The organism is Stenotrophomonas maltophilia (assembly GCF_003970865.1).
In the GTDB taxonomy this organism is placed as follows: Bacteria; Pseudomonadota; Gammaproteobacteria; order Xanthomonadales; family Xanthomonadaceae; genus Stenotrophomonas; species Stenotrophomonas maltophilia_AR.
This window is the reverse complement of sequence record NZ_RXLZ01000019.1, coordinates 1-54844: the sequence shown is the minus strand read 5'-3', so window position 1 is coordinate 54844 and position 54844 is coordinate 1. Positions and strand designations below refer to the sequence as shown.

Below are 54844 nucleotides of genomic sequence, written 5' to 3'. Positions count from 1 at the left end.
CGCAAGAACTATCCCGGCCTGTGGAACGCTGCGCTCGCGGGCCGGGTTGCGGCGCGCGAAGTGGCGGCAGTGAGCAGCTTGCCCTGCAGGGTGAAGATCCGGGTACGGCAGGATGCCGGCCCCTTCAAGCGCGGGCAGGTGCGTGCCCTGTCGTGGCCACGGCGCGGCGTTGCCCGCATGCCAGTGCGCATCTTGGACGTCGACGACGGCACACAGACCGAGACAGCCGTGGTGCTGACCGTCGTCCAGGACGTCGCCGGCATGGCCGCTGCCAGCTACATCCAGCCTTCTGAGAATGCCTGGGTGGAGCCGGACACCAAGCCCAAGCCGGTCACCGTGCAGCGCCTGCAGGAGGCCAGCTACCGCGACCTGGCCACGACGCTTGGGGCGTCGGAGCTGGCTGCTGTGTCGCCTGACGTGGGCTACCTGACTTCGATCGGTGTGCGGCCGACCTCGGTGGCGTTCGGCTACACGCTGCAGACCCGGCTGGGAAGCGCGCCGTTCGCCGAGGCGGGCGCGGCCGACTTCGCCCCCACTGGCCTGCTGATCACCGCAATGACGGCCACCACAACGGCGATCGCGCTGTCCGCCGGCGTCAGCCTGGACATGATCGAGGTCGGCACCGAGGCGCTGATCGATGACGAGCTGGTCCGCGTGGTCTCGATCGACCCGGTGGCCGCGACGCTGACCGTGGCCCGTGGATGCGTGGACACGGTGCCGATGCCGCATGCCGTGGGCACGCGGGTGTGGTTCACCGACGAATACGTCGGCTTCGACGGGCGCGAGTACCTGGCCAACGAATCGCCCCAGGCGAAGCTGATCACCCGCACCAGCCAGGGTGAGCTGAATCCGGATCTGGCTACGACGATCGGACTGACGCTGCAGCGTCGCCAGATCCGGCCCTATCCGCCCGGCCGCTTGCGCGTGCAGGGTGAGGCCTACCCGCCGGAGCTGTGGACCTTCGGCACCGAACTGACGGTGCAGTGGGCACACCGCGATCGCATCCTGCAGGCCGACCAGCTGGTCGACACCACGCAGGGCAACATTGGGCCGGAGCCTGGCACCACCTACACCGTTCGCTGGTACCTCGCCGGGGCATTGGTGCGGACGCAGGCCGCCATCAGCGGCACGACCGACACCTACACGCCGCCCGCCGGCAGCGGTGGAAAGCAGATCCGTGTCGAAGTCGAAGCCATCCGTGATGGCTACCGCAGCTGGCAGATCCAGCAGCACACCTTCCTGTACCGCGCGCAGCTGGTGACCGAGGCAGGCGATCGCCTGGTCACCGAAGCGGGCGACCCCCTGATTCTGGAGTAACGAAAATGGTCGACGTAAAGATCTCTGGCCTCCCCAACGCCGCTGCGCTCACCGGTAATGAGGCGATTCCTGCTGTCCAAGGGGGCAGCAACGTGAAGGTGCTGGTCAGTGCGATTCGGGCGGGCTTGGCAACCAGCGAGCAGGGGCTTCCCTCGGGCGGCACGGCTGGGCAGTTCGTACAGAGGTCTGCTACTGGCACGCAATGGGCCGGTGCCATACCCGCCGAACCGCTGGGGATCAACAACACCGTTGTGCAGTGGATCCGCCTGGCAACCCTTCCCTGGCAACCTGCTGCAGGCAGCATGCTGATGTTCGACGCTGGAAGCGGCAACATCAACACGACGAAATTCGCCCGTGATCTTGTCACCGCTTCGGTCAAGGGCTACAGCTCTGCAATCTCTGCGCTCACTCAGAGCATTGTTGACGACATGGTCAGCCACCTGCGTCTGCAGGACGGTGCACCATCTATCCCGATTCAGGTTGGTTTGACGCTGGCTGGCTCTCCAGGCTCATTCACAGGTGTAGATCTATGGATCCGGCTTCCTGCGTACACTCGCGGCTTCACGCTTGCCAAGCGTGGTGAGGTGGGAGTCGCTTACCTCGCGCCTCCGCTTGGTGGAGCTGGGAATCTTGTGACTGCAGAGCCGGCCGGGATCGTCTACGCAACGGCGAAGCTACTCGCTCTTGATCCCAACGTTGTCCACAACGTCGGTGATGAGAACATCGCCGGCGCAAAGACCTACACTTCGAACAACGCTATCCGAAGCCTCGCAGCCGGCGCCGGGTTTTGGCTCGAGTCCTTGTCGGCGACCTACGGGTTCATGGTCAACACGGATGGCACTCGGCTGAACGTCAACCTGAGATCCCCGAATTTCGGTGCTCAGGTGTCGACTCTGTTCCAGTTCACTGATTCGGGGGCTCGTACTGGCACGTCCCTCACGCCATTCACAGCCAATACGCAGACTGTTGGTACAGCAGCGCTTCCGTTCAACCAGTTCTTCGCGCAGAACACGGCGATCAGCGCATCCGACGCTCGGTTGAAAACCCCGCTGGAGACCATGACGGATGCTGAGGAAGCGGCATTCCTGGAGATCAACGAGCTGGCGATGAAGTGGAAGTGGTTGGAGCGCGTTTCCGAGGAGGGTGACGATGCTCGCTGGCATGCCGGTCCGGCCGTTCAAGCCGCTGCTGCAGTGATGGAGCAGCACGATCTGGACCCGTTCGCTTACAGCGCATTCTGCTACGACTCTTGGTCAGCCACGGAGGAGGTATGGCATGAGATTCCAGCGCAGGAAGGGGAGTGGCTTGAAATCCCCGCGCAGGATGCGGTCTATGAGGTGGTACCAGCTACTTACGCAATCATTCCGGCCAAGTACGACGAAGCTACTGGCGAAGAATTGGAGCCGGCACGGCAGGGGGAGATGCTCACGCCAGAGCGACAAGGCGGCCTGCTGGCCCCAGCTGTCGAGGCGCGCCGCATCTGCGTGCTAGAGGGGAAGCCAGCTGAGCGAATCCTCGTCGAGCCAGCAAGGGAAGCCGGTGACCGTTACAGCTTCCGCACCTCCGAGCTGCATGCTTGGATTCTGGCAGCTATGGCTCGCCGCGACCGCCGCGAGCGAGAGGCGGTCGAGCTGCGTCTGGCCAACATCGAGCAGCGCCTGGCTGTCCTTGAGTCCGGCAAGTAGTGCAAGAACTGGGCGCCGGCCGATCAGCGGGAACTGATCGGCCGGCGCCGCAACACACGCGACAGCCCGCGTGCAATTGGCCAAGGCCCAGCCCCCTCGCGCGGGGAGGCTCAGTCTGGCCGAGATCCATCGCAGAGGCTGAGAATGAAGACCACAACGCTGTTTCCCTGGCCGGGCGGGAAGACCCGCCTACTGCCGCACCTGCTGCCCCTGGTGGCCGAGAACCCCCACCGCACCTATGTCGAGGCATTCGCTGGTGGCGCTGCTCTGCTGTTCGCCAGGGAGCCGGCCAGGGCTGAAGTCCTAAACGACTGCCACGGCGAGCTGGTGCGCTTGTATCGGGTAGTGGCCAACCACCTGGAAGAGTTCGTCCGCCAGTTCAAATGGGCGCTGACGAGCCGCGAGATGTTCCGATGGTGCCAGCTCCAGCACCCGGACACCCTGACCGACATCCAACGTGCCGCACGCTTCTATTACCTGCAGCGACTGGCATGGGGTGGCAAGGCGACTGGCCAGACCCCCGGTTTCGGCCGGGGCGGCAAGGGCCTCAACCTGCTGCGGATTGAGGAGGATTTGAGTGCTGCGCACCTCCGGCTTCATAAGGTCACCGTCGAGCACCTGTCCTGGCAGCAGTGCGTGGCCAAATACGATGCCGCCGACAGCCTGTTCTTCCTCGATCCGCCGTACTGGGAGACCGAGGGGTACGGCGCTCCCTTTGGCATGGACCAGTACCAGGAGCTGGCCCGTCAGATGGCAGGGCTGCGCGGCTCAGCCATCCTGACGATCAACGACCACCCGGCCATGCGGGAAGTCTTCAGTCAGTTCAAGGACCGGGTAGTGCCAATCCGCTACACCATCGGCCGCCAGGCTGTTCAGCGGCGGGAGCTGATCTACACGACCTGGTAGGGAAGCCAGGGCACGGGGCGGTTCCGCCCCGTGCAATTTCATTCCGCTGGGCGCAACATTGGTGGCCCATCGTTTATCTCACCAGCGGCGGTCGATTTATCGCGCGCCGTTACAGCAACAGCAACAGCCGAAGCAGAAGCGGGTTACCTGTGGGTAGCCGGGGTGGGTCCGGTTGCGGGGGGCGCTGCAAGTACGTCCATGTAAGCTCGGTCGCCGCATCCATGCGGCTCACGCCCCCGCAACCGGACCCACCCCGCCTTCGACAGATCTCCGCGATCTGTCGGCATTGCATTCTGTAGATCCACGCCATGCGTGGATGCATTTCGATTTCAATGCGAAATATTCGATTCCGATTGAGATTCATCCACGCATGGCGTGGATCTACCAGATCGCAGAAATCTGTCAGAGGTGGGGCGGTGTCGGAGTGCGGGGTGTCAGCCGCATGGGCCCGAGGCATGCCTCGGGCGGGTTGGGCAGGACGCCCAACCCCGGTCTTGCCGTGTGCGCAGGACAGCGCACACGAGCAAGCGGCTGCCAAGCCCCTCCATCAACACAGTTGCTACAGGGACGTACTTGCGGCGTCCCCGCACTCCGGCACCGCCCCGCCACCACACGGAAATCGCGCTTTGGCTGTTGCTGTTGCCGTTGCCGTTGCCGTTGCTTGAATGTTTCGGCGGGTGCAGGGCCGCAGGCCCTGCCGGCCAACCCCATTACTTGGCAGCCGCGATCTGCTTTTCGATGTCGGCGGCCGTCACCGGGCCGAGGAAGGTGTGTGCCAGCTTGCCCTGCGGATCCAGCAGGTGCGTCAGCGGCAAACCGCGCGGCGTGGCGAAGTCCGCCGGCGGATCGAACGGATCCACGATCACGATCGGATAGGTCACCGGATGCTTGGTCAGGAACGACTGCATCTCCGGCACCTCGATATCCTCATAGGCCAGGCCGACCACCTCGATGTTGCTGCGCATCGCGTGCAGCGCCGACAGCTCCGGCATCTCCTTGCGGCACGGTGCACACCAGGTCGCCCAGAAATTCACGATCACCCACTTGCCGCGGTGCGCGGCCAGGTCGTAGTCGCTGCCATCCACTGCCTTCATCTTCAGCGTCGGGAACTCGGCGGTGGTGCGTTCGGCCGGGGTCTCTTCGACCGGTGCCGGTGCGGTCGGCGTCGGTGCCTGTGCCGGTGGCTGGCTGCTGGCGGGGGTCGGCTCCTGGGCCGGCTTGCAGGCCGACAGCCCCAGCAGCAGGGCCAGCGGGAGCAGCAATGGGGTCTTGCGGGTCATGGCATGTCTCCGGAATCGGTGTAGATATCGCTGACCTTGCGCTTGAGGCGTTCGCGCAGGGGCAGCCGCAGATCGTCCAGTGCTGCCAGCGCAGCACGGCCCAGTGTGTCGTCGCGGTATGGCAGATGCTGCTCGGCTACCGGAATGCGCAACTGGGTACATTCGTACAGATCGGCCAGGCTCACCTGGTCCAGGTCGCGCGAGAGCAGCCATTCGCCGCGTTCATCGCGGCGCAGCAGGCCGATCTCCTGCAGGTTGCAGGCCAGGTCCTGCAGCAGCGAATCGGTCAGCATCGGCTCCAGCCGCAGGATTTCATCATCGGCCAGGCCCTTGCCCTTGGCTCGGGCATGGTGGAAGCGGCCGAGCAGGCGCAGCAGGCCATAGAACTCGTAGCCCTGCGGCAGGCGCAGTTCCACCGGCTGGTAGCGGAAGGCCGCCATCGACGAGGACAGCGACGCGCCCAGCAGCACCGCCACCCAGCACAGGTAGATCCACAGCAGCAGGATCGGCACGAAGGCGACCGTGCCGTAGAGCTTCTGGTAGGACTGGAAACTGCCCAGGTAAGCGCCGATGCCCCACTTCACCAGTTCCAGGATGACCGCCGCGAGAATCGCGCCGGGCACCGCGTGCCGCCATTTCACGGTGTGGTGCGGCACCACCCGGAACATCAGCGTGATGCAGACGAACTCGATCAGGATCGGCGCCAGCCGCAGCGCGAACTCGGCCAGCCAACGGCCTTCCTGGGTCCCGAACAGTGGCATCGCAAACACCCGCGCCGACACCGCCAGCGAAGCGGCAGCGAGCATCGCGCCCAGGGTCAGCACGGTCCAGTAGACCAGGAAGCGGGTCAGCTTGGGCCGGGTCGAGCCGACCCGCCAGATCTGGTTGAAGGTCTCTTCAACGCTGTTGAGGGTGATCAGCAGCGATACCACCAGCGCGATGAAGCCGGCGGCGGTGAGCTGGCCGGCACTGGCCGAGAACTGCCGCAGGTAGCCCTCTGCCGCGCGCGCGGCATTGGGCACGAAGTTGGAGAAGACGTAATCGCTGAGCTGGTCGCTCCAGCGGTCGAAGACAGGGAAGGCCGAGAGCACGCCGAACACCACGATGGCCAGCGGCACCAGCGCGAACACCGTGGTGTACGCCAGCGCCGCCGCTGCCTGGAACAGGCGGTCGTCGAGGAAGCGATGCCACAGGAAGCGGCCGAAACTGATGGCCCGTGCGCGATCCCGCGCGCGCTCCATCCACAGGTTGAGCGTATCCAAAGGTTCCATCGGCGAAAGGGTACCCGATGCGGAATGCTCGCAGGATAGCCATACTGGTGGCCACACGACGAGGAGAAGCGGGCACGATGGGCGAGATTCTGGTGCTGTACTACAGCCGGGGCGGTTCAGTGGCACGGCTGGCGCGCCAGATCGCGCGGGGTATCGGCGAAGTGCCGGGCATGACCGCGCGCCTGCGCACGGTGCCGCCGGTGGCCGCCGTGACCCAGACCGCACAGCCGCCGGTACCCGACGATGGTGCCCCCTACGTGAGCGTGCAGGACCTGGTCGAATGCCAGGGCCTGCTGCTCGGCAGCCCCACCCGCTTCGGCAACATGGCCGCGCCGGTGAAGCACTTCCTCGACGGACTGGGCGCCGAATGGGTCAACGGCACCCTCTCCGGCAAGCCGGCCGGCGTGTTCACCTCCACCGCCTCGATGCATGGCGGGCAGGAATCGACCCTGCTGTCGATGCAGGTGCCACTGCTGCACCATGGCTGTGTGATCGTCGGCATCCCGTTCACCGAGCCGGCGCTGAGCCACACCACCAGTGGCGGCACGCCGTATGGCGCCAGCCATGTGGCCGGTGCGGCCGACGACCCGCAGCCGACCGACGATGAAGCCGTGCTGGCGCGCGCGCTGGGCCGCCGGGTGGCCGACATCGCGCAGCGGTTGGCCCGATGAGCGCCGCGCCGCGCACGGTCCTGCTGCTGGCCCTGATGGGGCTGGCCGCGCTGTTCGCCGGCTGGTTCATCAATGACAAACACTGGCTGGCCACCCAGCTGGTGTTCACCGCGCCACCGCTGGCGCTGGCCATCGCACTGCGCCTGGGCTGGCGCAAGGCGGGGTTCTGGGCCTCGGTGCTGGCCCTGGGCTGGTTCAGCCACGGCGTGATGAGTGCCTGGAGCCACCCGGAAACGCGCTGGCTGGCCCTGATCGAGATCGCGCTGGCCCTGCTGGTGATCTTCAGTGCCAGCCTGCCGGGGCTGCGCGCCCGCTTCGGCAAGCGACGCTGACGCTGCGCCCGCCGGGCCGTATCATCTGTGTTCCTGGCCCCGCGCCGCTGTACCTGTCCTGGTTTCGCGCATGCACATGATGGAAGAGCTCCTGGTCGTCACCACCGGTGGCACGATCGACAAGATCTACTTCGACGACAAGTCGGACTACCAGATCGGCGACCCCCAGATCGGCATGATCCTGCGCGAGCTGGGCGTGACGTTCCGCTTCAACGTGATTCCGATCCTGCGCAAGGATTCGCTGCACATCAACGATGAGGACCGCGAGCTGATCCGCGCCACCATCGCCGCGCAGCCGACCCGGCACGTGCTGGTGACCCATGGCACCGATTCGATGGTGCAGACCGGCCAGGTGCTGGCGACGATCCCGGACAAGACCATCGTGATGACCGGCGCGCTGAGCCCGGCGCGTTTCCGCGGTTCGGATGCGGAGTTCAACATCGGCTGCGCGATCGGTGCGGTGCAGTCGCTGCCGAGCGGCGTGTACATCGCGATGAACGGGCGGATTTTCGACCCGCAGCACGTGCGCAAGAACGTGGCCGCGAACCGCTTCGAATCGGTTTGAGGAACAGCGTGCCGACCAAGGTCGGCACCCACCAGAGCGCTGCCCTTGCAAGGTCGGCACCTACCCAAAGCAAAAACGCCCCGGCCTGAGCCGGGGCGTGCCCATGGAGAGGGGCTTGGGCTCAGTACTGGGCGTTGAGGGTCAGGCCCGAGAAGGTGCTGTACGCCTTCACCCGCACATGCCAGGTGCCGGCGGCGGGGCTGTTGACGGTGCAGGTTTCAGCATTGCCGCTCAGGTACGGACGGCAGGTGTACACCGTGTCGGTCGGGGCACTGCCCTGACGCAGGTACAGGTCGGCGTCACCGCTGCCGCCACTGATCGCCACGCGCAGCTGGGTGCTGCCGGCCGGGACGTTCACGGTGTAACTCAGCGAAGCGCCGCTGGCAGCGCCCAGGCCGGTCACCGGAACGTTGTTCTGCAGCACGTTGCCACCCGGGTTCGGGCCGCCGCCGTTGATCGCTGCAGCCACCGCCGCGTCGGCGTCGATGATGCCGGCGCCGCAGCCACCCGAGCAGGCGCCCGGCAGCGGACGTGCGGTGCTCTTGATGATGCTTTCGACCTGCGCCGGGCTCAGCGGGCTCGGGGCTACGGATTGCATCAGCGCGACCACGCCGGCCACGTGCGGTGCCGCCATCGAGGTGCCGTTGTACGAAGCATAGCTGGCGCTGCCCGGGGTGGTGGTGCCGCTGTTGAGGGTGGACAGGATGCCCTGGCCCGGTGCCGAGATATCGATGCCGTTGCCATAGTTGGAGAAGCTGGCACGCGCACCGGCCGAGGTGGTGGCCGCCACTGCGATCACGTTCGGGCAGTTGGCCGGCACCGACGACGACACGTTAGTGTTGCTGTTGCCGGCGGCGACCACCACGGTGGTGCCACGGCCGACAGCGCCATTGATCGCGTTCTGGTACGTGCTGGAGCAGCTGCCGCCGCCGCCCAGCGAAAGGTTGATGACCTCGGCCGGATTGGCATTGGCCGGCACGCCGCTGACGCTGCCGCCGGAAGCCCACACAATCGCGTCGGCGATGTCGGAGGTGTAACCGCCGCACTTGCCGAGCACGCGCACCGGCACGACCTTGGCGTTGAAGGCGGTACCTGCCACGCCAGTGCTGTTGTTGGTCACCGCCGCCACCGTACCGGCGACGTGGGTACCGTGCCAGCTGGAGTTCGAACCCGGGTAGCCCGCCTGGCACTCGTTGTCGCCGTACCAGTCGCCCTCATCGTTCGGGTTGTTGTCGCGGCCGTTGCCGTCGCGCGCCATCGCCGCATCGCTGATGAAGTCGTAGCCCGGCAGGATGTTGGCATTGAGGTCGGCATGGTTGGTGATGCCGGTGTCGATCACCGCCACGACCACACCGGTGCCGGTGGCCTTGTCCCAGGCCGGTCGGATGTTGATGCCGGCATTGGAGGTGCCGAAGCCCCATTGCTCGCTGAAGCGGGTGTCGTTCGGGGTCAGCGTGGCACGCATGATCTGGTCGACTTCAACGTATTCCACGTTCGGGTCGGCGGCCAGCTTGCGCATCAGCTGCTCGGATTCGGCCTGGTCGAGCGGACGATCGGTCTTGACCAGGGTCGGTCCGACGGCCAGCTTGCGGACCTGCTGCAGGCCCAGCGCGCGGCCCTGGCTGCTGGCCAGGCCGGCGGCGGCACTCTTCAGTGAAGAGGCCAGTGCGGTGGTGTTGGCCACCGGCGCGCTGCCGTCGCGGTACTTCACGATGAAACGCTGGTGGGTCTGCGCGGACTGCAGGCCGCTGAGCTGGACATCACCGGCCAGCGCAGGCGTGGCCAGCAGCAGCGATGACAGAACGGACGCACCAAGGACCACCCACACTCGACGCACACGCGGTTGCGTTACCTGGGACATCGTATTTCCCTTTCTTGTGGTGTGAATGCCGGAATCGGCAGAAGCACCGGCCCGAACCCTGGGCTGGCTTGCATTGGCGAGGTTCGAAGTCCGGCGAGCCAGCGGATCCCCCTTCCGATCCGCCGTGCAGATGACGCTAATGACCAAAACCGGACACCACAAGATTTTCAGCGTCTTTTCAGCAAGATGAAATGTTCGTTCTGAGACTTCCCGGGTCGAGGGTTTGTGAAGGTGAAGGAACTTTCTCGTGCCCTGCACGCACCTGACTGGGTCATCACGTGTCCTGCGATGACTTTGCCGACATCGGCGTCCACCGCTGACCCCAACGACCGCGCAGCGTGCCCGCGGTGCGCCTGCCCGTCGCGTCGGACGCGCTGACTACTTTGCCTGCGGAACGCTCGCTGGCCGGATGCGCTGCCCTTTGACCGGCTCGCCGCGTGCAACCGGCTGGCCATCGGCCACGTAGCCGGAGAACTGTGCCGGCAACGCTTCGCCGACACCGAACACGGGCCCGGCCTGCAGCTGGTAGTGCAGGTGCGGTTCGGAGGAGTTGCCGCTGTTGCCACAGTCACCGAGGTGCGCGCCGCTGCGCACAACCTGTCCCTGCGCGACGCGCACACTGCCCTGACGCAGGTGCGCCAGCACCGAATATTCCTCATTGCCGTGGTCGAGGATGACGCGGTTGCCGGTGAGCTGGGCGGCGTTCATCTGGCCAGGCACGTTGTCGGCGACCCCCTCGATCACCTCCACCACCGTGCCGTCGGCCGGCGCGAGGATCGGGCGACCGAAGCAGTAGTAGTCATCGTTGCGCAGCCCATCGCCACGGTGCGAGCGGCCATCGCGGACCACCAGCAGATCCAGCGCGAAGCGCTGGCCGGCATGGGCTGCATGGTAGTTCTGTTCGACAGTACGCCCACCCCAGAACACGAAGTACTCATCGTCGAACGGGAGTTGCAGCCGTGTGCGGGTCTGGTAGTCGAGGAACCCGCTCGCCGCGGCCTGCGGCGGCGTGGTCTGTAGCGGGCGGATGTAGAAGCCGCCGATCCGCCCGTCGGCATCGATGGCCCACAGCACCTGGATGATGGCCGGGCTCCTGGCGAAGCGCGCCTGCCGCAGATAGGTGTCGAATCCATCAACCTTCTCGACCTTCTCACTGACCAGCTCGGTTTCTGCGCCCCAGCCCGCCAGCACCTGCTCGCGCAGCGCCACCAGGCTCTGCGGGGACTGCAGCCCGGCCTGCATCTGCGGGGTCATCCGTTCCCACAGGGCGTCGATGTGCCCTTCGTAGAACTGCGTGGTCAGCGTGGCTCCCTGTTGGCGCGGATCTGCGGCCGCGGCCACGCCGGTGAGGGCAGAGAAGGAAACAACCAGAACTGCAAACAGGCGCAGGAGCATTGTCATGTCAGGAGTCCTTTCGATCCGGATCGGGAATGCCGGCAACGATCGCCGCCAGCTGCGTGCGGTACTCGGCCAGGGCAGTGCGGCCCATCGGCGTCAACTGCAGGGTGGTCAGGGGGCGCTTGCCGCGGAACGACTTGTCGATGGCAACCAGCCCTGCCGCTTCAAGCTTGCTCAGATGGCTGGAGAGATTGCCCTTGCTCAACCCGCTGAGATGCTCGACAAATCCGAACTCGGCGGATTCAGCACCTGCCAGGATCGACAGGATCAGCAGGCGTGCCGGCTCGTGGATCAAGCGGTCGAGCTGGAGCAACGCTCTGGAATCAGGCAGCTGGGTCATTCGAGGTTCGTCCGCGCCGCCATGAACGCGCGCATCTCCACCTGCAGCCGCTGGAAGCGCTGATGGTCACGCCAGCCGACCACGATCAGTGCGATGGATGCCAACGGGAACACAGCGGTGCTCGCGCCGAAGCCATACGCCTGCCCGGTGAAGGCCAGCGCGGCCTGGCACAGCAGGAACACGCCCACGATGAACTCCAGCGGCGTACGCAGCCAGCGCCACACCACCCAGGGCAACAGTGCCACCACGACCAGATAGCCGACGGCGCGCAGATCCCAGGGCAACTCGCCCATCGGCACCAGCCGGGTCAGCACGCTGCCGATCACCAGCACGCTTACCAGCGCGGTGAAGGCGATGAAGAAGCGCTGGAAATTGCGTTCGGCCGGCGTGACCTGCTCCTCGACCTGGCCCAGCCGCTGGTAGTAGCGGCGTGCCAGCCATTGCTTGCCGACGATCCACAGCACCGGCACGGCAATCAGCACGATGCGCAGCGCCAGGGTGGTCGGCAACAGGGCGCCGGCAAGGAACGAGGCCAGGCAGGCGATGCCGCCTGCCATCGCCGACAGGCCCCCGTCACTTCGCGAGTACCGCGAGTATTCACGGGTCAGCGCCTGCAGGCGCGTGGAAGGATCAATGACGGACGGCTGCTGCATGACACGCTCCATCGGGGTCGCTTGAATTTAGTTTGCACTGCAAACCTATTTGCGTCAAGCAGTCGCCGGCTACGGTCTGGCGGGCGGGCCCATAACGCAGAAAGCCCGTCACTGGGACGGGCTTTCCAGAAGCGCAGTCGAGCATGGCTCGACGCTACCGTTCGGCGTGGGCGATCAGCCCAGCTTGACCAGCCAGTTGTGGCGGTCCGGCAGGCGGCCGTACTGGATGTCGGTCAGCTCCTTGCGCAGCGACATGGTCACTTCGCCGGCCGGGGCGTTGATGTCGCCCACCGAGAAGCCCTCGCCCTTCAGCTGGCCGATCGGGGTGACCACCGCCGCGGTGCCGCAGGCGAACACTTCGGCGATCTCGCCGGAGGCAACGCCGTCCTTCCACTCGTCGATGCTGACCTTGCGCTCTTCGACCTTCATGCCGCGGTCGCGGGCCAGCTGCAGGATGCTCTCGCGGGTGATGCCCTCGAGGATGCTGCCCGAGAGCTGCGGGGTGACCAGCGTGCCGTCCTTGTAGACCAGGAACACGTTCATGCCACCCAGTTCTTCCAGGTACTTGCCTTCGACCGGGTCGAGGAACAGCACCTGCGAGCAGCCCTGCGCCTGCGCCTTCTGCTGCGGCAGCAGCGAAGCAGCGTAGTTGCCGCCGCACTTGGCGGCGCCGGTGCCGCCCTTGGCTGCACGCGCGTATTCGGTGGACAGCCAGATCGACACCGGGGCGACGCCCTTGGCGAAGTACGGGCCAGCCGGGCTGGCGATGACGTAGTAGCCGGCCTTGTGCGCGCCGCGCACGCCGAGGAAGGCTTCGTCGCCGATCATGAACGGACGGAAGTACAGGCTCGACTCATCGGCCGACGGCACCCAGTCGCTGTCGACGGCGATCAGCTGCTTCAGCGATTCAACGAAGATCTCCACCGGCAGTTCCGGCAGCGCCAGGCGCTGCGCCGAACGCTGCAGGCGACGGCCGTTGGCATCCGGGCGGAAGGTCCAGATCGAACCGTCGGCATGGCGGTAGGCTTTGATGCCTTCGAAGATTTCCTGGCCGTAATGCAGCACGGCTGCAGCCGGGTCCAGCTGCAGCGGGCCGTAGGCGCGCACGTTGGCGTTGTGCCAGCCGGTGTCCTTGTCCCAGCGCACTTCCACCATGTGGTCGGTGAAGTGCAGGCCGAAGCCCGGCTTCTCCAGGATCTGGGCGCGCTCTTCAGCGCTGCGCGGGTGGTCCGAACGGGTGACGGCGAAGCTGGGAATGGACTGGGACACCGGAGATTTCCTGTTCTGGTTGCGGGTAATGCCGGGCCCGCGTCACTGCGGGCCGTGGGTCAAAGCATGCCGGTCTCGAGCCGGGCCGCCTCGGACATCATGTGCTGGTTCCACGGCGGGTCGAACACCAGGTCGACGTCGGCCTCGGCCACCGTCGGGATCATTTCGAGCTTGCTGCGCACGTCGTCGACCAGAATGTCGCCCATGCCGCAACCCGGTGCGGTCAGGGTCATCTTCACGTCGATCTCGCGCTTGCCTTCGTCCAGGTGCTTGATCTCGACTTCGTAGACCAGGCCCAGTTCGACGATGTTCACCGGAATTTCCGGATCGAAGCAGGTGCGCAGCTGCTGCCATACCAGCTGTTCCACCTGTTCATCGGTGGCGTCGGCCGGCAGCTCCAGCGGTGCCGGCGCCTCCTTGCCGATGGCGTCGCCGTCCTTGCCGGCGATGCGGAACAGGTTGCCCTCGACAAACACCGAATAACTGCCGCCCAGCGCCTGGGTGATGTACCCATAGCTGCCGGCGGGCAGGGTCACGGTGTCGCCCTGCGGGACCATCACGGCCTCGCAATCGCGTTCGAAGTGGACAGGTTCGCTGCTACGGGAATACATGGGGACCGATATGGGGCCGTGGCCGGGGCCACGCAAGACGGCATTCTAGCCCAGCCGCCCTGCGGCCGCCGGTGCACTGCGGCAAACCACAGTATCCTGTGGGTGATCTTCAGGGAGCTTCAATGTCCTCCAATGCCGTGCGTGCCAGGACCGTGACCTGGCTCTGGCCCATCATGCTGATGCTGGGTCTGGTTGTTGCTCCCCTTGCCTGGATGATGCTGGCGCTGATGACCGGCCGGCAGGTCGGCTGGATGGCGGTACTGACCGCTCTGGAACTGGTGTTCATGCTGCGCATGGGTACGCTGGGCCCGGGCCGGCTGCGCATTGCCCTGGTCGTACTGGGCACCCTGCTGGTGGCGGCCGTGGCCAACTGGGCCATCGCCAGCGCCTGGATGGGCGGCTCGATCGGGCTGGACCTGTGGGACGCCACGATGCGGATGGGCCCGCACCTGGCCTGGACCCTGATCACCCTCGCCAATGGCGCAATGGAATGGCTGTGGCTGGCCCTGGGCGTAGCCGTGGGCGCCTGGCTGGCGCGCTGACCCACCGGCAGGTAGTGCCGGCCGCTGGCCGGCAAGAGCGTGCGGACCAAGGTCCGCACCTACCCGATGCAACCACCACGCGTGGATGGTGGTAGTGCCGGCCGCTGGCCGGCAGAAGCGTGCGGACCAAGGTCCGCACCTACCCGATGCAACCACCACGCGTGGATGCAGGTAGTGCCGGCCGCTGGCCGGCAGGAGCGTGCGGACCAAGGTCCGCACCTGCCCGATGCAGCCGCCGCTCAATGCCCGCCGTCGAGCGCCTTCAGTTCGCTCACCAGCGAGGCTGCCGCTTCCGCACCATCGCCGTACAGCATGCGGGTGTTGTCGGCATAGAACAGCGCATTCTCGATGCCGGCAAAACCGGTGCCCTTGCCGCGCTTGATCACCACCACGTTGCGGGCGTTGACCACGTCCAGCACCGGCATGCCGTAGATCGGGCTGGCCGGGTCGGTGCGTGCCACCGGATTGACCACGTCGTTGGCACCGATCACCAGCACCACGTCGGTGTTGGCGAACTCCGGGTTGATGTCGTCCATGTCGGCGATCAGATCGTAGGGCACACCCGCTTCGGCCAGCAGCACGTTCATGTGCCCAGGCATGCGCCCGGCCACCGGGTGGATCGCGAACTTCACCTTCACCCCGCGCTGGCCCAGCCGCTGCGCCAGCTCCCAGATCTTGTGCTGGGCCTGCGCCACGGCCATGCCGTATCCCGGCACGATCACCACGCGTTCGGCGTAGGCCATCATCGCCGCGACGTCCGACGCTTCAATCGGCTTCTGCGCGCCGGTGATCGCCTGCGCTTCCCCGCCAGCGCCGCCGCCGAAGTTGGAGAACAACACGTTGCGGATCGGCCGGTTCATCGCCTTGGCCATCAGCCGGGTCAGCAGGATGCCCGCCGCGCCGACCATCATGCCGGCGATGATCAATGCTTCGTTGCCCAGCACGTAACCTTCGAACGACACTGCCAGGCCGGTGAAGGCGTTGTACAGCGAGATCACCACCGGCATGTCGGCACCACCGATCGGCAACGTCATCAGCACGCCCAGTGCCAGTGCCAGCACGAAGAAGGCGACGATCGCCCAGGTGTTGAGCGTGCTGGCCGCGATGATCGCCAGCACCACCACCGCCAGTGCCACCAGCAGGTTCATCACCTGCTGGCCGGGCCAGGTCACGCGCTTGTCCAGGCGCCCATCCAGCTTGGCCCAGGCGATCACTGAACCGGACAGCGACACCGCACCGATCGCCGCGCCGACCACCGCCAGCAGCAGCACCATGCCCGACGGCTGGCGCGCGGCCAGGTCGGCCAGCGCCTGCGCACTCCAGTGGCTGGTATCGCGATTGGCAAGGAAGGCGTAGCGCAGCAGTTCCACCGCGCCGATGGCCGCCGCCGAGCCACCGCCCATGCCGTTGTACAGCGCCACCATCTGCGGCATGTCGGTGATGGCAACCTTGCCGGCCGACCACCAGGCCAGGCCCGCGCCCAGCAGCAGCGCCACCAGGATCAGCGGCACGTTGTGCAGTTCGGGAAGGAAGAAGGTCGCCACCGTGGCCAGCAGCATGCCCAGCCCGGCCCAGCGGATGCCGCTGCGCGCGGTCAGCGGCGAGGCCATGCGCTGCAGGCCCAGCAGGAACAGCGTGGCGGCGACGAGGTAGCTGGCCTTGACCAGCCAATCGAGCAGTTCGACGGTGCTGATGTTCAAGCCTGCGGCTCCTTCGGCTCGTCCTTGCCGCCCTTGGGCGCGCTCGGCTTGAACATTTCCAGCATGCGCGCGGTGACCACGTAGCCACCGGCGGCGTTGCCGGCACCGAGCACCACGGCGAGGAAGCCCAGGGCTTTTTCCAGCGGTGTCTGCGCGTGCCCCAGCACCACCATCGCGCCGATCAGCACGATGCCGTGGATGAAGTTGGAACCCGACATGAGCGGGGTATGCAGGATCACCGGCACCCGCGAAATGATCACGTGGCCGGCAATGGCCGCCAGCATGAAGATGTACAGCGCTACGAACCCGTCACTCACTGGCAACGCTCCTGCTCTGTCTTCGTCGTCCCATCATAACCATGGGCTGAACCCGGTGCGCGCCCGGCGTCAACCGAAGCCGCGCTCACGCGTTGTCGATGGTGACCCCGAGCGAGGAACCGTACCCTGTGCTGGTGAGCAGCCCCGTCCCCCCGAGCGCCGAGACCGATGCCCTGCCGGCATCGCTGGAAGCGTTCCTGGCCAGTGTTGGCCCGCGTGCGTTCCGCTTCGCCGAGGCCGGCCTGCGCCAGCGCGAAGACGCCATGGACGCGGTGCAGGACGCGCTGCTGCGCATGCTGGACTACGCCGACAAGCCGGCGGCCGAATGGGCGCCGCTGTTCTGGAGCATCCTGCGCCGGCGCGTGATCGACGTACAGCGCCGGCGCCGCTTCCGCCTGCCGTTCTGGCGCGACAACCAGGATGCGGAAGGCGGCGAGATCGACTGGGCCGATCCCGGCCCGGACCCGGCACAGGCGCATGAACAGCGCCAGCAGTACCAGCAGCTGGTGGACGCGTTGCGCCGCCTGCCCGCCCGCCAGCGCGAGGCCTTCACCCTGCGCGTGCTGCAGGACCTGGACGGGGCTACCACCGCCCGCGCCATGGGCTGCAGCGAAGGCGCGGTAAAAACCCATCTGGCACGCGCCCGCCAGGCGCTGCAGGATTACCTGGAGATCCACCCGTGAACCGCTCCCGGCCTTCCGATGACACCCTGCGCAGCCTGCACGCACAGTCGCTGCACGCGCTGTCGCCGGCAACGCTGGCCCGGCTGCGACAGGCTCGCCACGGCGCCACGGCCACCCATCGCGGGCGCTGGCGCTGGTGGTTGGCCAGTGCCTGTTCGCTGGTGGTGGCGCTGGGTATCGGCCTGCAGTTCACCGGCCATGGCACGCTGACGGGCCCGGCGCCGGCACCTGTGCTTGCCTCGGTGGAAGACAACAGCGCGCTCTACGACGAAAATCCCGATCTGTACCTGTGGCTGGGCGATACCGACCTGGCGATGGAGTGAATCATGTCCCGACTGCACACCCTGCCCCTGCTGATGACCCTGTTGCTGCTGCCGGCCCTCCCGGCGCTGGCGCAGAGTGCCGCGCCCGCCCCTGCCGCACGCCCTGCGCCGGCCGCACCGCTGCCAGCCTGGGAACAGCTGAGTGAAACCCAGCGGGAATCGCTGCTGGCGCCGCTGCGCGACCGCTGGAACAGCGCCGATGCCGGCCAGCGCCAGCGCATGCTCTCGCACGGCCAACGCTGGCAGTCGATGAGCCCTGAGGAACGCGACAAGGCCCGCCGTGGCCTGCGCCGCTTCGAGCACATGAGCCCGGAACAGCGTGAGCAGGCCCGGGCCCTGTTCGGCCAGATGCGGGAACTGCCGCCCGCGCAGCGCGACGCACTGCGCGAGCGCTGGTCGCAGATGACGCCGGAACAGCGCAAGGACTGGGTGCGCGACAACCCGCCGCCGGCGAAGCCGCGGTAACGCCGGCATCCGCATGGTGGGTGCGGACCCTGGTCCGCACACTGGCCGTCCCTCCACGCATGGCGTGGATCTACCGGGAAGGCAACCGGCGCCTCCGGCTCACGCCTGCCAGCGGGTCTTCGCCAGCAGCTCGTCGTCCCAGTCGAAACCGAGCTGGCCTTCGCGCACGAACAGCGCGACGAAGTTGAGCAGGTTGCGCGCATACATCTCGCTGGCCTGGGTGGCGCCGCGGCTGGCCAGGCCCAGCGGGCCATCGATGGTCACGCCCTGATGCTCGATGCACTGCCCCGGTTGGGTCAGTGCACAGTTGCCGCCGCTCTCCGCCGCCAGGTCCACGATCACGCTGCCGGTGGCCATGCCCTCCACCATTGCGGCAGTCACGATCGTCGGCGCCGGTCGCCCCGGTACCGCTGCGGTACAGATCACCACATCCACGCTGCGCAGGTGGTCGGCCAACCGGCGCTGCTGCTCGGCGCGTTCCTCATCGGTCAGCGCACGCGCATAGCCGCCTTCACCGGCCGCGCTCACGCCAAGATCCAGGAAGCGCGCGCCCAGCGACTGGATCTGCTCGCGGGTTTCCGGGCGCACGTCGAAACCTTCCACCTGTGCGCCCAACCGGCGCGCGGTGGCAATGGCCTGCAGCCCGGCCACACCGGCGCCGATCACCAGCACCTTGGCCGGACGCACGGTACCGGCGGCGGTGGTCAGCATCGGGAAGAAGCGTGGCGCACGCTCGGCGGCGATCAGCGCGGCCTTGTAGCCGGCCATGCCCGCCTGCGAACTGAGCACGTCCATCGCCTGCGCGCGGGTGGTGCGCGGCAGCTGCTGCAGCGGGAACAGCTGCAGGCGGTCGCCAGCAGCCAATGCCGCAAGCGCCGGATCACTGGCCGGGGCCAGCAGGCCGACCACGCTGGCAGCGGGCTTGAGCTGTTCCAGGACCGACGCCGGTGGCGTCTGCACGCACAGCAGGATATCGATCTCGCCCCAACGGTCCGCGTCGAACACACGTGCGCCGGCATCGTCATAGGCGGCATCGGTGAAGCCTGCCGCCAAGCCGGCGCCGGCCTCGTACCAGACGGTAATGCCGAGGGCACCGAGCTTGCGCGCGGTTTCCGGCGTCAACGCCACGCGCCGTTCGCCCGGCGCGGTCTCCTTGATCCCCAGCAACGCCACGGCCATGCAGGTCCCCGCTGATCGGTGAGTTTTCCCGATCCTAGCAGGCGGCCACGGCTCAGTGCAGTGTTGCGCTGCCCGGGTCCAGCCGATCGATCACACCCTGCATCGCGCTGTCGAAGGCGCCATCGTCCACATGGGCGCGCAGGCGACCCAGCCGCACCATCACCGCCAGCTCCTCCGGCGAGGCCACGCAGAAGCGCACGCCGCGGCGGTTGACGAACAGCAGGCGCGAGGAAATCGGGCTGACCCAGGACAGCTTGCCGGCCTGCACCTTGCCGTCCTTGTCGACGAAGTCCAGCCAGTTGCCGATTTCCATGCGGCGGAAGCGGTCGGCATCGGCGTTGTCGAAATCGTCGGCGTCGATCTGCCCGCCCAGTTCGACCGCTGGCGTTTCAGCCACCGGCGGCGCCGGCAAGGCAACCTGCGGCAGCTCCGGCAGCGCGCGCTGCAGTTCCGGCCGCGATTCGGCAATGCCCTGCAGGGTGTCATGCAGGGCGTCGATGGCACCGGTGGCGGCATCGCCGTGCACGCCAACACTGGCAAATACCTTGGCCAGCACCGGCTGCCAGGCCTGCAGCCACGGCTTGCCGACGATCTGGCGGCGGGCCTCGGCTACTTCCTCCAGCAGGCCGTCAGCCAGGCTGAGTGCCTCGGCCACCGACGCGCCCTCCTCTCCCTCGCGCAGCAGCGCCAGGGTCAGGTGGTGCTGCCATGGCTGGCGCAGGAACTCGGCGATGGCCGGCGGCAGGGTGGCATCGCCGATGCGGCGGTCCAGTTCGGCACCGGCACGGCTGCGGGCCATTTCCAGCTTTTCCTGGCCGCGCTGCGTTTCGGCGGCGCGACGCTCGGCGATTTCCACGCGGCGGCGGTGCTGCACGAGGAATTCGCGGAATTCTTCTTCCAGGGTCAGGAAGATCGCCAGGTTCTCGTTGAACTCGGCCACCAGGCGTTCGATGATTTCCTCGACCTTGGCCATCAGCATGCGCTCGGCCTGGCTTTCGCCGGTATTGCCCTCGCAGGCTTCGGCCAGCGAGTTGAGCAGCTTGCGGGCCGGGTGGGTCTTCTGCACGAACATGCGGCGGTCGAGCATCGCCACCTTGACGAAGGGCACCACCAGGCGGCCGATCAGCTCGCGCGAGCGACCTTCCAGCTCGCGTTCGTCCAGCATCACGTCGAACAGCATGCCGACCAGATCGATCGCGTCCTCGTCCTGCGGGTCCAGCCGGGTCTGGCCGGGATCGACGCCGAGACGGGTGGCGCTGGACAGCACTTCACTCTTCAGCCGCTGCGCCAGCGATTCGCCATCCTCGCCGATGGCCGCACGCAGCGTCGCACTGGGCGTGGCCTGCAGCAGCGACAGCACCGACATCATCTCGCGCTGGCTCAACGGGCGGTGCTGGCCGACCGCGACCTGCGCGGCCGAGGTGGCGTCCTCGCGAACGTGGCGGGTCTGCTGCAGCAGCTCATGCAGGGCCTCCAGCAGCATGCCCTGCTGGCCGGCATACGCCTCGCCGCTGCCGGCATCCTCGCCCCCGAGGTGCTGCTGCATGTGGCCACGGCGCTCGGACCAGCGCGCGGCGAAACGCTGCGCCCAGGCCGGCGCGGCCTGTTCATCATCGCTGAATTCGGATTCGAAGCCCGCCGCGTGGCGCGGCTCGACCAGATCGTCCGCCCCCGGCGCCATGCGTGGGTCGGGCGCGGCCGACAGCGGACGCCGCGGCGCCCCCATCTGCGACATCACGCCAGCGGCGGCCAGCTGCTCGTCCAGCTTCTCGTAGATGCGGCCCACCGGCGCGCGCAGGTCGCGCTCGCACAGCTTGATCAGCACCAGGTGCACTTCCGGCGCCAGCTCGCAGCCGGCAAAGGCTTCATGGATGGCCACACCCAGGTGTTCGGGGCTGACCGGGTTGTGGTCGGCATCCAGCTCGGCGCCGCCGATCAAGCGGCCCAGGCGCCGGTCCAGCCGCGCCAGCACCGGTTTGAAGTCGCGCAGCAGCACGGTGGCGAAATTGCGCACCGCCAGCCGCGACTCCAGTACATGTTCAGCCAGCAGGCTCAGGCCATCCTCGGCCGGCCCGGACAGGGTGGTTTCGGCCGACAGCGGCTCGCCACTGGCCAGTGCATCCCAGGCCCGCTGCAGGTGGCCGGCGAAGGCGGCGGCGATGTCCTCACGGCGGCGGCGCAGCTCGCGCATCGCATCCAGGAACAGCAGCTGCGACGAGCCTGCATTGCCGGCCCGGTCGAACAGTGCATCGTCGAAACGCGCCAGTGCGGCCCCGAACGCCTGGCACAGCGCCGGCAGGACCATGTCCCGGGCACGCTGAAGCTGGGCCGGGTCACGGCCCGGCGATCCCATCGGTGTGGGCGCGCTCATCATTCGGGAAGGCTCCCCACCTTCTCTGGTACGACAGACAGCATGGACATCGCGACGGCCGGCACACCCCATGTACCGGTACGTCGATGGTAGGCCGGCCAGCCCGTCACGGACAGTGAAACAGTCCTCACTTCAAACCTCATGACCGGCGGCCCGGCAAGATAGATATCGTAAGCCGTGCGAGGCCCACGAGGCGAGAGGAAGCGGTCGTCCCTTTCCCGCCAGTGGCATGATGTTCATCACAGTTTGATATTCAGGGGCAGGACGCGACACAGACGGCGTCATTGACCACCCCGACTATAATCAAACACCCGTGATGACCGGTTCAGACTCCATGCCCGACCCCGCTGCCCTGCTTGCCCTGGATGCCCGCCGCTCGGTGCCCTCGCGGCAATTGGGCGAGCCCGGACCGGATCCGGCCACCCTGCAGCGCATGCTGGCCTCGGCCGTGCGCGTGCCCGACCACGGCAAGCGCGTACCGTTCCGCTTCCTGAAGATCGCCGGCGATGCACGTCACACTCTGGGCGACTTCCTGGCCGAGCGCAGCCGCCAGCGCGACCCGCATGCCGGCGAGGCCGTGATCGAGAAGGACCGCCAGCGTTTCAGCCATGCACCACTGGTGATCGTGGTGGTGACCAGCCCACGCCCGGACCCGAAGGTGCCCGAGCAGGAACAGCTGATGACCGCCGGCTGTGTCTGCTTCGCCCTGCTGCAGGCCGCGCAGGCGCTGGGCTTCGGTGCGCAGTGGCTGACCGCCTGGATGGCCTTCGACCCGGTCGTGCAGGCGCACCTTGGCCTCACCGAGGGCGAGGGCATCGCCGGCTTCATCCATATCGGCACGCCCAAGGCCGAGGTGCCTGAGCGCGAGCGGCCGGACGTCGCGGCCCTGCTGCAGGACTGGACCGGCCAGTGAGCGCCGTGAATGCCGTGCCGCTGCCGCCGCCGCTGTACCTGGTGGATGCCAGCATCTACGTGTTCCGCGCCTGGCATTCGCTACCGGACGAGTTCCAGGACAGCCAGGGCTGGCCGACCAACGCAGTACATGGGTTTGCCCGCTTCCTGCTGGACCTGCTCGAGCGCGAACGCCCCCGGCACATCGCCATCGCCTTCGACGAGGCGCTGGACAGTGGCTTCCGCCACCGCCTGTACGCGGCCTACAAGGCCAACCGCGACCCGGCGCCGGAAGCGCTGAAGCGCCAGTTCGTGCACTGCAAGGCGCTGTGCGCAGCGCTGGGCCTGGTGGTATTGGCCCACCATGACTACGAGGCCGACGACCTGATCGGCAGTGCCCTGCACCAGCACCGGCACAGCCATCGCGGCCTGATCATTTCCGCCGACAAGGACCTGTCGCAGCTGCTGGTGGACCACGACGAGCAGTGGGACTACGCACGCAACCAGCGCTGGGACGTGGCAGGGGTGAAGGCGCGGCACGGCGTGCACGCCCACCAGATTGCCGACTACCTGGCGCTGTGCGGCGATGCGGTGGACAACATTCCCGGTGTCAGTGGTGTCGGCAGCAAGTCCGCCGCCGTGCTGCTGGCCCATTTCGGCAGCATGGACGTGCTCTACGAACGTCTGGACGAAGTGCCGTTCCTGCGCCTGCGCGGTGCCGCACAGATGGCGGTGCGCCTACGCGAGCAGCGCGAGCACGCCCAGCTCTGGCGCCAGCTGACCACCATCGCGCTGGACGCGCCGCTGGAAGGCAGCCAGCCCGGCCTGCTGCGCCAGGCGGCCGACCCCGAGCTGCTCGGCGGCCTGTGCCAGACCCTGCGCTTCGGCCCGATGACCCGCCGCCGGCTGTTCGAAGCCGCTGGCGTGGCCGACCCCGTTCCCACCCACAGCGAGCCCGCATGAGCCAGCGCAACACCGAAGCCCCGCGTGTCGTCTATGAAGGCAAGTACCAGCGCATGCTGGTGCGCGGCACCTGGGAATACAGCGAACGTACCCACGCCGGTGGCCTGGCCGCGATCATCATCGCCGTCACCCCGGAGGACAAGGTGCTGTTCGTCGAGCAGTTCCGCGTACCGCTGCAGGCGCCCACCATCGAGATGCCGGCCGGCCTGGTCGGCGACATCGACGCCGGCGAATCGATTGAAGTTTCGGCCGTGCGCGAACTGGAAGAAGAAACCGGCTGGACCGCCGACCACGCCGAAGTGCTGATGATCGGCCCCACTTCCTCCGGTGCCAGCAGCGAAAAAATCGCCTTCGTGCGCGCTACCGGCCTGCGCCGGATCGGCGAAGGTGGCGGCGATGACAGCGAGGACATCACCGTGCACGAGATTCCACGCAGCGAGGCTGCGGCCTGGCTGGTGCAGAAGATGGGCGAAGGCTACGAGCTGGACGCCAAGCTCTGGGCCGGGCTGTGGATGATCGAGCATCACCTGGACGGACGCCCGCGTGGCTGACGCCGACCTGCATGTGCTGCCGGCGCTGCTTGGCGCCGATGATCCGGCAATCTACGCGATCCACCGGGCGCAGGGCGCGTCGCCGTACCTGCTGCTGGCCGACCACGCCGGCCAGCAGGTGCCGCATGCGCTGACCGGGCTCGGCCTGGCCCAGGCGGAGCTGGACCGGCATATCGGTTGGGACATCGGCATTGCCGGTACTACCCGTGCACTGGCCGAACGGCTGGATGCCTGGGCGATCGAACAGACCTATTCGCGGCTGCTGATCGACTGCAACCGCCCGCTGGTGTCGCCAACGCTGATTCCGGAAGTGAGCGACCACACCGTGGTGCCAGGCAATGCCGGGCTGTCAGCGGCGCAGCGGCAGCAGCGCATCGATGCGATCCACGCGCCCTACCACGCGCGCATCGACGCAGAACTGGATGCGCGCCGAGATGCCGGCCGCCCCACCCTGCTGGTGATGATGCACAGCTTCACTCCGGCGATGAACGGCGCGCAGCGACCGTGGCATGCCGGCGTGCTGTACCACCAGGACACGCGCTTTGCCCATGCCTTGCTGCAGGCACTGCGCGACGAAGGCGACCTGGTGGTGGGTGACAACGAACCGTATTCGGTCAGCAGCACCAGCGACTACGCGGTGCCGGTGCATGGCGAAGGCCGCGGGTTGGTGCACGTGGAACTGGAAATCCGCCAGGACCTGATTGCCGATGTGGCTGGGCAGCAGGCGTGGGCGGAGCGGCTGGCGCGGATCTTCAGCGCGTTGCAGCCGGGGTTGCTGGCGTTCGGGTGAGGGTCATCCACGCATTGCGTGGATCTACTGCAGCGCCGACGGACATCCGCATTCGGCGAAAAACGAACGAGGTCGGTTCCCAGTAGATCCACGCCATGCGTGGATGGTGTTGTTCAACGCAATACGGGCGCGTCCATCCACGGGAACGGCTTGAAGCCGTGCACCTGTACGGTCGCGCCGATCGCTTCGAACTGATCCTTGATCGCCTGCGCGCGGCGGCGATCCTGCGCTTCACCCAGCACCAACGGCAACGCACGGCAGCGCGCCAACGCCTCGCCCACCGGAATCTCCAGCAGGCGCGCCACGCGCTGGGCTGCGGCTTTGATCTGCCCCTCCGGGCACGCCCTCAGCGTCAGATCGAAGGACGCGAAGATGCCAGTGCCCACACCCGCCTCGCGCGCAGCCGCCTGTTCCGCAGCTCCCGCTTCGCCCAGGGCCTCGTCGATACCCTCGACCTGCTGGAACGCGTCGTACTCGGCGTAGTACGCCAGCGCCTGCGCGTACTCCTGCAGCGACGACAGCGGGCGTTGCCGCTTCTGCACATCCAGCACGTCGGCAAACGTGGCCGGCTCCAGATACGGGAACAGCCCCATCGCTGCCGAAGCGGCCGATCGCTCGCCGTCGTCATCCAGCGCTTCATCACTGGATGACGGCAACCACAACCGTGCCGCCAGCAGGTCCTCGTCGCTGGCCATCACCCAGCCGAAGGCGTTCCACACTTCATCGTCATCGTTGCAGGCAGCAAAGGCATGCAGGGTCTGTTGCAGGTCCAGCAGTTCGATCATGCGTCGGTGCTCAGGCAGGCAGTCGCTGCCGAGTCTACCGGCGCCGGGCGCAGGCCCAGCGCGATCACCACGCCGAGCGCCGCGAACAGCGCGGCACCGTACTGTGCATTGACCATGCCCTGCAGGGCATCGGGACTGGTTGCTGCCTGCGTGCCGCGTGCGGCGTTGGCGATCATCACCAGTACCGCCAGTCCCAAGGCGCCGCCGATCTGCTGGGCGGTGGCCGCCATGCCGGACGCGACGCCTTGCTGCGGACCCGGCACTCCCTGCCCGGCCACGATCCACATCGCCGTCCAGCTCATGCCCTGGCCGATGCTGAGCACCACGATTCCCGGCAGCAGCGGCCAGTAGCTGGCGCCATGCGGCATCGCCAGCGCCACCGCGGCAATGCCGATGGCACCGGCGGCGAAGCCCCAGGCCAGTACCTGCCGTGGCGAACGGCGCCGCAGCATGCGTTCGGCAATACGGATGCCGAAGGTGCACACCAATGTCGGCAGCAGGAAGGCCATGCCGGCCTGCAGCGGGCTCCAGCCATAGCCATCCTGGAAGTAGAGCGCCAGGAAGTAGTACTGCACGCCATAGCTGCTCATGAAGGCGAAGGTCAGGCCGAGCGCAGCGCGCAGGCCCGACAGACGCAACAGCGAAAACTGCATCAGCGGGTCACGGCTGCGCTTTTCGATCTGTACGAACACCGTCAACAGTACGGCTGAAAGCAGCAGGCAGATCAGCGTGGCCGGCGCCGTCCAGCCCCATTCCGGCCCTTGCACCAGGGTGGTGACCAGCAGGCTGCCGCCGGCGGTGACAGTGAGGCAACCAGCCAGATCGAATGAACGGCCCTGCACCCGTGGACCATCGGCCGGCAGCCACGCACCGGCAGCGACCGCGCACGCCGTAGCCAGCGGCACGATCACCGCCAGCACCGCCGGCCAGCCGAACGCCTGGGTCAGCACGCCACCCAGCAGCGTGCCCAGCGCCAGGCCCACCGCGCTGGCCATGCTCCAGATCGCCAGCGCGCGGTTGCGCACTGGACCTTCCGCGTACAGCGTGTTGATCAGCGCCAGCGTGGCCGGGAACAGCAGTGCGGCACCGATGCCCTGCGCAGCACGCGCGATGATCAGCAGGGTGGCATTCGGCGCCAGCGCACCGAGCAGCGACGCCAGCGCGAACAGCAGCATGCCCAGCCGGTAGAAGCGGCGGCGGCCGATCAGGTCGGCGGCACGGCCTCCCAGCAGCAGGCTGCCGCCGAAGGCGACGGTGTAGGCACTGACCACCCATTGCAGCTGCTGCGCATTGATCTGCAGCGCGCGCCCCATGTCGTGCAGGGCGACGAAGATGATGGTGGCATCCAGGGCGATGATCAGCTGTGCGGTGGCCAGCAGGGTCAGCGCCCAGCGCGGGTATTTGAGGGGAGGCATCGGCGGTCTGGATCGATGGGGGAGCGCAGTCTCATTGATGCGGCCGAATCAATAAACCCCCTACCCGCCATTTCTGTCATGATTTTCCGCATGAATGCAGCCTCGATGGACCTCAATGCGGTGCGCATGCTGGTGCAGGTGGCCGAAGCCCGCAGTTTCACCGTGGCTGCCGGCCAGCTGGGCCTGAGCCAGTCCGGCCTGTCCCGTGCGATCGGGCGGTTGGAAGTGTCGCTGGGGGTGAAGCTGCTGCAGCGGAACACCCGCAACGTGGCGCTGACCCCGGATGGCCGCCAGTTCGTGGAACAGGTGGCACCACTGTTGGCCGGCCTGGACGATGCCGAGCGGCAACTGGCCGACCGCCCGTGCACGCCCTCGGGCACGTTGAAGATCAGTGCGCCGTCGATGTTCGGGCGCAAGGTGCTGGTGCCGATGCTGGCGCCGTTGCTGCAACAGCATCCGCAGCTGCAGGTGGAAGCCGTGCTCAGCGACCGCCTGGTCGATCTGGTCGAGGAAGGCTTCGATGCCGCGCTGCGCACCGGCGTCATCGCCGACCAGCGCATCGTCGCGCGGCCATTGCGGCCGCTGCGCTGGGTGACGGTGGCCAGCCCCGCCTATCTGGCCCGCTGTGGCGCACCGGACGATGTGGCCGCGCTGCAGGATCACGCGTGCCTGGCGGTGCGCAATCTGCGCAGTGGCCGGCTGGTGGACTGGCAGTTCCTGCAGGACGGGCAGCTGCGCGAGTTCACGCCACCGACGCGGATGGTGTTCGACAGCGGCGATCCGCTGGTGGAAGCGGCCATCGCCGGTATCGGCATCGTGCAGGTGATGGATTTCGCAGTGGCCGACGCGCTGGCCGACGGCCGCCTGCAGCGCGTGCTGCAGCCGTTCGAGGGCCGCAGCCGCGAACTGTCGTTGATCTACCCGCCGTCGCGCCAGCATTCGCCGAAGCTGCAGGTGCTGGCCGACGCGTTGCTGGCCGGAGATTGGTAGCGCCGGCCGCTGGCCGTCGTCTGCGCGATCCAACCGTTTCCCAGTTGCCGGCCAGCGGCCGGCACTACCAGGCTGTGGTAGATCCACGCCATGCGTGGATGAGGATCCAAAGCAGGAACAGCCAGGCATGGCCTGGCTCTACTGTCGGTAGCGCCGCAATGCACAGTAGATCCACGCCATGCGTGGATGAGGGTTGGTAGCGCCGCGCATGGCCCAGCGCTACCGGTGAGGCGTTGCCGGCCAGCGGCCGGCACTACCGATCAGGCAAAACTATCGGTGGCGCGCACCAGCGCGTCCACGTTCTCGGCCTCGAACGCCGAGTGGCCCGAGGCCGGGGTGATTTCCAGCTTCGCCTTCGGCCAGACCTTGGTCAGGTCCCAGGCGTTGGCCAGCGGGCAGACCACGTCGTAGCGGCCGTGCACGATCACGCCGGGAATATCGGCGATGCGGTGCGCGTCGCGCAGCAGCTGGTCTTCCACTTCGAAGAAGCCGCCGTTGACGAAGTAGTGGTTCTCGATGCGGGCAAACGCCAGCGCGAAGTGCGGGTCTTCGTGGCTGTTGATGAAGTCGTCATCGACATGCAGGAAGCTGGTCGCGCCTTCCCACACCGCCCAGGCCTTGGCCGCATCCAGGCGGGTGGTCTCGTCTTCGCTGGTCAGGCGGCGGTGGAAGGCCGAGATCAGGTCATGACGCTCCACCGACGGGATCGGCTTGAGGTAGTGCTCCCAGGCATCCGGGAACAGGCGGTTGGCGCCTTCCTGGTAGAACCATTCCAGCTCCCAGCGACGCAGCATGAAGATGCCGCGCAGGACCAGTTCGGTCACGCGCTGCGGATGGGTTTCGGCATAGGCCAGCGCCAGGGTCGAACCCCAGCTGCCACCGAACACCTGCCAGCGATCGACCTTGAGGTGCTCGCGCAGCTTCTCGATATCGGCGACGAGGTCCCAGGTGGTGTTGTCCACCAGGTCGGCGTGCGGGGTGGAACGGCCGGCACCACGCTGGTCGAACAGGATGATGCGGTACTTGGACGGGTCGTGGAACTGGCGCATCTTGTCGCTGCAGCCGCCGCCCGGGCCACCGTGCAGCATCACCACCGGCTTGCCGTCCGGGTTGCCGCACTGTTCGAAGTACAGCGTGTGGCGGTCGTCGACCTTCAGGGTGCCGACGTCGTAGGGGGTGATGGCGGGGTACAGCGTACGCATGCTTGCAGCTCCAGGGTGATGCCCTGCCGGGGCAGGAGAACCTCCATTCTAGGCCGGACGTCGGCCCAGGGTGATGCGGTCGCGCTGCTCCAGATCCTGCACGGTCTGCACCTCCGCAAAACCCGCCGCGTCGAACAGCGCGCGGATCGCCTCGCCCTGGTCCCAACCGTGCTCGATCAGCAGCCAGCCGCCGGGCAGCAGGTGGGCCTGGCCACCGTCTACGATGCGGCGGATGTCATCCAGGCCATCCACGCCGGAGGCCAGCGCGGTAGCCGGTTCAAAACGCAAGTCGCCCTGTTCCAGATGCGGATCGTCGCTGGCGATATACGGCGGGTTGCTGGCGATCAGGTCGAAGCGCGCGCCCTGCAGCGGCGCATACCAGTCGTGCCCGCCCTCGGCGAAGCGGACGTTGCGCAGATCATGGCGGGCCGCATTGCGCGCGGCCACGGCCAGCGCGCCCGGGCTGGCATCGGTGGCCAGCACCTGCGCCAGCGGCCGTTCGCTGGCCAGTGCCAGGGCGATCGCACCGCTGCCGGTGCCCAGGTCAGCCAGTTGCAGCCATTGGTCTGGCGGCAGCCGCTCCAGCGCCAGCTCGACCAGCAGCTCGGTTTCCGGACGCGGGATCAGCGTGGCCGGGTCGACCTCCAGGTCGAGCGTCCAGAATCCGCGGCGGCCGGTCAGGTAGGCCACCGGCTCACCGGCTACGCGGCGGGCCAGCAACGCCTCGAAGGCGGCCTGGTCATTGGCGGGCAGCGGATCGGTGGCGTGGGCGAACAGCCAGCTGCGCGGGCGGTCCAGTACGTGCAGCAGCAGCAGCTCCGCCTCGTGGCGGGCTTCGACGCCGCCCAGGCGGGCACTGGCCTCAGCCACGGTCTGGCGCAGGGAGGGTTCGGTTTGGAAAGACATTCCGCAATTGTAGGGCCGAGCCCATGCTCGGCTGCTCCACCCGCAGCCGAGCATGGGCTCGGCTCTACAAAAGCTGCAATCGGTTCAGGTTCCGCCGGAGGGAATAAGGAGGGGCTATCGGCCCCATTCCGCGCCTCGGGGAGATTTCCCTTGTCACACAGGCAGTTGCAGGATGAGGGCGGCAAGGTTCAGTGCCGGCTCATGGTATTTTGATAGACTCCATCTATCAAATAGATGCAATCAATGGATTGTTCTTATCGCGAGCGAATCGGTAACCTAGGTCCTGTCGATTCACCCACTCCCCTTCACCCAGAGGAAAAACGATGTCCCTGATCAACACCCAGATCCAGCCGTTCGAAGCCAATGCTTACCTGAATGGCGAGTTCATCAAGGTCTCCGACAGCACCCTGAAGGGCCAGTGGTCGGTCCTGATCTTCATGCCGGCAGCCTTCACCTTCAACTGCCCGACCGAGATCGAAGACGCCGCTGACCATTACGCCGAGTTCAAGAAGGCCGGCGCCGAGGTCTACATCGTCACCACCGATACCCACTTCTCGCACAAGGTGTGGCACGAAACCTCGCCGGCCGTCGGCAAGGCCCAGTTCCCGCTGGTCGGTGACCCGACCCACCAGCTGACCAATGCCTTCGGCGTGCACATTCCGGAAGAAGGCCTGGCCCTGCGCGGCACCTTCATCATCAACCCGGAAGGCGTGATCAAGACCCTGGAGATCCACTCCAACGAGATCGCCCGTGACGTGTCCGAGACCCTGCGCAAGCTGAAGGCTGCCCAGTTCACCGCCGCCAACCCGAACCAGGTCTGCCCGGCCAAGTGGAAGGAAGGCGAGAAGACCCTGACCCCGTCGCTGGACCTGGTCGGCAAGATCTAAGGCAGTACCGGCCTGCCGTGGCCCCACGCCACAGCGAGCCCTTCATCCCCGTGCCGGCCCCCCCGCCGGCGTGGGGGTGAACCCAAGACAGCCAACGCTCGCCCGCCTTGGCCAGCCAGCCCCTTCCACGGTCGCTGTCTTGGGTTCACCCCTACCCCCTGCTGGTCCGCTACCTTCTACAGCGGTGCCACGCCCCCTGTTTGCCTGAAGCCAGGAGAAGACCCGATGTTGGACGCCAACCTGCAGTCGCAGCTGAAGACCTATCTGGAGCGCGTGACCCGCCCGATCCAGATCACCGCGCACGCCGACGATGGCGCCAAGTCGCAGGAAATGCTGGAACTGCTGCAGACCCTGGACAGCCTGTCGGACAAGATCTCGCTGCAGGTGCTGCGCGATGGCCAGGGCCGCGTGCCGTCCTTCGACCTGGGCACCCCGGGCCAGGACATCCACCTGACCTTCGCCGGCCTGCCGATGGGCCACGAGTTCACCTCGCTGGTGCTGGCCCTGCTGCAGGTGGGCGGTCATCCGTCCAAGGCTACCGCTGAGCTGATCGAGCAGGTGCAGAACCTGGAAGGCGAGTACAAGTTCGAAACCTACTTCTCGCTGTCCTGCCAGAACTGCCCGGACGTGGTGCAGGCGTTGAACCTGGCCGCGGTACTCAACCCGCGCATCCAGCATGTGGCCATCGACGGTGCCCTGTTCCAGGACGAAGTCGAGAAGCGCGAGATCATGTCGGTGCCGACCGTGTACCTCAACGGTGAGGTGTTCGATCAGGGCCGCATGACCCTCGAGCAGATCGTGGCCAAGCTGGACACCAATGCCGGCAAGCGCGATGCCGAGAAGATCGCCGCCAAGGACGCCTTCGACGTGCTGGTGGTGGGCGGTGGCCCGGCCGGCGCTGCAGCGGCGATCTACGCCGCACGGAAGGGCATCCGCACCGGCATCGCCGCCGAGCGTTTCGGTGGCCAGGTGCTGGACACCATGGCGATCGAGAACTTCATTTCGGTGAAGGAGACCGAAGGCCCGAAGCTGGCCACGGCGCTGGAACAGCACGTGCGCGAGTACGAGGTGGACATCATGGACCTGCAGCGCGCCAGTGCGCTGGTGCCGGCCGGTGAAGACGGTCTGGTGCAGGTGCAGCTGGAAAACGGCGCGGTGCTGAAGTCGCGTTCGGTGATCCTGTCCACCGGCGCACGCTGGCGGCAGATGAACGTGCCGGGCGAAGACCAGTACCGCAACAAGGGCGTGGCGTACTGCCCGCACTGCGATGGTCCGCTGTTCAAGGGCAAGCGCGTGGCGGTGATCGGCGGCGGCAACTCCGGCGTGGAAGCAGCCATCGACCTGGCCGGCATCGTGTCGCATGTAACCCTGCTGGAGTTCGATTCCAGCCTGCGCGCCGATGAAGTGCTGCAGAAGAAACTGCGCAGCCTGGCCAACGTCACCGTGCTGACCAGCGCACAGACCACTGAAGTGCTGGGCGACGGCAGCCGTGTCACCGGCCTGGTCTACAAGGACCGCATCGGCGGCGACGCCCACCGCGTCGAGCTGGAAGGCATCTTCGTGCAGATCGGCCTGCTGCCCAACACCGAGTGGCTGAAGGACACCGTGGCGCTGTCGCCGCGTGGCGAGGTCGTCATCGACGACCGCGGCCAGACCAACCTGCCGGGTGTGTTCGCTGCTGGCGATTGCACGACGGTACCCTACAAGCAGATCATCATCGCCATGGGCGCCGGTTCGACCGCCGCACTGAGCGCGTTCGACCACCTGATCCGCTCGTCGGTGAGCAACAGCAGCGGTGCCGTTGCTGAAGCTGCCTGATCCACCGTTCCCAGATCACCGGGAGCATTGTCTGCCTGTCGGGTAACCACGCCGTCAGCCGGTCCGTTACCCCTGGGGTGTAAGGATGAACCTACGTGATCTGAAGTACCTGGTAGCCCTGGCCGACCACAAGCATTTCGGCCGGGCTGCCGCCTCCTGCTTTGTCAGCCAGCCGACGCTGTCCACGCAGATCCGCAAGCTGGAAGAAGAGCTGGGCCTGCCACTGGTGGAACGCGCACCGCGCAAGGTGATGCTGACCCCGGCCGGCCAGGAAGCGGCGGCACGGGCGCGTGTGATCGTGTCCGAAGTGGAACAGCTGAAGGAAGCGGCGCGACGCAGCCGCGACCCGGAAGCCGGTACGGTGCGCCTGGGGATCTTCCCGACCCTCGGCCCGTACCTGCTGCCGCATGTGATCCCACGCATCCGCGATCGCTTCCCGGAGCTGGAACTGCTGCTGGTCGAGGAAAAGAGCGATGTGCTGCTGGACCGCCTGCGCGAAGGCAAGCTCGACGCTGCATTGCTGGCCCTGCCAGTAATCGACGACCAGCTGCATGCCGAGTTCCTGTTCGAGGAACCGTTCCTGCTGGCCGTCTCCGGGCGCCACCCGCTGGCCCGTCGCGAACACCTGGACGTGCAGGAACTGGCCACGCAGAAGCTGCTGCTGCTGGAAGACGGGCATTGCCTGCGCGACCAGGCACTGGAAGTCTGCCGCCTGTTCGGCGCCAACGAGAAGTCCGAGTTCCGCGCCACCAGCCTGGAAACCCTGCGGCAGATGGTCGCCGCCGACGTCGGCATCACCCTGCTGCCGAGCCTCTCGGTGCAGCCGCCGGTGCCGCGCTCGAACAACATCCGCCTGCTCGACTTCACCGGCGAAGGTCGTCCCAGCCGCCGCATCGCCATGATCTGGCGCCGCAGCTCGGCCATGAACGACTTCCTGATGGAGCTGGCCGACCAGTTCAAGCGCCTGCCACAGGCGCTGTTCACCCTGGAGGCGGTCAACGCCGCCGGCGACACTGCCGCCCTGCCCGGCCCCGCGCTGAACGGCTGAACCCCCGCAGCACCGGCCTGGAATCGTCAGGAGTCGATTCCGGCCGCATTTGTCCCCACAATACAGACAGGCGGCGCCAGCAGGTGCCGCCTTTTGCATGGCTTTCAACCAAGGAGCTTCACCATGAGTACCGCCAGCGGCCTGCCGCCGTCGATCACCGTTTCCACCTTCGACATGGACCGCCTGGACGCCATGCTCGAGTCCCCTGCGCTGAGCCAGACGCCTGCCGCGCTCGCGCTTGCTGAAGAACTCAACCGTGCCACCGTGCTGGCACCGGACCAGATTCCCGAAGGCATCGTCATGATGCATTCGCGCGTGGAGTGCGAAGATGAAGTGTCGGGCGAGAAGCACGTCCTGACCCTGGTCTTCCCCCGCGAAGCCAACGTCGATGAAGGCAAGGTTTCCGTGCTGGCCCCGGTCGGCAGTGCCCTGCTCGGCCTTTCGATCGGCCAGAGCATCGACTGGAACGCGCCCGGCGGCCGCAAGCTGCGCCTGCGCGTGACCGCGGTCCACAACGACCGCCCCTAATTACCGCTGCGCACCGCGCGCGATTCGATCCCCCTGCACCAGGAGCCGTAATGAGTACCCCGTCCAAACTGTCCCAGCTGCGCGAACTGTCCGTGGTCGTTGCCGATACCGGTGACTACGAGGCGATCAAGCGCCTGCAGCCGGTGGACTGCACCACCAATCCGACCCTGGTGAAGAAGGCGCTGGACCTGCCGGTCTACGCCGAGCTGATCGAACGCGAACTGGCCTGGGGCCGCCAGCAGAGTGGCGACCGCGAAGCCGTGGTGCATGCCGCGGCCGACCGCCTGACCATCGGCGTCGGCGCGCTGCTGAGCACGCTGGTGCCGGGCCGCGTGTCCACCGAAGTGGATGCCGACCAGGCCCACGACACCGCCGCCACCGTGGCCAAGGCCCGCCAGTTCATCCAGATGTACGCCGACGCCGGCGTGCCGCGCGAGAAGATCCTGATCAAGATCGCTGCGACCTGGGAAGGCGTGGAAGCCGCGCGCATCCTGCAGGCCGAAGGCATCGACTGCAACCTGACCCTGATCTTCAACCCGACCCAGGCGCTGGCCTGCAGCGAAGCCGGCGCGTTCCTGATCTCGCCGTTCGTCGGCCGCATCCTGGACTGGTACGTGGCCAACGGCCAGGCCCCGGCCAGCATCGACGAAGACCCGGGCGTGAAGTTCGTGCGTGGCGTGTATGCCGAATTCAAGCGCCGCGGTTCGCCGACGGTGGTGATGGGCGCCTCGTTCCGTTCGACCGCGCAGATCGAAGCTCTGGCCGGCTGCGACCGCCTGACGATTTCGCCGGACCTGCTGGAGAAGCTGGACGCCGACCACGGCGAGCTGCCGCGCAAGCTGGTGGCCGGTGCGGCCGATGGCGCGGCGGTGACCCCGATCGATGCGGCGAAGTTCGCCGCCGACCTGGCGGCCGATCCGATGGCCACCGAGAAGCTGGCGACCGGTATCGATGCGTTTGCCAAGGATCTGCAGGCGCTGCGCGAGCGCATTCGTTCGGAACTGTGAGGATTTCGGCCAACGGCTGAGCCCCTCGTGGCGGGTCGGTTGGTCGCGAAGAGCGGGTCATGTGGTTGGCAGGGTGGGTAGGCCGTGCAGGGGACGCTGCAAGTACGTCCCTGTAAGCTCGGTCGCCGCTTGCTCGTGTGCGCTGTCCTGCGCACACGGCAAGACCGGGGTTGGGCGTCCTGCCCAACCCGCCCGAGGCATGCCTCGGGCCCATGCGGCTCACGCCCCTGCGCGGCCTACCCACCCTGCCTTCGACAGTTTCCGGTGGCCGCCCGCCACGGAAGAAAGAAAGAAGAGCAACAGCGGGTCGCACGCTTCGCTTGCTCGCAGCCGAGCATGACTATGCCGGTCGTCCTGACCGGCACCCTCCGGGCCGTCGCAAGCGACGTTGGCAGCGGCTCCTGCCGCTGCCTTCGGCTCTACAAGGGCAATGCAGAACCAAACAAAAAGGACGCGGCGAACGCCGCGTCCTTTTTGTTTTTCTTCAGTTCGTCAGTAACCAATGCTCTCGCCCACCGTCACCGGGAAACTGTCGGGGGTGGGGCGGTGTGGGTTGGCAGGACCGTTGGCGCCATGGATGGCGCCATCGAGCCCCCAGGGGTGAGGGCGCTTTGCTTGCGAAGCACTGCTTCGCAAGCGCCCGAACGCACAGCCGCCAGCGGCTGGGCCGGACCGCGGAGCGGGGTTTACGGCGTGTCCTGCCAACCCACACCGCCCCACCCAACAAGCAGCAACCCAGAGCCGCTTTGGCTTTGGCTTTGGCTTTGGCTTTGGCTTTGGCTTTGGCTTTGGCTTTGGCTTTGGCTTTGGCTTTGGCTTTGGCTTTCAGCCGTTGACGTTGCCCGCCGCAGGCGGACCACCGCGCGTCAGCGCGGCGCCTCCACATCCAACCCGATCGGGCAGCTCACGCCGGTGCCGCCGATGCCGCAGTAACCGTTCGGGTTCTTCGCCAGGTACTGCTGGTGATAGTCCTCGGCGTAGTAGTACGCCGGTGCCGGGTACACGATCTCGGTGGTGATCGGGCCGTAGCCGGCCGCATCCAGCTGCGCCTGGTAAGCCTCACGGCTGGCCAACGCAGCGGCGTACTGCGCCTCGTCGGTGGCGTGGATCGCCGAGCGGTACTGGGTGCCGGTGTCGTTGCCCTGGCGCATGCCCTGGGTCGGGTCGTGGCTTTCCCAGAACAGCTGCAGCAGCCGCTCCAGGCTCACCACCGCCGGATCGAACACCACCTGCACCACTTCAGTGTGGCCGGTCAGGCCCGAACAGACCTCTTCATAGGTCGGGTTCGGGGTGATGCCACCGGCATAGCCGACCGAGGTGCTGTACACGCCCGGTTCGGTCCAGAACTTGCGCTCGGCGCCCCAGAAGCAGCCCAGCGCGAAACGGATCTGCTGCAGGCCGGCGAAACGGTCCTTCAGCGGATGGCTGTTCACGAAGTGCTGGTTGCTGTGCAGCGGCAGCGGTTGGTCACGCCCCGGCAGTGCTTCTTCCGGGCGCGGCAGGCGCTGCTTGAAGGCGCCGATGCCAAGAATGCCCTGGCCAATTCCCAACATGATGCGCTCCTACGCCGGAAGTCCGGCTATGTCGTCTGCATCTGAAATGGGGGCGTCCGGCGCGTGGCCCAAGTCCAGCGCCGCCACGATGTCCTCGGCCTGCGGGCGTGCCGCATCGGGGATTCCCACCCGCAGCACACCAAACAGCGGCAACTCGCCCATGCCGCCCAGCAACGACTCGCCGAACACGAAGGCCGGGATGCCGGCATCTTCCAGCGCGTGCTTGACCAGATGGGCGTCGAACAGGTTGTCGGCCTTGTACACGATGTGCATGCGGCGGCTCCGTGGGACAGGGTTCCAGCATACGCCCGGGGCTGAATGGTGGTGGTGACGGCGCATGACCGTTCTGCCGGCCAGCGGCCGGCACTACCCAACTGCACGGCGATCCACGTTCCGCCGGCCGCTGGCCGGCATCCCCTCACCCCACCGGGCAGCCCTGCCCCGTACGCGCTAGACTGTTGGCCTTTCTGCCTTTCTTTTCGCCGACTCATGTCCGAGCACACCCCCGCCAGCCCCGAGACCCCCGCCGACAGCCACGAAAAGCGCGATTTCATCCGCCAGATCGTGCGCGAGGACCTGGCCAGCGGAAAGCACCAGGCGATCAAGACCCGCTTCCCGCCGGAACCGAACGGCTACCTGCACATCGGCCACGCCAAGTCGATCTGCCTGAACTTCGGCATCGCCGGCGAGTTCAGCGGCGTCTGCAACCTGCGCTTCGACGACACCAACCCGGCCAAGGAAGATCCGGAATACGTGGCCGCGATCCAGGACGACGTGCGCTGGCTGGGCTTCAGCTGGAACGAGCTGCGCCACGCTTCTGACTACTTCCAGACCTATTACCTGGCCGCCGAGAAGCTGATCGAACAGGGTAAGGCCTATGTCTGCGACCTGTCGGCCGAGGAAGTGCGCGCCTACCGCGGCACCCTGACCGAACCGGGCCGCCCGTCGCCGTGGCGCGACCGCAGCGTCGAGGAAAACCTCGACCTGTTCCGCCGCATGCGTGCCGGTGAGTTCCCGGATGGCGCGCGCACCCTGCGCGCCAAGATCGACATGGCCAGCGGCAACATCAATCTGCGCGATCCGGCGCTGTACCGCATCAAGCACGTCGAGCACCAGAACACCGGCAACGCGTGGCCGATCTACCCGATGTACGACTTCGCGCATGCACTGGGCGATTCGATCGAGGGCATCACCCACTCGCTGTGCACGCTGGAATTCGAAGACCACCGCCCGCTGTACGACTGGTGCGTGGACAACGTCGATTTCGCCCATGACGACACGCTGACCCAGCCGCTGGTCGATGCCGGCCTGCCGCGCGAGGCGGCCAAGCCGCGCCAGATCGAGTTCTCGCGCCTGAACATCAACTACACGGTGATGAGCAAGCGCAAGCTGATGGCGCTGGTCACCGAGCAGCTGGTGGACGGCTGGGAAGACCCGCGCATGCCGACCCTGCAGGGCCTGCGTCGCCGTGGCTACACCCCGGCCGCGATGCGCCTGTTCGCCGAGCGCGTGGGCATCAGCAAGCAGAATTCGCTGATCGACTTCAGCGTGCTGGAAGGCGCGCTGCGCGAAGACCTGGACAGTGCAGCGCCGCGCCGCATGGCAGTGATCGATCCGGTCAAGCTGGTGCTGACCAACCTGCCGGAAGGCCACGAAGAACAGCTGACCTTCAGCAACCACCCGAAGGACGAGAGCTTCGGCAGCCGCGAAGTGCCGTTCGCACGCGAAGTGTGGATCGACCGCGAGGACTTCGCCGAAGTGCCGCCGAAGGGCTGGAAGCGCCTGGTTCCGGGTGGCGAAGTGCGCCTGCGCGGTGCCGGCATCATCCGCTGCGATGAAGTGATCAAGGATGCCGACGGCACCATCACCGAGCTGCGCGGCTGGCTGGATCCGGAATCGCGTCCGGGCATGGAAGGCGCCAACCGCAAGGTCAAGGGCACCATCCACTGGGTCAGCGCCGTGCACGGCGTGCCGGCCGAGATCCGCCTGTACGACCGCCTGTTCTCGGTACCGAACCCGGACGACGAATCGGAAGGCAAGACCTACCGCGATTACCTCAACCCGGAATCGCGCCGCACTGTCACCGGCTATGTCGAGCCGGCCGCGGCCAGCGCCGCACCGGAGCAGTCGTTCCAGTTCGAGCGTACCGGCTACTTCGTCGCCGACCGCCGCGACCACACCGAAGCCAAGCCGGTGTTCAACCGCAGCGTGACCCTGCGCGACACCTGGTCGGCCTGAGGACCTGCGCGGGCGCCAGCACGGCGCCCGCATTACCGCGACGATGATCACCGCCCTCTCCGTCCTGCTCTGGTTCATCTCGCAGCATCCGCTGCTGACGTTCTTTTCGGCGATGGTGCTGGCCGGGCTGGTCTCGTGGTGGCGGCGTTTTCCGGGCTACGCCATCGTGGTGTTCCCGCTGGCGATGCTCAACATCTTCCTCGGCCACTTCCTCAACGCCGCCTTCCTCAACGTGGTGGGCGAGCGTGGTGAAGCGGTGATCGTGAAGTCCGAGCGCACCAGTTCGACGATGAACGAGCAGTACATCTGGCGCTACGAAGCGGTGCTGCGCACTGCCGAAGGGCGCGATGTGGAGGTGGTGTTCCACACCAATACCGCCTCGCTGTGGCCGCTGGAAAACGCCATCCGCATCCCGGCGCAGGACCAGCCGTTCGTGGTGAAGTACACGCCGGGTTTCCCGCGCAACTTCGTCATCCTCACCAACGAATCCCCGCACGGCATCGCCCAGGCCCGTGCCAGCGCACGCGAGCGGGTGGAAGTGGCGGCGCGCAAGCTGCACTTCAGCCCGGGCAATGCCGATTTCCGCGCGGACTATCGCCGCGAGCTGGAAACCTGGCTGCGCGACCACGGCAACGATCCGCAGCAGCAACCCGACGCGCTGCGATATCGCGCCGAACTCGACGCGCTCGACCGCTAGATCCCCAGGCCCTGCCTGGATGTTCCACCCCATCCACCCACAGGCCTGACATGACCACGACCTCCGCCGCCCTCCTCCCGCTGCTGCAGCAGGTCCTGCAGGATGCCGGCATCGCCAGTCGCGTCGACGGCAACGCGCTGCTGCTGGACAGCGGCCTGCGCCTGACCCCGCATGCGATGGCCGCGCACGCGCGCGACAACGGCGGCTGGCAGACCTCCACCGTCATCGAAAGCCAGCATCCGCAACTGTTCGCCGATGGCCTGTTCGAGTACCAGCACGCAAATGGTGCCGATGAGCAGGCATCGCTGTTGTCCGGCTTCCAGACCTGGGTGCGGGTGGACCTGGCGACCCTGCAGACCGCGATCGGCGCCGAAGATGCACAGGGCCTGCCGATGATGGGCCTGACCTATCCGGCCAGTGACGATGGCGAGGAACACGAGCGCACCGTGGTGCTGGGGCCGTTGGCGCACTACCGTGCGCAGGAAGTGGATGCCTCCACCTGCAGCGAGGACGACCATGGTTCCTGCCCCTGCTGCCTGTTCACCCGCAGCATGGACGCCTTCGACGAGCTGCTGAAAGCCCGCCAATTCCTCGCCATCCGCCTGTTCGCCTCGCGCGATGCCGACGGCCTGTGCGAGGCCGATTGCCGGGTCAACGGCCACGACTTCGCCGCCGCCCTGCCCCTGCTGCGCGCCTACGCGGCCAGCTGGCCGCAGGCCGGGCTGGAATTCCGCAAACAGTACGTGGTGATCCGCACCGGCTCGCCGGGCTGACCCGCCGCCACACCCGATACAGGCCGGTGCAGCTACACTGCGCGCCGGTTTCCCAAGCAACCGCACTTTCTTCCATTCCACTACGAGGCACCCCCGCGATGCTGTACGCGCAAGTCCACCTGACCCTTCCCGCCTGGATCCACGACCAGATCGACCTGGATCGTCGATATCCGGGCGATGAGGCCAAGGTCGCGCTGGCGATCGAGCTGTCGCGGCTGAACGTCGAGCACGCCAGTGGCGGCCCGTTCGGTGCCGTGGTGTTCGGCCCGGACGACAAGGTCATCGCCGCCGGCGTGAACCGGGTGATGCCGCATGCGACCTCGCTGGCGCACGCCGAGAACATGGCCTACATGCTGGCCCAGCAGCGCCTGCAGACCCCGCGCCTGAACGCGGTGCTGTCGCCGGTCACCCTGGCCACCAGTTCGCAGCCGTGCTGCCAGTGCTATGGCGCTACCGTGTGGGCCGGCATCGACCGCCTGCTGATCGGTGCCAACTCGGCCGACGTCGAAGCGCTGACCCCGTTCGATGAAGGCCCGCTGCCGGCCGACTGGGTGGGTGAACTCAACAAGCGTGGCATCGAAGTGGTGCAGGGCCTGAACCGCGACGCCGCGCGCAGCGTGCTGCGTGCTTATGGGGAAAGCGATGGCGCCCGTTACTGAGACCGGCATCGGCCTGCTGTGCCTGTGCCGGCAGGGCTTCGAGCCCGAGCTGGCCGGCGAGCTGCAGTTCCGCGCCGGCGAAGCCGGTTTCGCAGGTTATGCGCGTACCCAGCGCAATGACGGCTACGTGCTTTTCATGTGCGACGAAGCTGCGGCACTGGCTCCGCGCCTGCGCTGGCGTGAGCTGATCTTCGCGCGGCAGAAGCTGGTGGTGCTGGCCGAGCTGCCGCAGCTGGACCCGGCTGACCGGATCACCCCGATGCTGGAGGTGCTGGCCGATGCGCCGCGCTTCGGCGACCTGTGGGTGGAGCACCCCGATTCGGACGCCGGCAAACCACTGTCCGGGCTGGCCCGCGCCTTCGGCAATGCACTGCGCCCGGCGCTGCGCAAGGCCGGCAAGCTCACTGACAAGCCAAACAATCGCCTGCCGCGCCTGCACGTGGTGTTTGTCGACGGCACCCACGCCTTCGTCTGCGTGGCCGACCCGGCCGACAGCGCGCCGTGGGCACTGGGCATCCCGCGCCTGAAGCTGCTGCCCGAAGCGCCTTCGCGTTCGGCGCTGAAGCTGGACGAAGCGCTGCTGACCCTGCTGACGCCGGAAGAACGCGAAGCGCTGGCCAAGCCCGGCATGCGCGCGGCCGACCTGGGTGCCGCACCCGGCGGCTGGACCTGGGTGCTGACCCGCCAGCACATGCACGTGCTGAGCATCGACAACGGCCCGCTGCGCCAGCACGTGCTGGACACCGGCCTGGTCGAACACCTGCGCGCCGATGGCTTCCACTGGCACCCGGAGCAGCCACTGGACTGGATGGTCTGCGACATGGTCGAGCAGCCGCGCCGCGTGGCCGAACGCATGGCCACCTGGTTCCGCGAAGGCTGGTGCAGGCACGCGATCTTCAATCTGAAGCTGCCGATGAAGAAGCGCTGGGACGAAACCCGCTTGTGCCTGGACCTGTTCCAGGACCAGGCCGGCAAGCCGCTGGTGGTACGTGCCAAGCAGCTCTATCACGACCGTGAGGAGATCACGGTACTGGCCTCGCCGCTGCGCTGAGGCCACCGCGCCCGCCGGGCAGGGCCCGGCGCTACCGAGGAAGGGAACCATGCGATACCACTCGCTCGCCATGCTGATCACCTTGCTGGCAACCGCACCGGCCATTGCCCAGCAGCTGCCGCACACACCTGCGCAGAGCCAGCCGCTGGGCCCCACCGGCGGCGCGATCCGCCAGCAACCGCTGGATGCTGGCCGGGTCAGCGGCAGCGTCGAGATTGCACGGCCGGCCGGCGAGGCACAGGTGACCGTGCGTTCGCTGGAACCAAGCAGCGTGGTCGGCCAGTACCGCATCCACTTCGCCGCGCTGGATGTGAACGGCGATGGTTTCATCAGCCGCGAGGAAGCACAGGCCAACCCGGCGCTGGCCGATGAGTTCAATGCGTTGGACGTGAAGCGTCGCGGCAAGCTGGATCGTGCCGACCTGGCCGGTTGGCTGGTTGATTGATCCACCGGCGCGATCTTCATCCACGCATGGCGTGGATCTACTGGATCTACGGCGGTAGCAGCGCCCGCTTTGGGTAGGTGCCAACCTTGGTTGGCACATCCATCAGGCACCCCGGGCCCGGATGAGGCGAGGGTATTTCCAGCGTTGTGCCAACCAAGGTTGGCACCTACCAGAACGGCATCCTGCGGTGGGCAATTCGGCAGTGATGCCCGCAACGTCGTGCGGTTTGTATTCCGCTTACACCCCCGCGGCGCGCTTCCAGAATGCCTGCACCAGCGGCGGCCATTTACCGACGCAGCCCAGCGCGCGACCGCGGGCCAGGGTCAGGTGCATTTCGTCGTTGGAGAACAGGCGGTTGATCGCATCGAAGCTGTAGGCGGCGATGTGGTTGTCGCTGCGCCGTTCGCGTGCCCAGCGCTGCAGGCGCTGCGGCGACAGCCGCGGCTGGCCACGACGCTCGGCCGACGGCGCCAGCCACTGCTGCAGGGCGGCAACATCGCGCAGGCCCAGGTTCACGCCCTGCCCGGCCAGCGGATGCACCACATGCGCGGCATCACCCAATGCCAGCACGCGGCCGGCCACGTAATGACGGGCCAGCTGGCGACGCAGCGGGAAGGCTGCGCGCGGTGATGCCAGCCGCAGGTCACCCAGGCGCGCAGCGAAGGCGCGGGTCAGTTCGCGGTTGAACGCATCTTCGTCCAAGGCCAGCACGCGAGCCGCTTCCTCCTCGGGCAGGGTCCAGACGATCGAACTGCGGCGCTCGGCCACCGGCAGCAGCGCCAGCGGCCCGGTCGGCAGGAAGCGTTGCCAGGCAGTGGCCTGGTTGGGAAGATCGCTGTCCACATAGGCCACCACGCCACGCTGGTGGTAATCGTGCCGCTCCACCTCGATCCCGGCCAGCTGGCGCAGGGTCGACTCGGCACCGTCGGCGGCCACCGCCAACGCCGCTTCCAGGCGGCGACCGTCATCCAGGCGCAGGCGCACGCCGTCTTCATCCTGTTCCAGCGCTTCCACCCGTGCCGGGCAGTGCAGCTGCACGCCCGCCGCCGGCAACGCCGCCCACAGGCGATCCTGCAGCAGGCCGTTCTCGACGATACAGCCCAGTTCACGACGGCCGAAGCGATCGGCGTCGAACAGCAGATCTTCGCCACCGGCCGCATCCCACACCTGCATGCGCCGGTAGGGCCAGGCGCGGGCCTGCGCGATCGCCGGCCACACGCCCAGGCGGTTCAACAGCTGCACGTTGTCGGCGGCAAAAGCGAACACGCGCAGGTCAGGCTGTGCGGCCTGCCACGGTGCCGGTTCACGACCTTCCACCAGCGCAACCGACAGGCCGGCATCGGCCAGCGCCAGCGCGCACGCGGCACCGACCACGCCGCCACCAACGATGGCCACATCAAGACGCATGCGTCGGCTCATGCGGCTTCTCCACGGCACAGGCGCGGCACTTCGCCACGGAAGCCCATCGCGCCACCGACCAGCATCGACTGCACCGAGGCGCGTTGCGCGGCCACCAGGCCGAGGCTGCGCAGCGGCCGCATCAGCGGCGCCGGGTTGCTGGTCAGGCGTGCCAGCCCACCGGAGAACGCCACAGTCTGCCGGCGGTCTTCCTCGCGGCGCGCGACATAGGCCTGCAGCAATGCATCACTGCCGGCATCTTCATGCGCATCCTCCAGCAGCTCGGCCAGGGTCAGCGCATCGCGCAGGCCCAGGTTGAAGCCCTGCGCACCCAACGGGTGAATGGTCTGCGCGGCATTGCCGAGCAGCACCGTGCGCTCACCGGCCAGCGCACGCGCCAGCACCTGGATGAGCGGGTAGGCGCTACGCGGGCCGGACTCGAGCAGGCGGCCGGCACGCCAGCCGATCGCGTTCTGCAGGCGTTGCAGCCAGGCGGCATCGTCCAGCGCCATCACTGCATCGGCCTGGTCGCGCGCAACACCGTGCACGGTGCCGAAGTGACGATCGCCGCGCGGCAGCAGGGCCGTCGGGCCGGTATCGGTGAACCGCTCCCAGGCGGTGCCATCCGGCGCGCGCTGGCTGCGCACGCGGGCCACGAACAGGGTCTGCTGGAAATCATGGCGGTCGACCTCGATGCCCAGCGCGCCACGCACGCCGCTGGTGGTGCCATCGGCCCCCACCACCAGGCGTGCCAGCAGCACGCGATCGCCGGCCTCGTCAGCCACCCGCACCTGGCGGTAACCATCGACCACCTCGCCCAGCCCCAGGAACCGCATCGGCCGGTAACGGCGCAGGCGCGGCAGCTCCTGCAGGCGCGCTTCCAGCGCCTGGCCGAAATCGCGCGCGACCACCACCTGGCCGAACCACGGCCGGTCGTAATCGGCCGCTTCGAGCTGCACACGGCCGAAATCGCCGGCACGACTGACATGGATGCGCCGTATCGGGCCCGGCGCCATCGCCAGCTTCTGCATCACCCCCAGCGCGGTCAGCGCATTGACGGTGGCAGCAGCGAAACTGAGATTGCGCTGGTCGAACACCGCAGGCAGCTCGCCGGCCGGGCTGGCCTCGAGCAGGCCCACGTCACGGCCCAGGCGGTCCAGGGCAATGGCCAGGCTGGCACCCACCAGGCCACCACCGACAATCAGCACGTCATGTCGTTCACTCATGTGTTCATGATACGCGCTCGCCCCGACTGTACGCCGAACGGGCGGCACCTGCGCCAACCTGCGCGGCGGGCTAGAATGAAACCTGAATCCGCTCCGGGCCCCCGCCATGTCCGATACCGCCAACCGCGCCTTCGTCCTGTCCGTACTCGTACTGCTGCTGGCGGCGACCCGGGTCAATCACTTCGCGGCCATTCCGGATGCCTCCTGGGCCGTGTTCTTCATCGGTGGCTTCTACCTGGCCCGCTGGACGCGCTGGGCGTTCCCGCTGCTGATGGTGTTCGCCGTGCTGGTGGACTGGATCGTGATCCGCAGCAGCGGACTGGATTTCTGGCAGCACTACTGCGTGTCGCCGGGCTACTGGCTGCTGCTGCCGGCCTACTTCTCTTTGTGGGCCGGCGGCATGCTGCTGGGCCGCAACTACCAGAGCGCGCGCTGGCCGGTACTGGCCAAGGGCGCACTGCTGCTGGTCGCCTCGGTGGCGGTCTGCCACCTGCTGGCACAGGGCGGCTTCTACTGGTCCAGCCGCAACGTGGCCGAGCCAACCCTGGCCGGCTGGGCACAGAACTACGCGCAGTGGTTCGGGCCCTACCTGCGCACCACGGCGATCTATGTGGCGCTGGCCGCCGCCCTGCAGCTGGCTGTGGAGCAGGTGTTGAAGCTCCAGCAGGCCCGCCGCGACATCCGCCACTGAGCCGCGCCATGGGTCATCGCCTCTCGCGCATCTACACCCGCACCGGCGACGACGGCAGTACCGGCCTTGGCGACGGCCAGCGCGTGGCCAAGGATGACGCCCGCGTGGCGTCCTTCGGCACCGTCGACGAGGCCAATGCCGCGCTCGGCCTGCTGCTGGCCGTGCCCCTGCCCGAGGATGTGCGCGCGCTGGTGGTGCATCTGCAGCACCAGCTGTTCGATCTGGGCGCCGAACTGTGCATCCCCGGCCACGTCGCGATCCATGCCGCCGACGTCTCGGCACTGGAACAGCAGCTGGACCATTACAACGCCAACCTGCCGATGCTGAAGGAATTCATCCTGCCGGCCGGCGGCGAAGCCGCCGCGCGCTGCCATCTGGCCCGCACCATCGTCCGCCGCGCCGAGCGCGAAACGGTCACCCTGGCCCGCCACGAAGCCGTGCGCAGCGAGGCGCTGCAATACCTCAACCGGCTGTCGGACCTGCTGTTCGTGCTGGCCCGGGTGCTGGCCCGCGCCGATGGCCAGGGCGAAGCGCTGTGGCAACCACAGCAGCGCCAGCGCTGAGTCGGCACGATGCTGGTCTATACCCACCCGTCCTGCCTGCTGCATGACCCCGGTCCCGGCCATCCCGAGTGCCCGCAACGCCTGCAGCATGTGCTGGACGCGCTGCACACCGCCTTCCCCGGCCAGCTGGACTGGCGCGAAGCGCCGCCAGCCAAGTTCGGTGAACTGACCCGGGTTCACGACAGCGCCCTGCTCGACTTCGTGCTGCAGCCGCAGACCGCGCCGCTGCGCCAGCTGGACATGGACACCTGGACCTCGCCAGGTTCGGCCAGCGCCGCCGTGCACGCCGCCGGTGCCGGCGTGGCCGCGGTCGATGCGGTGATGCTGGGCGAGGACCCGCTGGCCTTCTGCGCGGTACGCCCGCCGGGCCACCACGCCACCAGCAGCACGGCGATGGGCTTCTGCCTGTTGAACAACATCGCCATCGCCGCCGCCTATGCCCGCGACCGCCATGGCCTGGAGCGGATCGCGGTGGTCGATTTCGACGTGCACCACGGCAATGGCACCCAGGACATCTTCCAGCACGATGCCCGGGTCTCCTACTACAGCACCCACCAGGCCGGGCTGTTTCCCAATTCCGGCCTGCGCCGCGACCGCGGTGCCGGCAACCTGATGAACATCCTGCTGCCACCGGGCAGCGGTGGCTTCCGCTTCCGCAACGTCTGGGCCGACGAGATGCTGCCGGCCATCGACGACTTCCGCCCGCAACTGCTGCTGATCTCGGCCGGCTTCGACGCCCACCTGCGTGATCCGCAGGCGGACCTGATGCTGGAGACCGACGATTTCGCCTGGATCACCCGTGAACTGCACGCGCTGGCACGCCGTCACGCGGCCGGCCGGGTGGTCTCGATGCTGGAGGGAGGCTACGACCTGCAGGCCCTTGCCGAGTGCAGCGTGGCCCATGTCCAGGCCCTGATCACACCCTCTGCGGGTGCCTCCGCCGGATGAACCCGAACCGGCAGGCTCCGGCGTCCTTCATTGCCCCTATGCAAGGGATGGGGCAAGCTACCGTCCGTTTTCGCCCGAATCCGAACCGCGTGCGCCGAGCCCTCCGCCTGCTTCCCCTGCCTCTGAGCATCGCCATCAGCCTGCCGGCGATGGCCGATGATAAGCCGCTCAACTGGGGCCTGTGCCCGGCCACCGACGTCATTCCCGCGTTCACCGACGCCCCCACCCCGGTCCCGGCCCAGGACAAGGCTGCCGCCGCGGCCGCCCGCGAGAACCAGCCGACCGACATCGAAGGCGACCAGCTGCTGGGCACCACCACCGTGCCGCAGTACGAGGGCAACGTGGCGCTGCGCCGGGGTGACCAGTTCGTCGGTACCGACAAGCTCAGCTTCGACACCGAGACCGGCAACTACATCGCCGACGGCAATGTCCGCTATCAGGACGGGTCGATCCGGATGGTCGCCAAGCGCGCCGAAGGCAACCAGGAAAGCGACACCCACAAGATCTCCGACATCAAGTACCAGCTGGTGTCGCGCCGGGGCAACGGCGATGCAGAGTCGGTCGACCTGCAGGGCGCGGTCGGCCAGATGCACCGCTCCACCTACACCACCTGCGACCCGTCGCAGCCGGTGTGGAAGCTGTCGGCGCCGCAGATCGAAGTGGACAACGACGAAGGCTTCGGCACGGCCCGCAACGCCGTGCTGCGCATCGGCAAAGTGCCGGTGCTGTGGGCGCCCTACTTCAAGTTCCCGATCGATGACCGCCGCAAGACCGGCCTGCTGTTCCCGCAGCTGGGCATGTCCGGCCGCAACGGTGTCGACTACGCGCAGCCGATCTACTTCAATCTGGCGCCGAACTACGACGACACCCTGACCCCGCGCTACATGAGCCGGCGCGGCCTGCTGCTCGACAACGAGTTCCGCTACCTCTACAACGGCGGCCGTGGCGAGGTGCTGACCAGCTACATGCCCAACGACAAGCTGCGCGACCGCGACCGCGGCCGGGTGATGTTCGACGGCTACCACAACGTGAACAGCCACTGGCAGGCCCGCGCCAACCTGGCCTGGGTGAGCGACGAACGCTATGTCGAGGACTTCGCCAACCGCCTGGTGGGGGTGACCGCCTCCAACCTGCAGAGCACCATCGGCCTGTACGGCACCGGCCAGAACTGGACGGCCGGCATCATGGCCGACCGCTGGCAGCTGACCGACTACACCCTCGACGAACGCGCCCTGCCCTACAACCGCGAGCCACGCCTGTTCTTCAACTGGAACAAGCCGGTGCTGCCGTGGCTGGAAACCGGCATCTACACCGAAGCGGTGCGCTTCACCCACGACGACATCAACTTCAAGAACGCCGTCGGCGCCGGCAAGGACCTGCAGTACACCCGCAATGGAGAGCAGTGGACTGACGGCGTCGGTGTCAGCGGCGGTTCGCGCTTGGACGTGAAGCCGTATGTGTCGTTCCCGATCAGCGGCGCAGCTTGGTATGTGACCCCTACCCTGGCCTACCGCTATACCGCCTATCAACTGGACCGTGGTCTAGTGGATGGGGTAAGGGGCATCCAAGCCCAGATCCTGCGCTCGCAGGGCATCGACCCGGCCACGGCCACCCCGGAACAGCTGCGCGGCAATACCTCGCCCAGCCGCAGCCTGCCGATCGGCAGCCTTGATGCCGGCCTGTTCTTCGATCGCGAGACGTCGATCGGTGGCAAGTCATTCCTGCAGACCCTGGAGCCGCGCCTGTTCTACCTGCGCACGCCCTATCGCAACCAGGACGAGCTGCCGATCTTCGACACCCGTGACTTCACCTTCAGCTGGGGCCAGCTGTTCCGCGACTCGCGCTATACCGGCGCCGACCGCCAGAACGATGCCAACCAGCTGACCCTGGCACTGGGCACCCGCTTCATCGACCAGACCACCGGCAAGGAACGCTTCTCGGCCGCGATCGGCCAGATCCAGTACTTCGACGAATCGCGGGTCAGCACCACGCCGGGCGGCGCGCCGGTGGAGAAGGGCAAGTCGGCGTGGATCGCCGACGGCAACTACATGATCAACGACCGCTGGACCCTGGGCGCCACCTACCAGTGGGACCCGAAGTACAAGCGCGAGGATCTGGCCAGCGTCCGCGCCCGCTATCTGATGCCCAACGATGGCGTGATCAACCTCAGCTACCGCTACCGCATCAACGCCGGCGCCCCGGCGACCGCCAACAAGCATGACCGGACCCTGCTGGAGCAGGCCGACCTGTCGTTCCTGTACCCGCTGAATGCGCGCTGGAGCCTGGTGGGCCGGTATTACTACTCGCTGCAGGACAAGGAACCGCTGGAGATCATCGCCGGCGTGCAGTGGGACAGCTGCTGCCTGGCCGTGCGTGCGGTGGCCCGCCGCTACGTGCGCAACCGCGAAGGCGACATGAACAATTCCATCCAGCTGGAGTTCGTGCTCAAGGGCCTCAGCTCCATCGGCCAGGACACGGACCGTACGCTGCGCCGTGCTATCCTCGGCTACAACCGCGACGACCTCTATCTCGTGCCGCCCAGCAACACCGGGGCGACCCGGGATGACTACGATCCGAATCAGATCCCATGACCAAGCGCTTCCCCGTTCTTCTCGCCTCCCTGCTGGCGGTGTCCAGCGTGTCCGCCCCCCTGCAGGTGCTCGCGCAGGAGGCGCAGCCGTTGGACCGCATCGCCGCCGTCGTCGACGAGGACGTGATCCTGCAGAGCGAGCTCCAGCGTGCGATCGCCAACATCAAGGCGCAGTACGCCGGCCGTGAAAACCAGCTGCCGCCGGAAGACGTGCTCAGCCGCCAGGTGCTCGAGCGCCTGGTGCTGGTCAAGCTGCAGGTGGCCCGCGCCCAGGGCAGCGGCATCCGTGTCAGCGACCAGGAGCTGAACCAGGCGATGAATGCCATCGCCCAGCAGAACGGCTCGAACCTGGATGCACTGCGCCAGCGCCTGGCCCACGACGGCATCGACTTCAACGATTTCCGCGCTTCGGTGCGCGATGAAATCACCGTGCAGCGCCTGCGCCAGAGCTTCGCGCAGAGCCGCATCAGCGTCAGCGAGGGCGAAGTCGACGCCGCCCTGAAGCAGCAGGCCACGGTGGGCAACCAGTACCACCTGGCGCACATCCTGATCGCCCTGCCCGACGGCTCCAACGCCGACCAGATCGCCACCGGCCAGAAGAAGGCCGAAGGCGTGAAGGCCCTGCTGGACAAGGGTGAGCTGGACTTCAACGCCGCCGCCGTGCGTTATTCGGACAGCCCCAACGCGCTGGAAGGCGGCGACCTGGGCTGGCGCAGCCTGGATGAAATCCCGCAGGCCTTCGCGCAGATGATGGAAAAGATGAAGCCCGGCGAAGTGGTCGGCCCGATCCGCGGCCCCAGCGGCTTCCAGCTGCTGAAGCTGGTGGAAGTGCGTGATGCCAGCGCCGCCAGCGGTGGTGAGCACACCGTCACCGAGTACCACGGCCGCCACATCCTGGTGCGCGTGGACGATCACCAGAGCGACGCTGCCGCCAAGGCCAAGATCGATACCCTGCGTGCCCGCATCGCCGGTGGCGCGGACTTCGAGACCGTGGCCAAGGAGTCCTCCGAGGACAACAACAGCAAGGGCCAGGGCGGCGATCTGGGCTGGTTCCCGGCCGACGCGTTCGGTCCGGCGTTCGGCCAGCAGGTGTCCGGCATCCAGGATGGCGGCGTCAGCCAGCCGTTCCGCACCGATGCGGGCTGGCACATCGTGCAGCGCGTGGGCACCCGCCAGACCGACGTGACCACCGACAATCAGCGTGCCCAGGTCCGTGAGACCATCGGCCGCCGCAAGCTGGAAGACGAGTACAACCGCTTCCTGCAGGAACTGCGTGGCGAAGCCTACGTCAGCTTCCGCAGCGGCGACCGCGCGGAAAACACCGCCACGCCGCCGCAGTCCTGACCGATGCGCCCCGAGCTCGCTCTGGTACCGGGCGAGCCCGCCGGGATCGGCCCGGAACTGTGTGTCCGCCTCGTCCAGCAGCCGCGTGAAGATTGCCGGCTGCTGGCCTTCGCCGACCCGGATACCCTGCGCGCGGCTGCGGCCGCGCTGAACCTGCCCCTGCAGCTGCTGCCCGAGGACGCCGAAGCACGCGTCCCCGGCGATCTGCGTGCGCGCGTTGTGGCCAATACCGTGCCCAGCCACTTCGGCCAGGCCAACCCGGCCAATGCCGGGGCGGTCATCGGCGCCCTGCTGGGTGCCGGCCAGGCCTGCCTGTCCGGCGAACTGCACGGCGTGGTCACCGGCCCGGTGCACAAGGCGGTCATCAACGAAGGCGGCATCGCCTACAGCGGCACCACCGAACTGCTGGCCGACCAGGCCGGCGTGAAGGTGGTCATGATGCTGGCCAACCACATCGTGCGCGTGGCCCTGGCCACCACCCACCTGCCACTGCGCGAGGTGGCCGACGCGATCACCGCGCCCGGCCTGGAACACACCCTGCGCACCGTGCACGCCGCGCTGCGCCGCGAGTTCGGCCTGCCCGCGCCACGCATCGCCGTGCTCGGCCTGAACCCGCATGCCGGTGAAGACGGCCATCTGGGCCGCGAGGAACTGGACCTGGTCATCCCGCTGCTGCAGCGCCTGCGCGCGGAGGGCATGGACCTGGTCGGGCCGCTGCCGGCCGACACCGCCTTCCTGCCGGCCAAGCTGGCCGGCTTCGACACCGTGCTGGCGATGTACCACGACCAGGGCCTGCCGGTGCTGAAGTATTCCGGCTTCGAGCAGGCGGTGAACCTGACTCTGGGCCTGCCCTACCCGCGCGTGGCGGTGGACCATGGCACCGCGCTGGACCTGGCCGGCCGCGGCATTGCCGATCCTTCCAGCCTGCAGGCGGCAACAACGCTGTGTGCGCAGCTTGCGCGGCAACGTACACTGAGCGCATGAATTCCCCGCATTCCCCCTCCGGCCCGGTGTTCACCGCCCCGGCCAAGAAGCAGCTTGGCCAGCATTTCCTGGCCGACCGCCACTACATCGACAAGATCGTGATGGCGGTCAACCCGAAAGACGGTGACCGGCTGGTCGAGATCGGTCCCGGCCAGGGCGCGATCACCCTGCCCCTGCTGCGCGTGCATCCGAAACTGACGGTGATCGAGTTCGACCGCGACCTGATCGCGCCGCTGACCGCTGCCGCCGAGCCGCTGGGCGAGCTGACCATCGTCCACCGCGACGTGCTGCGCGTGGACTTCACCGAGCTGGCTGCCGGCCAGCCGATCCGCCTGGTCGGCAACCTGCCCTACAACATCTCCTCGCCGATCCTGTTCCATGCACTGGAACATGCCGCGGTGATCCGCGACATGCACTTCATGCTGCAGAAGGAAGTGGTCGACCGCATGGCCGCCGGCCCCGGCAGCAAGGTGTACGGCCGGCTCAGCGTGATGCTGCAGGCCTACTGCCAGGTGACCTCGCTGTTCGTGGTGCCGCCGGGCGCATTCCGGCCGCCGCCGAAGGTCGATTCGGCCGTGGTGCGGCTGGTGCCGCGTGACCCGGCCACGATCAACATCAACGACCACAAGCGTTTCGCCGAGGTGGTCAAGGCCGCCTTCGGGCAGCGCCGCAAGACCCTGCGCAACGCCCTGAACAACGTGGTGTCCGCCGAACAGTTCGTTGCCGCCGGCGTGCGTCCCGATGCCCGCGCCGAACAGCTGGACGTGGCCGAATTCATCGCTTTGGCCAATGCCTCCTGATTACACTGCCGGTATGGAAGACGCTGACGTTTACGCCATCTCCGTCGAAGTCGCACCGCGCTTCCTCGACGATCAATCTGCGCCGGAAGACGGGCGCTATGCGTTCGCCTACACGATCCGCATCCACAACCAGGGACGTGTTGCCGCGCGCCTGGTCGCACGCCACTGGCGTATCACCGATGCCAACGGCCGCGTCGAGCATGTCGATGGCGACGGGGTGATCGGCGAGCAGCCGCGCCTGCGTCCCGGTGAAGACTTCCATTACACGTCCGGTGTCATGCTGGGGACCGATCACGGGACCATGCAGGGCCACTACGACATGGTCGCCGACGACGGCACCGAATTTGCCGCGCCGGTCGCACCTTTCGTGCTGGCCATCCCGCGTACCCTGCACTGACACGGAGGCCGAACGATGAGTGTGTGGGCGATCGGCGACCTGCAGGGCTGCTATGACGTCACCCAGCGACTGCTGGAGAAGATCCGCTTCGACCCGGCGCAGGACACCCTGTGGTTCTGCGGCGACCTGGTGAACCGGGGCGGCCAGTCGCTGGAAACGCTGCGGCTGGTGCATTCGCTGCGCGAGCACAGCGTGGTGGTGCTGGGTAACCATGATCTTTCGCTGCTGGCCGTCGGTGCCCGCACCGAAGAGGAACAGCGCAAGGTCAACCCGGACCTGCTGCGCATCGTGCAGGCCGAGGACCGCGACGAACTGCTGGACTGGCTGCGCCTGCAGAAGCTGGTGCACGTGGACCGCGAGCTGGGCTGGATGATGGTGCACGCCGGCCTGGCGCCGAAGTGGACCACGCAGATGGCCGAGAAGCATGCCGCCGAGGTCGAGGTGCAGCTGCACGGCGCCGGCTACCGCAAGCTGTTCCGCAACATGTACGGCGACAAGCCGAGCTGGGCACCGAACCTGTCCGGCTATGACCGCTCGCGCGCGATCATCAACGTGCTCACCCGCATGCGCTACTGCACCCCGCGCGGACGCATCGGCATCGAAGACAAGGGCACGCCGGGCACCCAGGAACAGGGGCTGTATCCCTGGTTCGAAGTGCCAGGCCGGGTCGAGCGTGACCTCAAGGTCGTCTGCGGCCACTGGTCGGCGCTGGGCCTGACCATCACCCAGGGCGTGCACGCCATCGACACCGGCGCGGTGTGGGGTGGCAAGCTCACCGCGATCCAGCTCGATACCGATGAACTGCGCGTGGTGCAGGTGCCTGCCTCTTTTACACATCTGACGCTGCCCCCGACCTTACCCCTGGAGCTTCCGGGCGGCGCCGTCGCGTGCACACTAAAAAACTACTACCACAGCACATGAACAGTAGCACCTAAGCATCACACATACAATCAACACCAACAGAAAA

Annotated in this window: 55 protein-coding genes (1 of these 55 cut by a window edge); 35 read left to right on the top strand and 20 right to left on the bottom strand. The window is 67.3% G+C overall.

The features are described from left to right. The 3 genes from EKL94_RS08490 to EKL94_RS08480 all read left to right on the top strand — a co-directional run. Nucleotides 1-1317, top strand: the 3' portion of a protein-coding gene (locus EKL94_RS08490) for a hypothetical protein (RefSeq protein WP_008267525.1). Its footprint begins 942 nt before the window's first position; the window shows 1317 of its 2259 coding nt (coding positions 943-2259); its start codon lies beyond the left edge, outside the window; its stop codon occupies nt 1315-1317. 5 nt (nt 1318-1322) lie between these two features. Next, nucleotides 1323-3002 (top strand): tail fiber domain-containing protein, encoded by a 1680-nt coding sequence (locus EKL94_RS08485; protein WP_126928741.1) that lies wholly within the window; start codon nt 1323-1325, stop codon nt 3000-3002. A gap of 144 nt (nt 3003-3146) precedes the next feature. Next, entirely contained in the window at nt 3147-3908 is a 762-nt protein-coding gene (locus EKL94_RS08480) for a DNA adenine methylase (RefSeq protein ID WP_126928740.1), read from the top strand. A 710-nt stretch (nt 3909-4618) separates the two neighbouring features. Here EKL94_RS08480 and EKL94_RS08470 read toward each other — a convergent pair. Then, nucleotides 4619-5188: a TlpA family protein disulfide reductase gene (locus EKL94_RS08470; protein WP_126928739.1), complete on the bottom strand. Its 570-nt coding sequence runs from the start codon at nt 5186-5188 to the stop codon at nt 4619-4621. After that, on the bottom strand, nt 5185-6459 hold the full coding sequence (locus EKL94_RS08465) for a YihY family inner membrane protein (protein WP_032130426.1): 1275 nt from the start codon (nt 6457-6459) through the stop codon (nt 5185-5187). The genes EKL94_RS08470 and EKL94_RS08465 overlap by 4 nt, the downstream gene beginning before the upstream one ends. A 77-nt stretch (nt 6460-6536) precedes the next feature. Between EKL94_RS08465 and wrbA the strand changes: the two genes are divergently transcribed. From wrbA to EKL94_RS08450, 3 genes are all read left to right on the top strand, one after another. Beyond that, complete coding sequence (gene wrbA, locus EKL94_RS08460; RefSeq protein WP_012510135.1) at nt 6537-7130, top strand: NAD(P)H:quinone oxidoreductase; 594 nt, start codon at nt 6537-6539, stop codon at nt 7128-7130. Beyond that, entirely contained in the window at nt 7127-7462 is a 336-nt protein-coding gene (locus EKL94_RS08455; protein WP_049408967.1) for a DUF2069 domain-containing protein, read from the top strand. Before wrbA ends, EKL94_RS08455 begins: the two co-directional genes overlap by 4 nt. A gap of 79 nt (nt 7463-7541) precedes the next feature. After that, a complete protein-coding gene (locus tag EKL94_RS08450) occupies nt 7542-8027 on the top strand; it encodes an asparaginase domain-containing protein (RefSeq protein ID WP_032130424.1) in 486 nt (161 codons plus the stop codon). Between the two features lie 121 nt (nt 8028-8148). On the opposite strand, the gene EKL94_RS08445 is transcribed toward EKL94_RS08450, so the two are convergent. From EKL94_RS08445 to sufT, 6 genes are all read right to left on the bottom strand, one after another. Beyond that, a complete protein-coding gene (locus tag EKL94_RS08445; protein WP_126928738.1) occupies nt 8149-9888 on the bottom strand; it encodes a S8 family peptidase in 1740 nt (579 codons plus the stop codon). A gap of 378 nt (nt 9889-10266) precedes the next feature. After that, nucleotides 10267-11289 carry a M23 family metallopeptidase gene (locus EKL94_RS08440; RefSeq protein WP_126928737.1) on the bottom strand — a complete coding sequence of 341 codons (1023 nt, stop codon included), beginning with the start codon at nt 11287-11289 and terminating at the stop codon, nt 10267-10269. A 1-nt stretch (nt 11290) separates the two neighbouring features. After that, nucleotides 11291-11626, bottom strand: coding sequence for a transcriptional regulator (locus EKL94_RS08435; protein ID WP_046985218.1), 336 nt, complete (start codon nt 11624-11626; stop codon nt 11291-11293). Then, a complete protein-coding gene (locus tag EKL94_RS08430) occupies nt 11623-12279 on the bottom strand; it encodes a hypothetical protein (protein WP_126928736.1) in 657 nt (218 codons plus the stop codon). The genes EKL94_RS08435 and EKL94_RS08430 overlap by 4 nt, the downstream gene beginning before the upstream one ends. A gap of 174 nt (nt 12280-12453) precedes the next feature. Next, nucleotides 12454-13548 (bottom strand): branched-chain amino acid aminotransferase, encoded by a 1095-nt coding sequence (locus EKL94_RS08425; RefSeq protein ID WP_126928735.1) that lies wholly within the window; start codon nt 13546-13548, stop codon nt 12454-12456. 59 nt (nt 13549-13607) lie between these two features. After that, the gene (gene sufT, locus EKL94_RS08420; protein ID WP_024957743.1) at nt 13608-14159 is read right to left on the bottom strand and encodes a putative Fe-S cluster assembly protein SufT; all 552 of its coding nucleotides are present in this window, start codon (nt 14157-14159) and stop codon (nt 13608-13610) included. A 122-nt stretch (nt 14160-14281) separates the two neighbouring features. On the opposite strand from sufT, the gene EKL94_RS08415 reads away from it, so the two are divergent. Continuing rightward, nucleotides 14282-14701, top strand: a complete 420-nt coding sequence (locus tag EKL94_RS08415; RefSeq protein WP_126928734.1) for a hypothetical protein — start codon at nt 14282-14284, stop codon at nt 14699-14701. Between the two features lie 239 nt (nt 14702-14940). Here EKL94_RS08415 and EKL94_RS08410 read toward each other — a convergent pair whose 3' ends face one another. Together EKL94_RS08410 and EKL94_RS08405 are read right to left on the bottom strand one after the other, a co-directional pair. Next, nucleotides 14941-16401 carry an NAD(P)(+) transhydrogenase (Re/Si-specific) subunit beta gene (locus tag EKL94_RS08410; protein ID WP_032130084.1) on the bottom strand — a complete coding sequence of 487 codons (1461 nt, stop codon included), beginning with the start codon at nt 16399-16401 and terminating at the stop codon, nt 14941-14943. Then, nucleotides 16398-16718, bottom strand: a complete 321-nt coding sequence (locus EKL94_RS08405; RefSeq protein WP_005408173.1) for an NAD(P) transhydrogenase subunit alpha part 2 — start codon at nt 16716-16718, stop codon at nt 16398-16400. Before EKL94_RS08405 ends, EKL94_RS08410 begins: the two co-directional genes overlap by 4 nt. Nucleotides 16719-16816: 98 nt before the next feature. On the opposite strand from EKL94_RS08405, the gene EKL94_RS08400 reads away from it, so the two are divergent. From EKL94_RS08400 to EKL94_RS08390, 3 genes are read left to right on the top strand one after another with little or no spacing between them, the layout of a single operon-like run. Then, the gene (locus tag EKL94_RS08400) at nt 16817-17401 is read left to right on the top strand and encodes an RNA polymerase sigma factor (RefSeq protein ID WP_005408172.1); all 585 of its coding nucleotides are present in this window, start codon (nt 16817-16819) and stop codon (nt 17399-17401) included. After that, nucleotides 17398-17724 (top strand): hypothetical protein, encoded by a 327-nt coding sequence (locus EKL94_RS08395; protein ID WP_126928733.1) that lies wholly within the window; start codon nt 17398-17400, stop codon nt 17722-17724. Before EKL94_RS08400 ends, EKL94_RS08395 begins: the two co-directional genes overlap by 4 nt. A 3-nt stretch (nt 17725-17727) precedes the next feature. Beyond that, nucleotides 17728-18189, top strand: a complete 462-nt coding sequence (locus tag EKL94_RS08390) for a DUF3106 domain-containing protein (RefSeq protein ID WP_126928732.1) — start codon at nt 17728-17730, stop codon at nt 18187-18189. A 99-nt stretch (nt 18190-18288) separates the two neighbouring features. Here EKL94_RS08390 and EKL94_RS08385 read toward each other — a convergent pair whose 3' ends face one another. Together EKL94_RS08385 and EKL94_RS08380 are read right to left on the bottom strand one after the other, a co-directional pair. Continuing rightward, nucleotides 18289-19368 carry an NAD(P) transhydrogenase subunit alpha gene (locus EKL94_RS08385; RefSeq protein ID WP_126928731.1) on the bottom strand — a complete coding sequence of 360 codons (1080 nt, stop codon included), beginning with the start codon at nt 19366-19368 and terminating at the stop codon, nt 18289-18291. A 52-nt stretch (nt 19369-19420) separates the two neighbouring features. Further along, a complete protein-coding gene (locus tag EKL94_RS08380) occupies nt 19421-21742 on the bottom strand; it encodes a PacR family protein (RefSeq protein WP_126928730.1) in 2322 nt (773 codons plus the stop codon). Between the two features lie 331 nt (nt 21743-22073). Between EKL94_RS08380 and EKL94_RS08375 the strand changes: the two genes are divergently transcribed. The 4 genes from EKL94_RS08375 to EKL94_RS08360 are packed head-to-tail and all read left to right on the top strand — an operon-like array spanning nt 22074 to nt 24934. Continuing rightward, nucleotides 22074-22652: a nitroreductase family protein gene (locus tag EKL94_RS08375; protein WP_126928729.1), complete on the top strand. Its 579-nt coding sequence runs from the start codon at nt 22074-22076 to the stop codon at nt 22650-22652. After that, the gene (locus tag EKL94_RS08370; protein ID WP_440087268.1) at nt 22649-23593 is read left to right on the top strand and encodes a 5'-3' exonuclease; all 945 of its coding nucleotides are present in this window, start codon (nt 22649-22651) and stop codon (nt 23591-23593) included. Before EKL94_RS08375 ends, EKL94_RS08370 begins: the two co-directional genes overlap by 4 nt. Continuing rightward, nucleotides 23590-24144, top strand: a complete 555-nt coding sequence (locus EKL94_RS08365) for an NUDIX hydrolase (protein WP_126928727.1) — start codon at nt 23590-23592, stop codon at nt 24142-24144. Before EKL94_RS08370 ends, EKL94_RS08365 begins: the two co-directional genes overlap by 4 nt. Further along, the gene (locus tag EKL94_RS08360; protein WP_126928726.1) at nt 24137-24934 is read left to right on the top strand and encodes an N-formylglutamate amidohydrolase; all 798 of its coding nucleotides are present in this window, start codon (nt 24137-24139) and stop codon (nt 24932-24934) included. Before EKL94_RS08365 ends, EKL94_RS08360 begins: the two co-directional genes overlap by 8 nt. A 113-nt stretch (nt 24935-25047) precedes the next feature. Here the strand turns inward: EKL94_RS08360 and EKL94_RS08355 are convergent, their stop codons facing one another. Both EKL94_RS08355 and EKL94_RS08350 read right to left on the bottom strand, forming a co-directional pair. Then, the gene (locus EKL94_RS08355; protein ID WP_126928725.1) at nt 25048-25719 is read right to left on the bottom strand and encodes a DUF7716 domain-containing protein; all 672 of its coding nucleotides are present in this window, start codon (nt 25717-25719) and stop codon (nt 25048-25050) included. After that, nucleotides 25716-27134 carry an MFS transporter gene (locus EKL94_RS08350; RefSeq protein ID WP_126928724.1) on the bottom strand — a complete coding sequence of 473 codons (1419 nt, stop codon included), beginning with the start codon at nt 27132-27134 and terminating at the stop codon, nt 25716-25718. Before EKL94_RS08350 ends, EKL94_RS08355 begins: the two co-directional genes overlap by 4 nt. A 105-nt stretch (nt 27135-27239) precedes the next feature. Here EKL94_RS08350 and EKL94_RS08345 point away from each other — a divergent pair, with 105 nt between their 5' ends. After that, nucleotides 27240-28124, top strand: a complete 885-nt coding sequence (locus EKL94_RS08345; protein WP_126928752.1) for a LysR family transcriptional regulator — start codon at nt 27240-27242, stop codon at nt 28122-28124. Between the two features lie 260 nt (nt 28125-28384). Here the strand turns inward: EKL94_RS08345 and pip are convergent, their stop codons facing one another. Further along, nucleotides 28385-29326, bottom strand: coding sequence for a prolyl aminopeptidase (gene pip / locus EKL94_RS08340; protein WP_126928723.1), 942 nt, complete (start codon nt 29324-29326; stop codon nt 28385-28387). 48 nt (nt 29327-29374) lie between these two features. Continuing rightward, nucleotides 29375-30232 carry a peptide chain release factor N(5)-glutamine methyltransferase gene (gene prmC, locus EKL94_RS08335; protein ID WP_126928722.1) on the bottom strand — a complete coding sequence of 286 codons (858 nt, stop codon included), beginning with the start codon at nt 30230-30232 and terminating at the stop codon, nt 29375-29377. Nucleotides 30233-30555: 323 nt separating this feature from the next. On the opposite strand from prmC, the gene ahpC reads away from it, so the two are divergent. From ahpC to EKL94_RS08310, 5 genes are all read left to right on the top strand, one after another. Next, nucleotides 30556-31119 carry an alkyl hydroperoxide reductase subunit C gene (ahpC, locus tag EKL94_RS08330; protein WP_004144811.1) on the top strand — a complete coding sequence of 188 codons (564 nt, stop codon included), beginning with the start codon at nt 30556-30558 and terminating at the stop codon, nt 31117-31119. Nucleotides 31120-31344: 225 nt separating this feature from the next. Then, the gene (gene ahpF, locus EKL94_RS08325; protein WP_126928721.1) at nt 31345-32937 is read left to right on the top strand and encodes an alkyl hydroperoxide reductase subunit F; all 1593 of its coding nucleotides are present in this window, start codon (nt 31345-31347) and stop codon (nt 32935-32937) included. A gap of 85 nt (nt 32938-33022) precedes the next feature. After that, nucleotides 33023-33985, top strand: a complete 963-nt coding sequence (locus tag EKL94_RS08320; RefSeq protein WP_049436468.1) for a LysR substrate-binding domain-containing protein — start codon at nt 33023-33025, stop codon at nt 33983-33985. 123 nt (nt 33986-34108) lie between these two features. Beyond that, a complete protein-coding gene (gene rnk / locus EKL94_RS08315; RefSeq protein ID WP_005408156.1) occupies nt 34109-34513 on the top strand; it encodes a nucleoside diphosphate kinase regulator in 405 nt (134 codons plus the stop codon). 50 nt (nt 34514-34563) lie between these two features. Beyond that, on the top strand, nt 34564-35520 hold the full coding sequence (locus tag EKL94_RS08310; protein WP_126928720.1) for a transaldolase: 957 nt from the start codon (nt 34564-34566) through the stop codon (nt 35518-35520). An 866-nt stretch (nt 35521-36386) separates the two neighbouring features. Here EKL94_RS08310 and msrA read toward each other — a convergent pair. Together msrA and EKL94_RS08300 are read right to left on the bottom strand one after the other, a co-directional pair. Beyond that, the gene (gene msrA, locus EKL94_RS08305; RefSeq protein ID WP_032968772.1) at nt 36387-37052 is read right to left on the bottom strand and encodes a peptide-methionine (S)-S-oxide reductase MsrA; all 666 of its coding nucleotides are present in this window, start codon (nt 37050-37052) and stop codon (nt 36387-36389) included. A 30-nt stretch (nt 37053-37082) separates the two neighbouring features. Continuing rightward, nucleotides 37083-37346: a putative signal transducing protein gene (locus EKL94_RS08300; RefSeq protein WP_010481810.1), complete on the bottom strand. Its 264-nt coding sequence runs from the start codon at nt 37344-37346 to the stop codon at nt 37083-37085. Nucleotides 37347-37562: 216 nt separating this feature from the next. On the opposite strand from EKL94_RS08300, the gene EKL94_RS08295 reads away from it, so the two are divergent. The 6 genes from EKL94_RS08295 to EKL94_RS08270 all read left to right on the top strand — a co-directional run bounded on the left by EKL94_RS08295 (nt 37563) and on the right by EKL94_RS08270 (nt 42936). Beyond that, complete coding sequence (locus tag EKL94_RS08295; RefSeq protein ID WP_126928719.1) at nt 37563-39311, top strand: glutamine--tRNA ligase/YqeY domain fusion protein; 1749 nt, start codon at nt 37563-37565, stop codon at nt 39309-39311. A 43-nt stretch (nt 39312-39354) separates the two neighbouring features. Continuing rightward, nucleotides 39355-40008, top strand: a complete 654-nt coding sequence (locus tag EKL94_RS08290) for a hypothetical protein (RefSeq protein WP_126928718.1) — start codon at nt 39355-39357, stop codon at nt 40006-40008. A 50-nt stretch (nt 40009-40058) separates the two neighbouring features. After that, entirely contained in the window at nt 40059-40781 is a 723-nt protein-coding gene (locus EKL94_RS08285; protein WP_126928717.1) for a DUF6348 family protein, read from the top strand. A 98-nt stretch (nt 40782-40879) separates the two neighbouring features. Then, nucleotides 40880-41440, top strand: coding sequence for a nucleoside deaminase (locus EKL94_RS08280; RefSeq protein ID WP_126928716.1), 561 nt, complete (start codon nt 40880-40882; stop codon nt 41438-41440). Continuing rightward, nucleotides 41424-42491: a 23S rRNA (cytidine(2498)-2'-O)-methyltransferase RlmM gene (rlmM, locus tag EKL94_RS08275; protein WP_046428937.1), complete on the top strand. Its 1068-nt coding sequence runs from the start codon at nt 41424-41426 to the stop codon at nt 42489-42491. Before EKL94_RS08280 ends, rlmM begins: the two co-directional genes overlap by 17 nt. A 49-nt stretch (nt 42492-42540) precedes the next feature. Continuing rightward, nucleotides 42541-42936, top strand: coding sequence for an EF-hand domain-containing protein (locus EKL94_RS08270; RefSeq protein WP_126928715.1), 396 nt, complete (start codon nt 42541-42543; stop codon nt 42934-42936). Between the two features lie 237 nt (nt 42937-43173). On the opposite strand, the gene EKL94_RS08265 is transcribed toward EKL94_RS08270, so the two are convergent. Together EKL94_RS08265 and ubiH are read right to left on the bottom strand one after the other, a co-directional pair. Then, nucleotides 43174-44355, bottom strand: coding sequence for a UbiH/UbiF family hydroxylase (locus EKL94_RS08265; protein WP_126928714.1), 1182 nt, complete (start codon nt 44353-44355; stop codon nt 43174-43176). Further along, a complete protein-coding gene (gene ubiH / locus EKL94_RS08260) occupies nt 44352-45560 on the bottom strand; it encodes a 2-octaprenyl-6-methoxyphenyl hydroxylase (protein WP_126928713.1) in 1209 nt (402 codons plus the stop codon). The genes EKL94_RS08265 and ubiH overlap by 4 nt, the downstream gene beginning before the upstream one ends. 106 nt (nt 45561-45666) lie before the next feature. On the opposite strand from ubiH, the gene EKL94_RS08255 reads away from it, so the two are divergent. The 9 genes from EKL94_RS08255 to EKL94_RS08215 all read left to right on the top strand — a co-directional run bounded on the left by EKL94_RS08255 (nt 45667) and on the right by EKL94_RS08215 (nt 54798). Further along, entirely contained in the window at nt 45667-46251 is a 585-nt protein-coding gene (locus EKL94_RS08255) for a hypothetical protein (protein WP_019338105.1), read from the top strand. Nucleotides 46252-46259: 8 nt separating this feature from the next. Continuing rightward, a complete protein-coding gene (locus EKL94_RS08250; RefSeq protein ID WP_126928712.1) occupies nt 46260-46814 on the top strand; it encodes a cob(I)yrinic acid a,c-diamide adenosyltransferase in 555 nt (184 codons plus the stop codon). 9 nt (nt 46815-46823) lie between these two features. Next, on the top strand, nt 46824-47762 hold the full coding sequence (locus tag EKL94_RS08245) for a histone deacetylase family protein (protein WP_126928711.1): 939 nt from the start codon (nt 46824-46826) through the stop codon (nt 47760-47762). 89 nt (nt 47763-47851) lie between these two features. Then, nucleotides 47852-50353 carry an LPS-assembly protein LptD gene (gene lptD / locus EKL94_RS08240; RefSeq protein WP_126928710.1) on the top strand — a complete coding sequence of 834 codons (2502 nt, stop codon included), beginning with the start codon at nt 47852-47854 and terminating at the stop codon, nt 50351-50353. Next, complete coding sequence (locus tag EKL94_RS08235) at nt 50350-51696, top strand: peptidylprolyl isomerase (RefSeq protein WP_049435572.1); 1347 nt, start codon at nt 50350-50352, stop codon at nt 51694-51696. The genes lptD and EKL94_RS08235 overlap by 4 nt, the downstream gene beginning before the upstream one ends. A gap of 3 nt (nt 51697-51699) precedes the next feature. Continuing rightward, a complete protein-coding gene (gene pdxA, locus EKL94_RS08230) occupies nt 51700-52680 on the top strand; it encodes a 4-hydroxythreonine-4-phosphate dehydrogenase PdxA (RefSeq protein ID WP_126928709.1) in 981 nt (326 codons plus the stop codon). Next, nucleotides 52677-53480, top strand: coding sequence for a 16S rRNA (adenine(1518)-N(6)/adenine(1519)-N(6))-dimethyltransferase RsmA (gene rsmA / locus EKL94_RS08225; RefSeq protein ID WP_005408139.1), 804 nt, complete (start codon nt 52677-52679; stop codon nt 53478-53480). The genes pdxA and rsmA overlap by 4 nt, the downstream gene beginning before the upstream one ends. A gap of 13 nt (nt 53481-53493) precedes the next feature. Continuing rightward, entirely contained in the window at nt 53494-53877 is a 384-nt protein-coding gene (gene apaG, locus EKL94_RS08220; RefSeq protein WP_005412297.1) for a Co2+/Mg2+ efflux facilitator ApaG/CorD, read from the top strand. 15 nt (nt 53878-53892) lie between these two features. Next, the gene (locus tag EKL94_RS08215) at nt 53893-54798 is read left to right on the top strand and encodes a symmetrical bis(5'-nucleosyl)-tetraphosphatase (protein ID WP_260473407.1); all 906 of its coding nucleotides are present in this window, start codon (nt 53893-53895) and stop codon (nt 54796-54798) included. The last annotated feature ends 46 nt before the right edge of the window (nt 54799-54844 follow it).

What these genes read in the sequence shown, in the direction of transcription:
- wrbA (WP_012510135.1), top strand. Translation starts at nt 6,537, where the DNA reads ATGGGCGAGATTCTGGTGCTGTACTACAGCCGGGGCGGTTCAGTGGCA.
- EKL94_RS08435 (WP_046985218.1), bottom strand. Translation starts at nt 11,626, where the DNA reads ATGACCCAGCTGCCTGATTCCAGAGCGTTGCTCCAGCTCGACCGCTTG.
- EKL94_RS08215 (WP_260473407.1), top strand. Translation starts at nt 53,893, where the DNA reads ATGAGTGTGTGGGCGATCGGCGACCTGCAGGGCTGCTATGACGTCACC.
- EKL94_RS08290 (WP_126928718.1), top strand. Translation starts at nt 39,355, where the DNA reads ATGATCACCGCCCTCTCCGTCCTGCTCTGGTTCATCTCGCAGCATCCG.
- EKL94_RS08295 (WP_126928719.1), top strand. Translation starts at nt 37,563, where the DNA reads ATGTCCGAGCACACCCCCGCCAGCCCCGAGACCCCCGCCGACAGCCAC.
- prmC (WP_126928722.1), bottom strand. Translation starts at nt 30,232, where the DNA reads ATGTCTTTCCAAACCGAACCCTCCCTGCGCCAGACCGTGGCTGAGGCC.
- EKL94_RS08400 (WP_005408172.1), top strand. Translation starts at nt 16,817, where the DNA reads ATGGTGACCCCGAGCGAGGAACCGTACCCTGTGCTGGTGAGCAGCCCC.
- rsmA (WP_005408139.1), top strand. Translation starts at nt 52,677, where the DNA reads ATGAATTCCCCGCATTCCCCCTCCGGCCCGGTGTTCACCGCCCCGGCC.
- EKL94_RS08380 (WP_126928730.1), bottom strand. Translation starts at nt 21,742, where the DNA reads ATGATGAGCGCGCCCACACCGATGGGATCGCCGGGCCGTGACCCGGCC.
- EKL94_RS08270 (WP_126928715.1), top strand. Translation starts at nt 42,541, where the DNA reads ATGCGATACCACTCGCTCGCCATGCTGATCACCTTGCTGGCAACCGCA.
- EKL94_RS08390 (WP_126928732.1), top strand. Translation starts at nt 17,728, where the DNA reads ATGTCCCGACTGCACACCCTGCCCCTGCTGATGACCCTGTTGCTGCTG.
- ubiH (WP_126928713.1), bottom strand. Translation starts at nt 45,560, where the DNA reads ATGAGTGAACGACATGACGTGCTGATTGTCGGTGGTGGCCTGGTGGGT.
- EKL94_RS08375 (WP_126928729.1), top strand. Translation starts at nt 22,074, where the DNA reads ATGCCCGACCCCGCTGCCCTGCTTGCCCTGGATGCCCGCCGCTCGGTG.
- EKL94_RS08440 (WP_126928737.1), bottom strand. Translation starts at nt 11,289, where the DNA reads ATGACAATGCTCCTGCGCCTGTTTGCAGTTCTGGTTGTTTCCTTCTCT.
- EKL94_RS08365 (WP_126928727.1), top strand. Translation starts at nt 23,590, where the DNA reads ATGAGCCAGCGCAACACCGAAGCCCCGCGTGTCGTCTATGAAGGCAAG.
- EKL94_RS08245 (WP_126928711.1), top strand. Translation starts at nt 46,824, where the DNA reads ATGCTGGTCTATACCCACCCGTCCTGCCTGCTGCATGACCCCGGTCCC.
- rlmM (WP_046428937.1), top strand. Translation starts at nt 41,424, where the DNA reads ATGGCGCCCGTTACTGAGACCGGCATCGGCCTGCTGTGCCTGTGCCGG.
- EKL94_RS08455 (WP_049408967.1), top strand. Translation starts at nt 7,127, where the DNA reads ATGAGCGCCGCGCCGCGCACGGTCCTGCTGCTGGCCCTGATGGGGCTG.
- EKL94_RS08465 (WP_032130426.1), bottom strand. Translation starts at nt 6,459, where the DNA reads ATGGAACCTTTGGATACGCTCAACCTGTGGATGGAGCGCGCGCGGGAT.
- EKL94_RS08310 (WP_126928720.1), top strand. Translation starts at nt 34,564, where the DNA reads ATGAGTACCCCGTCCAAACTGTCCCAGCTGCGCGAACTGTCCGTGGTC.
- EKL94_RS08480 (WP_126928740.1), top strand. Translation starts at nt 3,147, where the DNA reads ATGAAGACCACAACGCTGTTTCCCTGGCCGGGCGGGAAGACCCGCCTA.
- EKL94_RS08355 (WP_126928725.1), bottom strand. Translation starts at nt 25,719, where the DNA reads ATGATCGAACTGCTGGACCTGCAACAGACCCTGCATGCCTTTGCTGCC.
- EKL94_RS08235 (WP_049435572.1), top strand. Translation starts at nt 50,350, where the DNA reads ATGACCAAGCGCTTCCCCGTTCTTCTCGCCTCCCTGCTGGCGGTGTCC.
- EKL94_RS08300 (WP_010481810.1), bottom strand. Translation starts at nt 37,346, where the DNA reads ATGCACATCGTGTACAAGGCCGACAACCTGTTCGACGCCCATCTGGTC.
- EKL94_RS08430 (WP_126928736.1), bottom strand. Translation starts at nt 12,279, where the DNA reads ATGCAGCAGCCGTCCGTCATTGATCCTTCCACGCGCCTGCAGGCGCTG.
- EKL94_RS08385 (WP_126928731.1), bottom strand. Translation starts at nt 19,368, where the DNA reads ATGGCCGTGGCGTTGCTGGGGATCAAGGAGACCGCGCCGGGCGAACGG.
- EKL94_RS08250 (WP_126928712.1), top strand. Translation starts at nt 46,260, where the DNA reads ATGGGTCATCGCCTCTCGCGCATCTACACCCGCACCGGCGACGACGGC.
- EKL94_RS08445 (WP_126928738.1), bottom strand. Translation starts at nt 9,888, where the DNA reads ATGTCCCAGGTAACGCAACCGCGTGTGCGTCGAGTGTGGGTGGTCCTT.
- pip (WP_126928723.1), bottom strand. Translation starts at nt 29,326, where the DNA reads ATGCGTACGCTGTACCCCGCCATCACCCCCTACGACGTCGGCACCCTG.
- EKL94_RS08265 (WP_126928714.1), bottom strand. Translation starts at nt 44,355, where the DNA reads ATGAGCCGACGCATGCGTCTTGATGTGGCCATCGTTGGTGGCGGCGTG.
- sufT (WP_024957743.1), bottom strand. Translation starts at nt 14,159, where the DNA reads ATGTATTCCCGTAGCAGCGAACCTGTCCACTTCGAACGCGATTGCGAG.
- EKL94_RS08345 (WP_126928752.1), top strand. Translation starts at nt 27,240, where the DNA reads ATGGACCTCAATGCGGTGCGCATGCTGGTGCAGGTGGCCGAAGCCCGC.
- EKL94_RS08320 (WP_049436468.1), top strand. Translation starts at nt 33,023, where the DNA reads ATGAACCTACGTGATCTGAAGTACCTGGTAGCCCTGGCCGACCACAAG.
- EKL94_RS08450 (WP_032130424.1), top strand. Translation starts at nt 7,542, where the DNA reads ATGGAAGAGCTCCTGGTCGTCACCACCGGTGGCACGATCGACAAGATC.
- ahpC (WP_004144811.1), top strand. Translation starts at nt 30,556, where the DNA reads ATGTCCCTGATCAACACCCAGATCCAGCCGTTCGAAGCCAATGCTTAC.
- EKL94_RS08350 (WP_126928724.1), bottom strand. Translation starts at nt 27,134, where the DNA reads ATGCCTCCCCTCAAATACCCGCGCTGGGCGCTGACCCTGCTGGCCACC.
- rnk (WP_005408156.1), top strand. Translation starts at nt 34,109, where the DNA reads ATGAGTACCGCCAGCGGCCTGCCGCCGTCGATCACCGTTTCCACCTTC.
- EKL94_RS08255 (WP_019338105.1), top strand. Translation starts at nt 45,667, where the DNA reads ATGTCCGATACCGCCAACCGCGCCTTCGTCCTGTCCGTACTCGTACTG.
- EKL94_RS08470 (WP_126928739.1), bottom strand. Translation starts at nt 5,188, where the DNA reads ATGACCCGCAAGACCCCATTGCTGCTCCCGCTGGCCCTGCTGCTGGGG.
- EKL94_RS08280 (WP_126928716.1), top strand. Translation starts at nt 40,880, where the DNA reads ATGCTGTACGCGCAAGTCCACCTGACCCTTCCCGCCTGGATCCACGAC.
- apaG (WP_005412297.1), top strand. Translation starts at nt 53,494, where the DNA reads ATGGAAGACGCTGACGTTTACGCCATCTCCGTCGAAGTCGCACCGCGC.
- EKL94_RS08285 (WP_126928717.1), top strand. Translation starts at nt 40,059, where the DNA reads ATGACCACGACCTCCGCCGCCCTCCTCCCGCTGCTGCAGCAGGTCCTG.
- ahpF (WP_126928721.1), top strand. Translation starts at nt 31,345, where the DNA reads ATGTTGGACGCCAACCTGCAGTCGCAGCTGAAGACCTATCTGGAGCGC.
- EKL94_RS08485 (WP_126928741.1), top strand. Translation starts at nt 1,323, where the DNA reads ATGGTCGACGTAAAGATCTCTGGCCTCCCCAACGCCGCTGCGCTCACC.
- EKL94_RS08415 (WP_126928734.1), top strand. Translation starts at nt 14,282, where the DNA reads ATGTCCTCCAATGCCGTGCGTGCCAGGACCGTGACCTGGCTCTGGCCC.
- pdxA (WP_126928709.1), top strand. Translation starts at nt 51,700, where the DNA reads ATGCGCCCCGAGCTCGCTCTGGTACCGGGCGAGCCCGCCGGGATCGGC.